Raw genomic sequence first — 56,037 nt, 5'->3', positions numbered from 1 at the left:
GTGTGCCAGGGCCACCTTCTTTGTGCCGCGTCCCCCTACGGTGGTGGCCATGCACACGAACCGGCTCAGCGAGTTCCTGCGGGCCCGGCGCGCACTGGTGCGTCCCGAGGACCACGGGATGCCCGCGGGGGCGCGCCGTACTCCCGGTCTGCGGCGCGAGGAGATCGCGGTCCTCGCCGGGGTGAGCACCGACTACTACGTGCGGCTGGAACAGGGACGCGAGAGCAATCCCTCGCCCCAGGTCCGGCGGGCCCTGGCAGCCGCCCTGCTGTTGAAGGGCGAGGAAGCCGCCTACCTGCGCGCACTGGTCGACCCGCCGCACCCCGGACGCCCCGAGCCCGCCCGGGAGTACGCGGGCCCGCAGCTGGTGGCCCTGCTGGACGCCTGGGCGGACACACCGGCCCTGGTCTACGGCCGCTACCTCGACCTGCTGGCCGTCAACTCCCTGGGCGAGGCACTGTTCTCCTGGCTCGGCGGCGACACCGGTCTGATCACGGCGATGTTCCTCAACCCGAACGCCCGGGACTTCTACCGGGACTGGCCCGTCGTCGCGCAGGGGTGCGTGGCGGCGCTGCGAGCCGCCGATCCCACCCCGGACGACCGGCGGCTGCGGGAGCTGGTCGGTGAACTGTCCGTGCGCAGCGCCGACTTCGCCCGCATGTGGGCGCGCCACGAGGTACGGGCCAAGACGGCCTCGACGAAGCGCTTCCGCCATCCGCTGGTCGGGGACCTCACCCTGGGCTTCGAGACCTTCTCCGTCAACAGCGCCCCCGGCCAGCACCTCGTCGTCTACCGCGCCGAACCCGGCAGCGCCGCCGAGCAGTCGCTGGCCCTGCTCGCCGGCTCCACCGGCGCCGGTCCCCGCGACGCCCCACCCGACATCCCATCCGACACCACGCAACACGCTTCGAGCGAAGGGCACCTCCCGTATGACCTCCCCTGACGTGCCGGTCTGGTTCATCACCGGCTGCTCCTCCGGCCTGGGCCGGGCCCTGGCCGCCGCCGTACTGGAGCGCGGATGGCGGGCCGTGGTCACCGCCCGGGACCCCCGCAAGGTCGCCGACCTGGTCCGCGGGCACGGCGAACGCGCCCTCGCCCTGCCCCTGGACGTCACCGACTCCGGGCAGATCGCGAGGGCGGTCGCGCGGGCGCAGACCGCCTTCGGAGGGATCGACGTCCTGGTCAACAACGCCGGTTACGGCTACCTCGCCGCCGTCGAGGAGGGCGAGGACGACGAGATCCGCGCCCTGTTCGACACCAATGTCTTCGGTCTGGTCGACACCACCAAGGCCGTTCTGCCGGGCATGCGCGCCCGGCGCGCGGGCCACATCGTCAACATCTCCTCGCTCGGCGGCCTGGTCGGCTTCGGCGCCACCGGGTACTACCACGCGACCAAGTTCGCCGTGGAGGGCCTCTCCGAGGCGCTCGCCGCCGAACTCGCGCCGCTGGGCGTCAAGGTGACGATCGTCGAGCCCGCCGCGTTCCGCACCGACTGGTCCGGCCCCTCGATGCGCCAGTCCGCCACCGCCATCGAGGACTACGCGCCCACGGCGGGCGCACGACGCGCCGGCACCCTGGCCACCTACGGCCACCAGCCCGGGGACCCGGCCCGCGCCGCCCGGGCCGTCATCGAGGCCGTCACGGCCGGACAGCCGCCGCTGCGCCTGCTCCTGGGCAAGGCCGCGTACGACATCGCCACCGCCAAGCTCGACTCCCTCAGGGCCGGCTTCGACGACTGGCGGGAGGTCACTCTCGGCGCCGACTTCCCTCCGGAGCGGGCCGCGACCTGACGGCCTCGCCGAGCGCCGCCGGGCGCCTGCGGGCGGTCCCGGCCGGCCCTACTGGACGCTCCAGCGGTGCGGGTGGGCGGGGTCGGCGGGGCAGGCGAAGACGTTGAGCTCGCCCCAGCGGCCCACGGTGACCGCGGTCGGGGTGCTGGAGGAGCGCGGGTCCCGCTCCTCCTCCAGCGGCTTCCAGCTGCCGGTGCCGCCGTCCCACTCCGAACTGTCGACGGTCAGCAGCAGGTGCATCGGCGCCGCGCAGGCCGGGCAGTCCATCGGGGCCGGGTCGGTGACGTGCCAGGAGGCGAAGCCGCCGGCCCGCCAGCCCGGCGGGATGGACAGGTCGTACTGGTAGCCCACCGGCTCCTCCCCGTCGCCCTCGCCGTCGCCGCACCCGTCCCCGTCCCCGTCCGCGTCCCCGTCCCCGTCCGCGTCCGCGTCCGCCGCCTGCTCGGCGGCCTCCTCCTCCAGCGCCTCCTCCCAGGCGTGGATGCGGGCGCCCAGGTCCTCCGGGAGGAGGCCGGCGAACGGGTAGGCGGCCACCTGCTCGGGGTGCAGCACGCACGGCTCGGGCAGGTACCCCTCGTAGCCGACGACCTGCGGGCGCGGCGGGTCGGTCAGCACGTCGGCGACCTCCCAGGAGCGGCGCCAGCGCAGGTCCAGCAGCATGCCGGTGCGGCCGGGGCCGTGGGCGTCGAAGGGGCACCAGAACACCTGGAGCAGGTCGCAGCCGTCCGGCCCGGCGGGCAGGTCGGGGATCTGCGCCCGGTAGAGCTGGGCGAGGCCGATCAGGGGCAGCGGGTCGGCCGCGGTGCCCCCTTCCTCGACGCGGTGGCGCCGGTCGAGTTCCTTGAGCAGCTGCCGCTCCTCGTCGGTGGGGCCGGTGGCCGGGTCCCGGCGCCAGGCGGCGTCCAGGATCCGGCGCCGCTCGTGGACGTCGGCCGGCCGGTGGCCGCGCCGGTGGTTGTGGGGGTCGGTGCACACCGGCCAGGGTTCGTCCGAGGGCCACAGCAGCGGGCCGCCCACGGAGCTGACCGTCGCGTCGGGGCGCCCCGGGCGCGGGTGGAGGCGGGTGGTGGTGCCCCGGTGGGCCGTCAGCTCCGGGAAGAGCGCCTCGACGTCGAGCGGGCGCGGCGGTGTGGTCCTGGACATGCACGTGACCCTAGGCGGCCGCCGGCCACCGTTGATCATCGCCCCCGCCCCGATCAGCGCGAACTCGCGTGCGCCCCGGCCCGGGCGCGTGCCATCCTCGGGGCGTGCCCTCCCGTAACCGCCGTCTGCCCAGCGGGCTGTCGTGGCCGCTCACCGCCACGGACGTCCGCGACGCGCTCGGCGTGCTCGGCGCCGAGCGGGCGGACACCGTCCGCCTGGACTTCGACAGCCGCCCCTGGGAGGACGGGACCCTGCTGCACGCGGAGTGGATCCCGCCGGTGCGCTCCAACTACGGCACGGGCGGCTTCCACCCGGCCTGGTGGTCGACCGTACGGGTCGGCGTCTCCCCGCTGCCGGCCGCCGAACGCCCCACCGCCCGGCTCGCGTTGCGGCACGGCGCCCTGCCCGAACTCGCCGCCTGGATCGACGCCACCCGCACCGCGCCCGAGACCTGGACCCACTCCCGGCACAGCCGCCGCTGGCGCCTTGCGGGCACCGCCACCACCTTCTGCGACGACCTGCGGCCGTGGCCCTGAGCGGCCGAGGCCGCCCCCCACCTCGAACACCCGTACCCGGCAGCGCAGTCGGCGCACCCGCGGCCGCCTCCGCAGCCGGCCCGGCCGCTCGCACTACGCCGCTGCGGTGATCCTGGCGGCCCGCGCGAAGGTGTCCCCCGCGACGCGGCCCGGCGATTCGCATACTGACGGGGATCCGTCCACCGGAAGGGACACCCTGCCATGCGAAGAGGACACCGGTCGGCAGCCGCCGCCGCGTTCGCCCTGACCGCCGCCCTGACCACCGCGCTGTCCGCCGCACCGGCGGCGGGCGCCGCCACCGTCGACACCTGCGGGGGCTCCATCGGCGACTACGTCGGCCTGGCCGGGCTCGACGCACCGTTCACCGGGGCCGCCTCCGCCAACGGCAACGACCGCGCCATGACCGTCACACCGGTCGTCGCGGGCGCCAACACCTTCAAGACCGAGATCGCCACCGGCCCCAGCGACTCCCGGTACGCCATCGGCTCCTTCGAGATCAAGGTCGACACCAGCGGCCGCGGCCAGATCCGCTTCGTCTCCTACGCCGGTCACGCGATCGGCGACAGCGTCGTCTGCGCGGGCGGCGGCACCCGCGTCACGCGGATCAGCGGCGAGGTCCGCGTCCAGGACGTCACCAAGCGCATCCCCTTCACCGTCAGCCGTGTCTGACCGGCCCGTGTCCGACCCCGCCCGTGCGCCCGCGAGGACGTGATGCCACCGCCCGCCCCGCAGGCCGCCGCCGTCGCGCCCGCGGCGGCCACCGGGCAACGGCCGGCGCCCGGAGCGTGCCCGCCGCCACCGCGCCGGCCCGAAACGCGCTGCCCGCACGGCCGCGACGGCGAGGGGCTGCTGGGCGGGGACGTCGCCGGGTACGAGCCGTTGCGGCTGCTGCGCCGCCGGGAGTGCCAGAACGTCTTCCTGGCCACGGCCCCCGACGGCGGGCACGTCGCGCTCAAGACCACCTGCCGCGACGCCGCGGCCGACGTGCTCGCCCGCGCCCGCAACGAGGCCCACGGCCTGCGGGCCGCCGCCACGCACCCGGACACCGCCGACCTCGCCGGCGAAGGCGTCCACCACGACCTGCACTACCTCGCCTCCACCTGGCAGCGCGGGCTGACGCTGCACCAACTGCTGCCCCACCTCGACCGCTCCATGGCCGCCTGGTCCCCCGACAGCGCCGAGCTGTTCACCCACCTCGCCCTGGCCCTGGGCCACGCCGTCGAAGGCCTCCACCGCCACGGCGTCGTCCACGCCGACCTCAGCCCCGGCAACATCGTCCTCGGCCACGGCCGCACCCTCACCCTCATCGACCTCGACAGCTGCGCACGCGACGGCGACCCCGCCGCCGCCGCGCTGAACCGCTGCACCACCACCGCCTACGCCGCACCCGAATGCCTCGCACCCCGCCCACGCCCCGTGCCCACCCCGGCCGCCGACCAGTACAGCGCGGCCGCGATCCTCCACCGCGTCCTTAGGCAACGCCCCCACCAGCCGGCCACCGGCGACCGGGCCCGCACCCGGGAGCACCGGCTCACCCACCCCGTCCAGCCCCTCACCGGCTGGCCCGCCGCCCTCTGGCCCGACCTCCCGGAAACCCTCCGGCAGGCCCTCGACCCCGACCCCGACGCCCGCCACCCCACCACCGGCCACTTCACCGCCCGCCTGCGCCACGCCCTGACCCTCACCACCCTCACCACCCGTACCGGAGAGCACCCATGAACCGGCCCGCCCGCCGCACCTTCCTCCTCGCCACCGCCGCGCTGCTCCTCACCCCCGCCGCCCCCGCCGCGGCGGCCACCACGACGGGGACGGGCGCGCGGCCCGGGCCGGGGCCGGGGAGCGCGACGGGCGTGAACGGCGGGCCTGTCCTCGGACGGGGCGACGGGCGCACCGGCCCGAAGCGGGACGCCGTCAGCGAGCACACCTCCTCCAGCTCCGACGACGTCGTCATCATCGACCACTCCTCCTCCAGCAGTTCCTCCAGCTCCGAGGAGATCGTCGTCATCGACGATTCCTCCTCCAGCAGCTCGTCCGGATCCTGAGCACCCGTCGGCCGGTCTACTCGACGAAGTAGCTGGCCCCGAGGGCCTCGGCGGACTGCCCCGGCCCGACCTGGGCCGTCACCGGGCCCCGGCAGTTCGCGGCGGAGTGCACCAGGACCGTGGTGTTCGTGCGGTTCGCCACGTGCACCGGCGAGGTGGCCGGGTAGCAGCCGCGCTGCGGGTTCTCGTGGGGCACGCCGTTGACCAGCAGGAGCCCGGTGGCGGCCTGGGCGGGGACGGCGAGGGCGAGCATCCCGGCGGAGGCGAGCAGGACGAGGGCGAAGAACCGGCGGCGCATGGGGCGATCCTCTCGTTTCGGGCACACCGCCACGAAGCGGTGCTTCTGTGGAGGATCCTCCCGGCGCCGGGGCGGATACGGCAATCGCCCGAACCGGCGACGGAACAGGGCTAGTTGAGCGCCGCCGGGAGCGGCTGCCGCGGGCCTACGGCCGGTTCGAGCAGCGCCAAGGTGCGCCGCTGCGCGTCGAGGCCGGCGCGGATGCCCACCGGCATCGGCAGGTTGGGGCCGGCGTGCCCGAAGTCGACGTTGCCCAGGACCGGGATGTCACGCCCGCCCAGCACGTCGAGGACGATCTCGCGCAGGGTGGGGGACGCGCCGGGCTCCAGTCCGCCGATCTCGCGCGGAACGCCCACGACCATGCCCGCGATCCGGTCCAGGACGCCGCTGTGCCGCAGTACTTGGAGGTAGCTCCACACGTGGGAGGCCAGGCCGCCCATCTCCTCCCAGAACAGCACCGCGCCGTCGAAGCGCTCCAGCGGCAGCGCGAAGGGCGTCGCCTGCGCCAGCACGATGCGGTTGATCACCCCGCCGATCAGCGGGCCCTCCGCGCGACCGGGGCGCCAGCACTCCCACGACGGGCCCGTGGGCAGCGCACCGATCGCCCCGGTGCCGGTCAGCAACCCGGCGTAGAGCCCCTCCAGTTGCGCCTGCCGTGCCGCGGGCGCGCACGGCCAGCTCCCGCCGAAGCCGGGGACGGCCATGTCGGCGTGGAAGCCGACCAGGCCCGTGCGCGCGTGGAGCACCAGGTGCAGCAGCGAGATGTCGCTGTAGCCGAGGATCGGCTTGGGGTCGGCGGTGATCGCCTCGACGTCGATCAGGTCGAGGTAGCCGAGTACCGTCTGCCCGCCGTCGCTGGCGACGATCGCGCGCACCTCGGGGTCGCGCAGCAGGGCGTTGAGCTCCGCGGCGATCTCGGCCGGCGCGGCCGCGCTCCACCAGTGGCGGCGGCCCGCCGCGAGCAGCGGGGACCGGCGCGCGCGGAATCCCATCCGCTCCAGCACCGCCGCCGTCCGCTCGACGTTGGGCTCGTGGGCGGCCGGCAGCGGACCGGACAGCGCGGCGATGACGACGAGGTCCCCGGGCGCCAGGGCGCGCGGGCGCAGCAGTCGGGGGGCGGCGGAAGCGGTCATGGCGCCAGTGTCGCCGCCGCGACCGGCCGGGTCACCCGGGTTTCCGCCGTCGGCGGGCGGGAGTTCGGGGGTTCGGGGGTTCGGGGACGGACCGTAAGGTGGTCGGCATGGCTGACGAGTGCTACGCGCATCCGCGGCTCGCCGCGGTCTACGACCCGCTGGACCCCGACCGCGGCGACCTGGACGCCTACGTGGGGATGGTGGAGGAGTTCGGCGCGCGCCGGGTGCTGGACCTCGGCTGCGGTACCGGGGTGTTCGCGCTGCTGCTGGCCGGACGCGGGATCGAGGTGGCCGGGGTGGATCCGGCGGCGGCCTCCGTCGAGGTGGCCCGGGCGAAGCCGGGGGCCGGGCGGGTGCGCTGGATCCACGGGGACGCGGGTGAACTCCCGCCGCTGGATGTCGACTTGGCGACGATGACGGCCAACGTCGCCCAGGCGATCGCCGATCCGGCGGCCTGGCGGCGCACCCTGCGGGGGGCCTTGGGGGCGCTGCGCCCGGGCGGGCGCCTGGTGTTCGAGACCCGGGATCCGGCGGCCCGGGCCTGGGAGGGGTGGACCCGGGAGCACTCCCACCGGGTGACGGAGGTCGCCGGGGTCGGGCCGGTGGAGCACTGGATCCAACTGGTCGAGGTGGAATGGCCGTTGGTGTCCTTCCGCTCGACGTACGTGTTCGGCGCGGACGGGCAGGTGCTGACCTCGGACTCGACGCTGCGCTTCCGGGAGCGGGCCGAGGTGGAGGAGGACCTGGCCGGGGCGGGCTTCGTGCTGGAGGAGGTGCGCGGGGCGCCGGACCGGCCGGGGCGGGAGCTGGTGTTCGTGGCCCGCCGCCCGTGACCCCCTCCCCCGCACACCGCGCGCATCCCGCCGACCCCGCCGACCCCGCCGATCCCGACGTCGCCCTCGTCCTGGCCGCCTACGCCGCCTACGCCCGGGGCGACATCGACGCCGCCGTCGCCGACCTGCACCCGGACGTGGCGCGGGTGGAGCCCGAGGAACTGCCCGACGGGGGCGCGCACACGGGCCGGGACGCCGTGCACGCGTACCTGAGCGCCTCGTACGCGATGTGGTCCGAGCTGCACTCGGAGCCGACCGCGTACCGGCGCGGCGCGGACGTCGTGATCGTCCACCACGTGCACGGCACGCTGACGGACGGCGACGCGCTGGACCTCACCGTCGCCGACGTGTTCACCGTCCACGACGGCCGGGTGGTCGCCATGCACGCCCGCACCGACCCGGCCGAGGTACTGCGGGGCACCCCTTCGGGGTGATCTTGGTCGGGTGTCGGCGCGGCGCCGGGCCGGGCGGGGCGGGGCGTCCGGTAGGTATGGGCGGGGCCGGGGGTTCGTGGGCGATGGATGCCCGCCGCCGGCCGTCAACTCCGCACCCACCGAAAGGTTTTGCCTGCCATGAAGCTGGTCCGACGAGTCGCCGCCGCCGGTTGCACCCTCGCCCTCGCCCTGGGCGGCGCGGTCGCCCTCGCCCCGGTCGCGAGCGCTACCCCGCAGGGGTGCTTCTACTACGTCCTGGAGAACAAGCCCGACGCGGACACCCAGCTCGTGGAGGACGCCTGCTCGGTCGGCGCGGCCGGCGGCCAGGAGGCCTTCCAGGGCTGCTACCACCTCCTGCGGGACGACTACGTCCCCGCCGTCGTCGCGGCCACCGCCTGCCGCAAGGCCGCCCAGGAGTAGCCCGCCCCGGGACGGGAGCGGCGCGGAAAGTCGGACGGGCCGACTTTCCGCGCTGCTCCGCGCCCAGGCGGCACGCACCGCCCGACATTCTTTAACCGGGTTGCCTTCTTAACCCGGTAATGTTTTCATGGCGGTATGAACCCGCAGCCAGGCCTTCCCCCCGTCCTCGTCACCGGAGCCACCGGCCGCCTCGGGCGCCTCGTCGTCGACCACCTCCTCGACGCGGGCGTGCCGGTGCGCGCCCTCGCCCGTCGCGCCGAGGCGGCGGCGGACCTGCCGGCCGGGGTCGAGGTCTTCGCCGGTGACCTCACCGTGCCCGAGTCGCTGGACCCGGCGCTGGACGGCGCCGGGGCGGTCTTCCTCCTGTGGACCGCCCCGCCCGGCACCGCCGGGGCGGTCCTCGCGCGGCTGGCGGCGCGCGTGCGGCGGGTCGTCCTGCTCACCTCCCCGCACCGGACGCCGCACCCCTTCTTCCAGCAGCCCAATCCCGTGGCGGCGATGCACGCCGACCTCGAACGCCTCCTCGCGGCCACCGGGGTCGAGTCGACGGTCGTCCGGCCCGGGATGCTCGCCTCGAACGCGCTGGCCTGGTGGGCCCCGGCGATCCGGGCGGGCGAGGTGGTCCGCTGGCCCTACGGCGCCGCCGAGACCGCGCCCGTGGACGACCGCGACGTGGCGGCCGTCGCGGCGCGCACGCTCCATCAGGACGGGCACGCCGGGGGCGACTACGTCCTCACCGGCCCCGAGTCGCTGACCCAGGCCGCGCAGGTGGGCGCCATCGGCGACGCCCTGGGGCGCCGGATCGCCTTCGAGGAGATGACGCCGCAGGAGTTCCGGAGCCTGTCGAAGGACGTGCCCGCGCCGGCCGTCGAGATGCTGCTCGCCGCGTGGAACGCCGCGCTCGGCCGGCCCGCCCACGTCACCTCCACGGTCGCCGACGTCCTCGGGAGGGCGCCGCGCACGTTCGGCCGGTGGGCCGCCGACCACACCGCCGCGTTCACCCGGGAGGAACGGGAGGTCCAGCAGGTCCAGCAGGCCCGGCAGGCCCAGGGTCCGCTGGGTCCGTGAGCTCCTCGGGCCCGGGATGGTTCGTTTCCCGACCGTGCGTCGGTCGTTGAGCGCTGCACCACATCTCAACGGAGAGCCACCCCATGCCCGTTCGCCCCCGGCGCGCGGCGGCCGCAGCCGTCCTCGCCGCCGTCCTGCTCCTGTCCCCCGCCGCCGCCCGCGCGGCGGAGCGGCCGGTGACGTACAGCCTGCGCAACGCCCGGACCGGCACCTGTCTGCACCACGTCCCGGGCACCACCCAGGTGCGGCTGGAGCCGTGCGACGCGGCGGCGCCCGGGCAGCGGTGGGAGCTGCGGGCGGTGGGAGCTGCGGTGAACGTGGCGGCGCTCGACCCGCAGAAGGGCGCCTGGGGGTGTGTGGCGATCGGTGACAACTGGGGCATCCGCTACGGCCAGTGCCGCGCGACCGAGGCGGCGTGGAGCGTGGCGGACGGCGGCCGGTCCCGGGTCCGCTCGGAGTCGGACCTCAACGACAACGACCTCTACCTGACGGAGACCCGCGAGGGCGGTCTGGGCGCCCGGCCCGGGGGCACCGGCCCGTCCGCGGACTGGACCGTGACGGCCGATAATCCGTGAAGCGCCTCTGCGTCCCCTGCTACGGTGCCCGGATGTCAGCGATCAAGCAGTTCCAGGTCACCTTCGACTGCGCGGAGCCCGCGCGCGTCGCCCGCTTCTGGTGCGAGGTGCTGGGGTACGTCATGGCAGCGCCGAAGGGGTTCGCCTCCTGGGACGCGTACGAGGCCTCCCAGCCGGCGCAGGAGCGGGGTTCCTGGTCGGCGTGCACCGACCCCTCGGGGGCGGGTCCGCGGCTGTACTTCCAGCGCGTGCCGGAGGGCAAGGCCGTCAAGAACCGGGTGCACCTGGACGTGCGGGTGGGCACCGGGCTGGTCGGCGAGGAGCGCCTGGCCGTGCTCAAGGCCGAGGCCGCCCGGCTGGAGGCCCTGGGCGCCACGCTGGTGCAGGTGCTGTACGACGGCCAGGACTCGTGCATCCCGATGCTGGACGTCGAGGGCAACGAGTTCTGCGTCGACTGAGCACCCCCGTACGTGGTGGCGACGGCCGTCCGACAGCGGGGACAGCGCTCTGCCGGTGAGGTGTGAGCGGCCCGCGCGAACCTGGGGCCGGGGCGTGGTCGACGCGCCCCGGCGACCGCGCACAGCACACCCAGGGAGCACCCGTGCCCAACTCCGCACTCCAGAGCCCGCCGTGGGACGTCCACCGGCTGCCCCGCGCCGAGGGGAAGGTGTTCCTGGTCACCGGCGCCAACGCGGGCATCGGCTACTTCGTCGCCGAGCAGCTGGCCGCCACCGGGGCGAGTGTCGTCCTGGGCAGCCGCGACCGGGGCAGGGCCCTGGCCGCGATGGCGTCCATCGGCGCGCGGGTGCCCGGCGCGAGGCTGCGCCACCTGCCGCTGGACCTGGCCGACCCGGCCTCGATCGAGGCGTCCGCCGGGGCGCTGCGACCGGAGCGCCTGGACGCGGTCGTCCTCAACGCGGGCATCGCCCTCGACGACCCGCCGCGCCGCACCGCCGGGAGCGGCCACGAGCTGATGTTCGCCACCAACCACCTGGGCCACTTCGCGCTCACCGCCCGCCTGGCCCCGCTGCTGCTGGCCACCCCGGGCAGCCGGATCGTCACCACCGGCAGCTTCGCCGCCAAGTCCGAACGCCTGGACCTCGCCGACCTCCAGAGCGCCCGCGACTACCGGCCCAAGCGCGCCTACGCCCGCTCCAAGCTGGCCCAGATGCTGTTCGCCGTCGAGCTCGACCGCCGCCTGCGCGCCGCCGGGAGCGCCACGCTGAGCGTCCTGACGCACCCGGGCGGCGCGCTCGACGCCCTCACCCCCGCCCGCCCGCCGCTGCACGGGCGCACCCCCGGCGAGCGGCTGAGCCGCCTGCCGCTGGGCCTGGTCGTCCAGGGCAAGGACACCGCCGCCTGGCCGGCGGTACGGGCCGTGCTGGACACGGGAGTTCACGGCGGCCCGGTGCTGTGGAGCCCGCGGGTGTTCGGGCTGCGCGGCGAGCCGAGGCCGGAGCCGCTGTGGGAGCACCTGGCCGACAAGGCCACCGCGGCCCGGCTGTGGGAGGCCAGCTGCGAACTGGCGGGCTGCGAGCCGGTGTTCTCGATCGGGTGAACTCCCCGACGCCGTGGGGTTGTGCGGGGTGGGGCCCGGCCCCGGTCCGGCAGGATCGGCGGTCTGGGCCGGCAGCGGACCGGGCGGCCGACCACGGGGGGAGGGCCGTGCTTCGCAGGAGCGCGGCACTCCCGCAGGTCGTCGCCGGTGCGTGCGGCAACCGAGCAGCAGGTGATGGAGGGAGTTCGTGCGGGTGGAGGAGACGGATGACTCGGGTCGGGCCGAGGACACGGCGGGACCGTTCCTGATGGGGATCGACGACACCTTCCAGGTCCCCGGGCGGGGGTGCGTGGTCACCGGCCGCGTCGAACGCGGCACGATCACGCCGGGCGGCAAGGCGGAGGTCGTCGGGGTCGGCGCGAACCGGACGGTGGCCTGCGTCGAGATCGAGCGGACCGGCACGCGGGGCGCGCAGGAGCAGGCGCGGGCGGGTGAGTCGGTGGGCCTGCTGCTGAGCGGTGTGACCAGTGAGCAGCTGGCCCGTGGCCAGGTGCTCGCCGAGCCGGGCAGCATCAGCGCGTGCACCACCTTCGAGGCCGACGTCGAGCTGTCGCCCGCCGAGGTGAGCGGGCGGCACAAGGCGGTCTCCCGCGACGACTGGCCGGTGTTCCACGTGCGCGGCCTCGACATCGCCGGGTCGGTGGAACTGCCGGAGGGCACCGAGGCCGTCGAGCCCGGTGCGAGCGTGAGCCTGACGGCGACGTTGACGACCGCGGTCGCGCTGGAGGCCGGGACGCCGTTCCTGCTGCGCAAGGCCGGGAGCACGCTGGGCTCCGGCGTGGTCACGCGGGCCCTCGGGTAACACCCCGCGGGCCGGGCCGACCGCGGGAGGGGATCCCCCGGCCGGCCCGGCTCACCGAGGCCGGTGTCACCTCAGGTGGCGGTCGTAGAAGCGGCTCGTGTCCTCCAGCTCGAAGGCGGGGGTGCCGGTGTGCCCGCCGAGGTTGGCGTGCAGGGTCTTCTCGGTGGCGGCGAAGGCGTCGAACAGGTCGAGGGCGCGCTCGCGGGGGTTGCCCTCGTCGTCCCACTGGAGCAGGAACAGCAGCGGGACGGTGACCTGCCGGGCCTGTTCGCGTACAGCGCGGGGCACGTAGCCGCCGGCGAACAGGCCGGCGGCGCCGATGCGCGCGTCGGTGGCGGCCAGGCGGATGCCCAGCGCCGTCCAGCCCGAGTAGCCGACCGGGCCGGTGGCGACCTCGGGCAGGGTCAGGAGGGCGTCCAGGGCGGCCCGCCACTCCGGGACGGCGGCCTCGACGAGGGGGCCGACGAGGGCTTCGAGGATCACGTCGACCACCTCGCGCGGCTCGCCGGCCCGCATGGCGCCGCGCAGGTCGGCGCGGGCCTGCTCGGCGGCCTCCGTGCGGGGGCGGTCGCCGCAGCCGGGGGCGTCGATGGCGGCCGCCGCGTAGCCCTGGGCGGCGGTGTAGCGGGCCCGGGCGACGAGGCGGGGCTCGCGCCGGGGCAGGCCGTTGTTGTGGGCCATCAGGATCAGCGGGGCCGGCTCGGTGCCGGTCGTCCACAGGGTGCCGGGGGTGTCGCCGAGGAGGAACTCGCGCTCCAGGACGCCGTCGGCGAGCCGCCGTTCGGCGGTGAAGGCCAGGGAGGCGGAGGGGGCGGGAGGGGCGGAGGGGGTGAAGTGCACGGTCGTGCCTTTCGGGAGAGCTGCTGAACGGCGCTCCCGGGCGACGACCTATCGCCCGACCGTGACCCCGGAGGAGAGCACCCATGTCATCGTGTCCACGGGTACCACCTCCTCGTTCTCTCGCACGGCCTGCCGGAAAGGTAGCAGCGCCCGCCGCCCCGCGCCAAACGGTTTCGGACCACGCCCGTTGATCGGTTGTCTACCCGGCGCTGTTGTCCTGTCCTACGCCCCGCCCGCCCGCCGGCCGGCGGTCCGCCGAGCGTAGGAGATCCCCGTGTCCCACCCGTCGTCCACCCCCACCAGCCGTCCGGCCCCGGGCGCGCGCCGCCGCACCCGCCTGGCGGCCCTGGCGTTCGCCGTCTCCGCGCTGTCCGCGAGCGGTGCCACCCTGCTGGCGGCGCCCGCGAACGCCGCGACCGCGGGCGTGGTCGAGCAGATGGTCACGATCCAGGACCACCAGAACCACCACTCGCTGGCCGGCTCCGACGGCGAGGGCTCGCGGATCGTCGCCCGCGGCTACCAGGACGCCTCCACCTCGTTCTGGATCTCCAACAAGCCCGGCGACCGGGTCGACTTCGCCCGCAACGTCAACGGCACCGAGCGCGTGCTGGAGATGGACACCCGCGACAACCGCACCACCCAGTTCATCCACTGGTGGGCGGGCGCCAACCAGCAGTGGACCCTGGAGTCCGCCGCCGAGGGCGGCACCTACCTGCGCAACGCCCAGGGCAACGGCTGCCTGACGTACCACGGCCTGGACCGGGAGGTCACCGTCGAGGGCTGCGACGGCAGCATGTCCCAGCGCTTCGACCTGGTCGCCTCCGGCGGCACCGGCACCAACCCGGGCAACGGCGGCGGCCCGGTCACCTCCGACCAGCAGCGCTTCCTGGACCGGCTGAACGCCCTGCGCGCCCAGTACGGCAAGGCGCCGGTGCGGTTCAACGCCACGCTCGCCCAGGCCGCCAAGTGCAACGCCGACCAGATGGACCAGCGCCGGGTCTCCGGGCACTTCTGCGACTCGGGCCGCATAGCCTCGGGCCTGGGCTACACCGGGCGCGGCTTCGGCGAGATCGCCTTCTGGGGGCCCACGAACATCGACGCGGCCGTCGACGGCTGGATCAACTCCCCCGACCACCTGGGCATCATGATCGGCAACTACAACGAGGTCGGCCTGGCGCGTACCGGCGCGGCCTCCTGGAACGCCGATTTCAGCACCCGCTGACACCGGCACCCCGTGGACGCCGGCGCGGGCCGGCGTCCACGGGAAAGCCCGGTGCGGCGGCGGAGTGCCGGGCCTAGCATGCGCGGGGTGAACCTCTCCCACCTCTCCCACCTCGGCGTGCCGCTCGGGCCGATGATCCGCGTCCACGGCGGGTTCGCCAACCGGACGTACCGGCTCGACACCGACCAAGGGTCCTTCGCCGTCAAGGAGTTGAGCCCCGCCGACCGCCGCCGCCCCTACCGGGTCGAGGACGTGTTCGCCTTCGAGCGGGCGGCCTTCGCCGCCGGTGTCCCGATGCCGGAGCCGGTCGCCGCCGACCCGCACACGCTCGTGCACCGCTGGGTCGAGGGCGAGAAGGTGCCGGAGGAGCCGGTGCCGGAGGCGTACGCGTTCGAGGTCGGCCAGATCCTGGCCCGCCTCCACGCGCTCGACGTCCCGTGGACCCCCGAGCCGGCCGAGTCGGCCGAGGGGCCGACCCTCCGGGACTGGCCCGCGCTCGCCGCGCGGGCGCAGGCGAGCGGACAGCCGTGGGCCGGCGAACTCGCCTCCCGCGTCGGCACGTTCCTGGCCATCGCCGACTTCCTCGACGCCTGCGAGCGGCCCGGCCCCGTGGTGCTCACCCACCGCGACGTCCAGCCGTGGAACCTGCTCGCCCGGGCGGGCCGCCCGGTCCTGCTCGACTGGGAGCTCTCCGGCCCGCTCGACCTCTCCGGCGAGCTCGGCTCGACCGCGCTGGGCATCGCCAAGGGCCCCGGCCTCGACGACATCAGGCCCGCCGTCTTCCGCCGCGTCCTCGACGGCTACGCCGCAGGCGGCGGAGCACTGCCGCCGCCGGGCCCCAGCTGGTTCGCGTACACGGTCGGCGGCTGGCTGGGGCACACCCGGTGGAACGTCCTGCGCTGCCTGGCCGGGGCCGAGGCGGGCACCGGCCCCGAGCTCGCGCTCTCCCACGCGTCCGTACGCGGCGGCCTGAACGGCCTGCCCGACCTGTTCGACCGGCTCCCGCAGCTGGAGGCGCTGCTCGCGTGAGGGCGGGCCCGCACGCGAGCAGCACGTCGAACCGGCCCTACTCCTTGATGAGGGCCGCGTACTGGGCGGCCGTGAGGAGGGTGTCCAGCTCGGCGGGCTCGGTCAGCTCCAGTTCGATGAGCCAGGTGGCGTGCGCGTCCTCGTTGATGTCCTCGGGTGCGGCGTCCAGGTCCTCGTTGATGGCCGTGACCTTGCCGGAGACCGGGGCGTAGAGCTCGCTGACCGACTTGACGGACTCCACGCTGCCGAACGGCCGCCCGGCGTCGAAGGTGTCCCCCACCTTGGGGAGTTCGACGAAGACGATGTCGCCGAGCTGGCGCTGGGCGTGGTCGGTGATGCCCACCCGGGCCTTGTTCCTGCCGGTGGGCTGCACCCACTCGTGCGAGTCGGTGTACTTGAAATCCTTCGGGTAGGCCATGGCGTCTCTCCGTGGGGACGAGTTGTTGTGCTGACGGTCCGTCAGCCAGGGAGGAGCCTGCTACAGATCTCCGCCGCCGGGTGCGACCTTCACCCGACCGGGTGAGCGGGTGAACCACCACGCCAGCGCGAGGTTGGGCACCCAGCACAGCCAGGCGATCGCCAGGTAGGAGGTGCGGAAGTCCAGGTGGGCGACCTGGGCGGCCACCAGCATGAGGCGCAGCGTGACGGCGGCGAAGGTGAGGGCGAAGCTGCGGACCATCCAGCGCCGGTGGTCCTCCACCCGGCCGCGCAGGATCATCCGCAGTCCGGTGGCGCCGGTGAGCAGCCAGGCGACGCCCAGGCAGGCGAAGCCGAGCCCGGAGAGCGCGCCGCCGTAGGCGTGCGGCGCCAGCAGGAGTGCGCCGATGCCGCCGACCAGGCAGCCCAGCAGGTAGGTGGTGCCGACGGCGCGGTGCAGGCGCGGGGAGCGGCGGCGCAGCCGGGTGGAGAACTGCCAGGGCCCGAGGAGCAGAGCGACGGCGGCGCCGAAGATGTGGAGGCCCAGGGGCAGTTGGTGCGCCAGGTAGGTGGCGCGCTGTTGGGTGAAGTAGGTGTCCGGGTCGAAGCTCGCGTACTTGGCCGCGTACAGGACGATCAGTGTGGACAGCACGGTCATGACGGCCCAGCCGCCCCGAGTGATGCGCATGGCCCGAGTGTCGGGCGCACCGGCGGGCAGCGGGATGGGGGCATCCCCCCGATCTGCCCTGGGGCTGACCGGGGGATGGGCATGTGACGGAGCGTCAGTCGGGGCGCTGGCCGTGGAGGAGGAGGGGGAGGGCGCGGCCGGTGAGGGCTTCGGTGGTGCGGGCGGCCTGGGAGGGGGCCATGTGGTTGGGGAGTTCGTGGACGGGGACGAAGCGGGCGCCGTGCAGGCGGCTTCGCTTCTGGGGCGGGACGGTGAGGGGGTGTTCGTCGCGCAGGGTGCCGCCGTCGAAGACGAGGTTGAAGCGTTCCAGGTAGCGGTCGGAGGGGGTGTAGTCGAGGGCGACGGCGTGGGTCAGGCGCAGGACGATGCCGGTCTGGGCGTGGAGGTGGCGGGCGGCGGCGCGGTGCGGGGGCTCGTTGGCCTTGCCGGGGCCGCCGGGCAGGATCATGCCGTCGAGGTAGTCGGGGTCGACGAGCAGGACGTCGCCGTGCTGGTTGCGGACCAGGACGAGGCAGCCGAGCCGGCAGACGGGGGGCTTGGCGAGGAGGCGGGGGTCGTGCACGGGGGGTTCACTTCCTGAGAGCAGCGAAGAGAAGGAGGGCGAGGCAGGCCCACCAGAGCAGGCGGGGGATGAGTTCAGTCGTCATAGGTGAGGCGCTCGTAGCGCAGGCCCTTGCGCAGCAGGTCCACGATGCGCAACAGGTCCAGGGGGCGGGCGGTGAGGTGCAGCAGGTACTCGCACGTCATCTGACCCGTGTCCCAATCCACCTCCAGGGTGGGCAACTTGACCCGGCCCAGGGCGAGGACGGTGGTCAGGTCGTCCAGGACGGCGGCGGCCTGCCGGCGCTGCTCGGCCGTGACGCGGGAGAGGGTCACAACTCCCCCGGCCGCTTGTGGACTTCGAAGAGCCGCCAGGCGGAGAACGCCTCGGTGAAGGAGGAGAAGCCGCTGCGCTCACCGTCGGGCCTGCACAGCCACGCCCCGGTGCACTCGTTGCGCACCCGGTAGCACCGGGCCTCGGTGTCCCAGCGGACACCGTACCCGTGGAGACGGGGGACTTGGTCTTGAGCCATGGCAAGGGAACTCTCTGCGATGGAAGTTTCACTTTCTGTTGCACATGGTGGCCCAGTGTCGCCTAGCATCGGAAGTGGCCTGCGAGTTGCCTACGGGCGCCTTGAAAGTTGGGGACTGCCATGAACAAGAAGAAGATTGACCCTGAGTCCAGCCCTTGGGCGCCCTTCGGGATCCAACTCCGCAACTTCCGCGAGGACAGGAAGCTCCTCCTGGACGACCTGGCGCCGCTCCTGGAGTGCTCCTCGTCGCACCTCTCCTACATCGAACTTGCGCACCGACCGCCGAGTCGCAGGCTCGCGGAGCTGGCGGACATCGCGCTCAACACGGGCGGCACGATGGTGCTGATGTGGTACCAGCTGAAGAACGCGGCGATCCTGGAGGGCTTTCCGGAGTACGCACGCTACGAGGGCCTCGCGGAGCAGATCAGGATCATCGAGGTCAATGTCGTCAACGGGCTTCTGCAGACTCGGGCCTACGCAACGGCCATCGAGATGAGCTACGCCAGGCAGACCGGCGGATGCGAGAAGCTGGCCGAGGAACGCATCGAGTTCAGGCTCGCACGCCAGAAGATCCTGGACCGCCCTTCTCCGCCGCTCCTGCACGTGGTGTTGGACGAAAGCTGCCTGAGGAGGGTCGTCGGCGGGCGTGACGCTATGGTCGAGCAACTGCTTCACCTTGAGGAAATGACAACTCGCCCCAATGTTGTCATCCAGGTGGTGCCATTCTCCTTGGGCGCGGACCGGGTGTTCACACACATGGCCGCCCTCCTTACCATGCCGAATCGCAAAGTTCTCGCTTACGGCGAGATCGAGCAGCGCGGCTACATCGACCGCGATACCAAGTCAACTGCCGCGCTGAGCAAGAGCTACGATCGGCTTGCGGTCGAGGCCCCTGGTCAGGCCGAATCGCGAGCTTTCATTCGTGCGGCAAGGAGGGACCTGGAGTGGATGTCGACCTGACTGGCGCTTCCTGGCGGAAGAGTTCGTACAGCGGCGGGGGCGGCGGGCAATGCGTCGAGGTTGCTGACGGTTTCGCCGATGCCATGCCCGTCCGCGACTCCAAGGACCCCTCCGGCCCCGCCCTGGTCTTCTCCACCACCGCCTGGCAGTCCTTCGTCACCGCCGTCCGCACCGGCGAACTCGACACCCACTGACCCGCCACCCCGGAGAGGCCTGGGCGGCAGGCCATCTCTGCCAGTTCAACTCCCCCAGTCACACGCAGGAAGTCGGCCCCGCCGACTTCCCACTCCACCCAGGAGAAACCGTGATGAACGTCGACTCCCCCACCACCTGGCGCAAGAGCTCATACAGCGGAGCAAACGGCGGGCAATGCGTCGAGGTTGCCGAGGGCTTCACCGGCGTCCAGCCCGTCCGCGACTCCAAGGACCCCTCCGGCCCCGCCCTGGTCTTCTCCGCCACCGCCTGGCAGTCCTTCGTCACCGCCGTCCGCACCGGCGAACTCGACGCCCGCTGACCCCAGCGCCTCAGCCCCGCCGCCCCGGCCCCCCGGGGCGGCGGGGCTTTCCCTGTTCCCCGGGCCACCGCGACTCCGGCCGGGAAGTCGACCCCGCCGACTTCCTGATCCGCCCCTCAGCGCACTTGACCTCAACCTCGCTTGAGGTCGAAGAATCCACGGTGTCGAAGTCGCCGTCACCGGACAGGAATGTGATCAGCATGCGGACCGTACAGGCAGTGCGTTTCGGGGGCCCCGAGGTTCTCGTCCCCAGCGAGGCGCCGGAACCCGCTCCCGGGCCGGGGCAGGTGCTGGTCGACGTCTCCGTCGTCGGCATCACCTTCGTCGAGACGCAGATCCGTCGTGGCGTCGACCCGTGGCACCCCAGGCCCGAACTCCCCTACGTGCCGGGCGGCATGGTGGCCGGCCGGGTGAGCGCCGTCGGGGAGGGCGTGGACCCCGGCTGGGCCGGCCGGTCGGTGCTGGCCGACGCCGGGTCGACGGGCGCCTTCGCCGAGCGGGTGGCGGCCGACGCGGGGAGCCTGGTCGCGGTGCCCGAGGGGCTGGGCCTGCCCGAGGCGGCGGCCCTGCACTCCGACGGCGCCACCGCGACGGGCCTGGTCGAGGGGGCCCGGATCGTCCCCGGGCAGTGGGTGCTGGTCGAGGCGGCGGCCGGCGGACTCGGCAGCCTGCTGGTGCAGTTGGCGCGATCCGCCGGGGCGAGGGTCATCGGCCTGGCCCGCGGGGAGCGCAAGCTCGACCTGGTCCGCGGCCTGGGCGCCGAGGCAGCCATCGACTACTCCTCCCCGGACTGGAGTGAGCAGGTCCTGCGGGTGACCGGCGGCGCGGGCGTCGACGTCGTGTTCGACGGCGTGGGCGGGGAGATCGGCCGTGCCGCCTTCGAGGTGACGGCCCGCCACGGCCGCTTCTCCGTGCACGGCGCCTCCAGCGGCCACCTCACGGCGATCGCACCCGAGCAGGCGCGGCGGCGCGGGGTGGAGGTGCTCGGGATCGAGCAGCTGTTCTCCTTCCGGGCGCGGATGCGGCCGTGGCTGGAGCAGGTGATGGCGCAGGCCCTCGCGGGCCGGGTGCGGCCGGTGATCGGGCAGACCTTCCCGCTGGAGCGGGCCGCGGACGCGCACGCCGCGATCGAGGGCCGCACGACCCTGGGCAAGACGCTGCTCCTGGTCCGACCGCGGCCGTCCCGGGGTGGCGGGTCCCGCGAGCGGTCCGTTCCGGTCGCTTTCGGCCAATAGCGGTCAGCAGCTGGTGCGGTGAGTGACCGACCCGTTACGGTCGGCCACGAATCAACCCCCGACCGAGGCGGTACACCATGGCCGTGAACCCCCGTATCGACGTCTCCACCTCCCTCGCCACCAGCGGGACCGACCTCACCCCGGAGGAACTCGCCGAAGTCGCGGCGACCATCGCCTCCGACATCTTCTTCACCACCGACATCGGCCTGCCGGGCGTGCGCGTGCCCGACGAGGTCTGGGAGCTACCGGGCGAGCGGGCGAGCGGCACCGCGGCCGTCTACTACGGCGGCGGCCGCACCCACCTGGAGAAGCCGTTCCTGTTCGCCGACGGCTTCAACTACGGCCCCAGCGACCTGCCCGCGCTGTTCAACCACTTCAACTCCCCCTACGAGAGCGGCCGTCCGGGCTTCCTCGACCAGCTCCTCACCCGCGGCCACGACGTCGTCCTGATCGGCTTCGACGAGCGCCACACCCACATCCAGCACAACGCCGACGTCGCGATCCAGGCGATCCGGCGCGCCATCGCCGAACGCGTCGGCGACCAGCCGCTGACCGTCGGCGGCGTCAGCATGGGCGGCATCATCACCCGCTACGCGCTCGCCAAGCTGGAGAACGACGGCATCGACCACCAGGCCGCCACCTACCTGTCCTGGGACTCCCCCCACAACGGCGCCTGGATCCCGCTGATCCTCCAGCAGATGGCGTACTTCTTCGAGAAGCTCGCCCCCGCCAGGCCCGGCGAGCCCTCCCAGGCCGACCTGATCCGCAGCCCCGCCGCCCAGCAGCTGCTCTGGGCCTGGGTCCCGGACGCCAAGTACTCGGGCGAGGTCGCCACCGCCAGCGAACTGCGCACCGCCTTCGTGCGCGAGCTCGCCGACCTCGGCGACTTCCCGCGCCGCCCGCGCCTGCTCGGCGTCGCCAACGGCCGCGGCGACGGCACCGGGCGCCCGCTGCCCGCCGGCGAGATCGCCTTCGACTGGCAGGCCCTGGTCGCCAGCGCCACCGCCCGCTTCCAGCCCGACCGGGGCACCGGCCAGCGCATCGGCGGCATGCACGCCGGCCTGTCGCTGCGCCGCTCCACCACCACCGAGGTCCCGGCCCTGGACGGGGTGCCCGGCGGCACCCTGGACTCCTTCGGCAAGGTCGCCGACGCCATCAAGGCGAAGATCAGCGAGGAGCACCGCAGCGGCGCCTTCGTCCCGGCGGTCAGCGCCTGCGCGCTCGTCTACGACCCCATCGCCTGGGACGTCGACCCGAACCTCAACCTCCTCGACCAGGGCCCCGAGCGCTTCCACCTGAACGAGGTCGCCTTCGACGCCGAGAACACCGAGCACAGCCACGTCTCCGGCGTCCTCGTGGAATGGATCCTGGGCCGGCTCGACTGAGCAGCCACCCGCGCCTCGCAGGAAGCAGAACAGGGAGCGCAGTGGGAAGTCGGCCCGGCCGACTTCCCACTCCCCGCACAGCCCTCACCCGCTCCGGCCGCCGGCGTGCCGGTGGCGGCGGGCCCGGGGTGCCCTCAGGCGGGCGACGGTGCGGCGGGCGGCCTCCCGGTGGTCGGGGCGGGGCGCGGGCACCCGGGGGCCGGCCAGGTCGCGGGCGGTGAGGCACTGCGCGCCGACCCCGGTCCGGTCGGCGCGGCGGACGACGGCGAGGTGCCCCTCCCCGTGGGCCTCCTCGCCGTCCTCGTCGTCCGCAGGAGCCATCAGCACGCGCAGGTCCCGGTCGTTCGACCACTCCAGGGCGAGGACCTGACGGCCGGATCCGAAGTCGCGCCCGATCAGGGACCGGACCTCGCCGCTGTCCAGGTGCACGAGCAGCAGCTCCCCCTCGAAGTGGTAGCCGCCGTCGTAGTCCCCGGTGCCCACGGCCGGCAGGGGGCGGGCCGGACGGAAGGCCATCGCGTGCACGGGCAAGCCCGTGCCGATCAGCAGACGGCGCCGGGGGCCGCCGCTGACGTCGAAGACGCCGACCCTCCCGTCCCCGCCGTCCCCGCAGCCGTCCCCGCAGCCGTCCCCGCACGCCCCGGCGACGGCGAGCAGGGCGCGCCGCCGGTCCGGGACGGCCAGGACGGGCTCGCCGAGCACGGCGAACGGGTCGTCAGGGGTCCCGGGGGTGCCGGGGGTACCGGGGGCGTCGGGGGTGCCGGGGGCGTCGGGGGTGCCGGGGCCGGTGGGCGGCGGTGGCGTCATGCCGGTGGTCCTCGCAGGGCGCGCCGGGCGGTGCCGCACCCCGTCCGAACTGCCCGTACGGGCACGCAGCGCTGCCCCCACGGCCCTTCCGCCGCACCGCGCCGCCGGATGACCATGGAAGGCCAGCGGACACCCCGGGGGGACACACCCATGCGCACACACGACGGCCGGCGGCAGCAGGGCGGCCGGGAGGACGGCACCCGGGCGGCGGGCACCGACCGCACCCCCGGCCCCGACCGCCGGCCCGCCCCGCGGCTGCTCGCCCTCCAGGCCGCCGCGGGCAACGCCGCCGTGGTCCGGATGGTGCAGCGCTCCGCCGTCGACGGCGTACTGCGCAGCGCGGGGCGCCCGCTGCAGGAGGCGACCCGCGCCGAGATGGAGGCCCGCCTGGGCGCCGACTTCTCCAACGTCCGCCTCCACGAGGGGGCGGCGGCCCGCGCCTCGGCGGCCGAGGTCGGCGCCCGCGCCTACACCTCCGGCCACCACGTCGTCATCGGGGAGGGCGGCGGCGACAAGCACACCCTCGCCCACGAGCTGACCCACGTCATCCAGCAGCGGCACGGCCCCGTGGCCGGCACCGACACCGGCACCGGACTGCGGGTCAGCGACCCCTTCGACCGCTTCGAGCGCGAGGCGGAGGCCACCGCCCGCCGGGTCATGTCCGGGCCCGCCCCCGCGGCGGCCGCGGTGGAGCAGCGCACGGCCCGTGCCGGGGCCGGCGGCGCGCTCCAGCGCACCGCCTCCGACGACCTGCCCCAGCCCGAGGAGCCGTCGGCGGCCGTCCCCGAACTGCCGGCCGCCCTCGTCCAGCAGTTGCAGGAGGCGAAGGAGACGACCGGGTCGGACGCGAAGGCCGTACGCCAGGCGGCGCTGGAGGCGCTGCTGCGCTACGTCCTGGACCACCTGCCGCAGGCCGTGGCGGACGAGGACAACCTCGTCCTCGGCTACAAGCACTCCCGCCAGGGCGCGGGCAAGGCCATGGCCCTGACCACGACCGGCACTTCGGGCGACAAGGTCACCATGGCGCTGTACCGCAACCTGTTCGACGACTACGGCCCCGCCGTCATCCACAGCACGCTGCGCCACGAGCTCATCCACGCCGCCCAGGCGATGCTGATGCCCGACGAGGACGCCGCCGACGGCGGGGACCCGCACGTCTACATGGACGTGATCAGCGACATCGGGCAGGAGACCTTCACCCTGCTCCAGCAGCCGATGCGCGAGATCGAGACCCACGTGTGGGAGCTGGAGCACGCGGGCCGCACCGGGATCGACGCCGGCTACCTGAAGGAGACCGTCGACTACCTCCTGGAGTACGCGGACGCGCTGTCCGCCAACCTCGGCCAGGCGGCCGTCACCGACCGGCACGTCGAGTACTGGAAGGCGTACCTGGAGAACTCGGTGACCGCGCTCGGGAAGGCCGCCGCCACGCCCGCCGTCACCACCCACCCCGACCGGGCCCTCGCCGAGCGGATCGCCGGGGCGCAGGCGCGGCTGCGCGGCGCCGTCGACGCCAAGGAGGCGGCGGCCCCGGCGGGCGGCAAGCGGGCGGGGGGCACCGGGCGCGGCGCCACCGGGCAGCGCAAGCGCGGCAAGCGCGGCGAGGGCGGCGAGGGCGGCGAGGGCGGCGAGGACTGACGGTCCGTCAGTAGCCTTAGGGTGGCGGGGAGTTGCGCCGGCCCCACGGCCTGCGGGGGTGGCGCACGGTGACCCGCCCGAAGCTCTTCCTGCCGATCAGCTCGATCCGCAGCCGGACCGGGGCGCCCGGGTCCGGGTCCCGGTGGCCCTTCACCTTGGAGAACTCCAGGCTCAGGCCGTAGGGGTCGACCACGATGCCCGGGCCGACGATCAGCGCCAGGTTGCCGCCCTGCATGTCGACGTCGACCTCCAGGGTGTCGTGGGTGATCACCGCCTGGGTGAAGTCCAGCTTCACGTGGCACCACTCGGCGGCGATCTCCAGGCGGCGCGGCAGCACCCAGGCGCCCACCCGCTCGGTCCTGGTGAACTTCTGCTCGATCCGCAGGACGTCCCTGCCCTCCGCCACCACCCCGGTGGCCGAGACCGACACCGGCGGCAGGTCGGCGGTCAGCGCGGCCAGGTCGGCGACGGTGCGGGCCGACAGGGCGGCCTCCACCCGCTCGTCCAGCTCCTCCGGGCTCAGCCGGCCGTCGCCCGCGGCCACGCCCAGGGCGGCCACCACCCGGTCCCGGTCCGCGTGCGAGGCCCGCAGCGCGGGCGGGGCGGCCTGCGGGGCCGCGGACTGCGGGGCCGCGGGCCGCGGGGAGGGTGAGGTCTCTCCAGGCATGGCTTCCGGTCCCCGTCCTGAATTCGGTGAAGGTCCTCGCACCGGGGTGAGCGGCACGCGGACGGCAACTTACGCTATATCGCGATACGGTATATCGCGTTGTGCGCTCCCCGCCAGGCCGGGAGCCTCAGGAACCGGCGGACTTGCGCAGGCGCTTGGCCAGGGCCGGGTCCGACTCCCACCACAGGCCGTTGCCGGCGCCCTCCCCCTCGGCGCTCTCCCCCTCGGCGGGCCCGGCGGATCCGGCGCGCTCGTCGCCGTGGACGGCCGGGAGGTAGGAGTCGCCGACCGCCCGCAGCCGCAGCGTCAGGCCCGGGACGGCCCGGACGGCGGCGAGCATCAGCAGCAGGGCCACGACGGTGTAGTACCAGGGCAGCACGGTGCGGGCCAGGACCGGCAGCAGGAAGGCGTACCCGAGACCGGTGCCCCGGCCCGAGAGCAGGAACTCCCGGTCCTCGCCGACCTCCACGGTCACCGCGTTGGAGCGGGTGCCGTCCCAGACCGTGAGCCCGACGGCATGGGTCCCGGCGGGCACCGGGAAGCGGGCGACGGCGCCCTGTCTCACCCGGCCGACCCGCACCCCGTCGATCACCACGCCGTACGAGCCCTTCACCAGGGCCACCAGCGGCGATTCGGCGTGCACGACGACGGTACCGGTCATCAACAGTCCCCCAGGAGCGGTGATCATCAAGCGGAGCGCGCCCATGATAGGGGCCGCCCGCGGCCCGCGGCACCTCAGCCCGGACGCCGTACGTCCTCGTAGCACGGGGCCGTGCGCCCCCAGTCGTGGTAGCCGCGGATCCAGGCGGCGTGGGCGTCGGCGTAGCGGGCCAGTTCGGGTACGCGGCCGCCCAGGTCGCGTTCCAACTGCGCGAGTCCGGCGCGTAGTTGGAGGAAGGTCTCGACGGAGCGGCGGGCCGTGCCGGCGACCTCGCGCAGGGCCTCGGGGCGGGCGCGGCCCTGGTGGCGCATCAGGCTCAGCACGAGGTTGGGGCGCCCGGCCGCCTCGTCGCGTTCCAGGGCGTGGACCTCGTTCATGGCGATGATCGCGTCGCAGGCGGCGATCCGCATGCCCTCCAGGTGGCTGGAGCACCAGGCCGGCAGCGGGACCTCGTAGTGGCCGGCCCGCTCGGCGAGGGCGAGCAGCGGACGCAGGCCGATCGTGCGGCGGCGGGCGCGCAGGTGGGCGGCGGGGTCGGGCAGGACGCCCAGGACGCGGTCGGCGATCTTGGTGGGCCAGCCGGCCAGGTAGTCGACCCAGTCGTGGGCGGTGCGCCGGCGCCACTCCTGGGACATGCCCTGGCCCATCCGCTGCCAGCAGTCGGCGAAGGCGGCCACGGCGGGAGCGGCCCCCGCGCCGGGGCGGGTCCCGTAGCGCAGGTGGTCCACCAGGTCCTGGCACAGGGCGACGGCGTCCTCGGTGCGGGCGGCGGCGGGCCGTGCGCCCGACCCGTCGTCCGGGCGGCCGTCGAGGCGGCCGTCGAAGTGGCCGTCGAAGTGGCCGTCGAAGTGGTTGTCGAGGAGGTAGAGCCAGCCGAGCAGGTCGAAGCAGAGGTCGAGGTCGGCGCCGGCGGCGTACGGGAAGCCGTACGCGGCGCTGTCGGCCACCCGGGAGGAGGCGTAGCGGCGCAGCGCGTCCTCGCCGTGCAGCAGGCCCGACTCCCGTACCCAGGCCAGGTGGTGGCGGCGGGCCCGGGGCAGGTCGGGGCTGACCCGACTCTCCAGGGGCACCGTGAACTCGACGTCCTGGGGCATACGCCTTCCGCACTCCCGACCGGTTCGGGGCCTGACGGCCCGGGCGAGGACCGCCGGCGCCCCCGTGGACGGTCCGGGCCCAGCGTGGTGGACCCGGCGGCGGCTGCGGAAGAGCGCAAAGGGGAGCACCCCCGGCGCACGCCGCGGCGATCACCGCCGGGTCGGTGCCCGCGCGCGGGCCCGCGTCCCCTCCGGCGGGGCGGGGGCTACCCGCCGGCGGGGGCGGCCATGCCCCAGGAGGTGTCCGCGGGGGCGGTGCCGCCCCACGAGGTGTCGGCCGGGGCGGCCCGGCCCCGGGAGGTGTCCGCCGGGGCGGCGGTGTCCGCGGGGGCGGTGCCGCCCCACGAGGTGTCGGCCGGGGCGGCCCGGCCGCTGCCGAGGGCGAGCAGGGCGGCGGCGGCGGTGCCGACGGCGATGCGCTCGCGCCTGTGGATCCTCCGACGTTCGCCGGGCCGGATCCGACAGTAGATCAGGAGGCGTGCAGTTGTTCGATCCTTTCCGGAATCCGGGGCCCGCACAGGAGGCCACCCCCGTCGACCTCCTGTGCGGGCCGCGCCGGGCCGGTCGGCCGGTCCGGTCGGACCGTGCCGGGCCGGGCCGGGCCGGTCGGACCGTGCCGGGCCGGGCCGGGCCGGTCGGACCGTGCCGGGCCGGTCGGTCCGGGAGGTCGCCCTCGCCGCCCATGTCGGCGGTGGTGCGGCGCAGCACGTTGATCGTGGTGACGACGTCGGCCTCGTCGACGCCCTGGTGGGCCCGGAGGTGGACGCGGTGGTTGCGCTCGCGGGCGCGCAGGCGGGCGGCCTCGCCGTCCTCGGTGAGGGTCATGGCGCCGGTGGCGGCGGACTCCAGGAGCCGGCCGCGGGCGGTGAGGCCGTCGAAGACGGCGGTGGAGTCGGTGGCGAGGTCGTCGTAGCGGGCCGGCCGCCGGACCAGGGTGGCGCGGTTCCAGCGGCCGGGGGGGTGGCGGCGGCGTGGTCGCGCGTCCACCAGTGCGGCCGGGTGAGGCCCTCGACGGCGAGCTGCTCGCGCAGGGCGCCCACCACCCGGTGGAACACCTCGGCGCTCCAGGCGCCGACGGGCTGGGCGGCCAGGACCGCGTGCGGGCACTCCTCGAACGCCACGGCGGTGCGCCCCCTTCACTGTTCGGACTTCGGGACGCGCCCACCGTAGGAGCTCAAGTCGCCTTGAGGTCAACCCGGTTCGCAAGGGGACGGTGGCGCCGTGGCGGCGGGTTCAGGCCGACCCCGGGCACGCCCCGGGCACGCCCCGGTCCGGGTGCCGGGGCGGGCGGGGGTCCTTTCGTGCGGTCGGCGCCGTGCCGAAACCGTCGTGCCGGAGCGGGAAGTCGTCCCCGCCGGCTTCCCGCTCCCCCGGACCGCTCCCCGCCGCCGCGGGGCCAGGGCTGACGTGGTTGCGTGGCAGAGGGATCGGGCGGCACGGTGGTGCTGATGTGCGGGCTGCCGGGGGCGGGCAAGAGCACCTACGCGGCGGGCCTGGTGCGGCGCGGCGGGCGTCCGGCTGTCGATCGACGAGGCGGTGTGGCGGCGGCCCGGGCGGCGCGACGCGGGGCCGGTGCCGACGCGGGAGGCGTTCGACCGGCCCAAGGAGGAGGTCCGCCGCGAGCAGCGGCGGGAGTTGGTGGAGCCGATGCGGGCCGGGCGCGACGTGGTGGTGGACCACACGTTCTGGAGCCGGGCCGCCCGGGACGACTACACGGCGCCGGTGGAGGCCCACGGCCGCCGGTGGGAGCCGGTCCACCCCAAGGCCGACCGGGCGACGCCGGAGCGCCGCCCGGCGGTACGCAACGGCCGGGAGGACGCGGACCGCGCCACCGTGGACGAGGCGCAGTTGGCCCGCTACCCGGCCCGCTTCGAGGAGCCGGACCGCGAGGGCGAACGGGTCGTGCCGCAGCCTCCGGGGCGAGGCCCCGGGGCGGGCGGCGGGGCTCTCCCAACCTGAACCACCCGTACGAGCGATCGTCATCACCGGGAGCGGGACCGGGACCGGCGAACCGGGCCCCGGCCCACCGCTCCACCGGTTCACGCCCGGTCCGCGACGGTACGGGCGAAATCGGCGACGAAGGCGGTGATCAGGCGCGCGAACGCGGTGCGGTCGCCCTCGCTCCAGCCCGCCATGGCCTGGGCGAAGACCACACGACGCAGCCGGTGGGCGGCCTCCGCCTGCGCGCGCCCGGCGGGGGTGAGGGCGAGCAGGGTGCGGCGGGCGTCGCGCGGGTCGCTGCCGCGTTCCAGCCAGCCCTGCTCGACGGTGCGCAGCACCAGGCGGCTGGCCCGGGGCTGGTCGACGCCCAGGGCGGCGGCGACGTCGGCGACGGCGCACGGGCCGGGGTGGGCCTCGACCGCGTCCAGGACGCCGAACAGGGTGGGGTCGATCGCGCCGGCGCCCCCGGGCCGGGCGATGCGGCCCAGCGAACGGCGGGTCTGGCTGTGGCGGATGGCGACCATGGCGCGTTCGACGGCGGCGGCGGACGCGTCCTCGACGGCGGTGTCCGGCCCGGTTTCCTGGTACTTCCTCTCCCGCTCAGACATACATGCTAGGTTACAACTTTTGTCAAAGGACATGTATCAGGGGGGACCTGTTATGCCCGAAACCGCCACACCCGCCGCCACACCCGCGCACGTGCCCGCCGCCGACCTGCCCGACGTGCCCGGGCAGCGCCCGCTCGGGTACTGGCTGCGCCACATCGACGGCGCCATCGAGCAGTCCATGGCGCGCCTGTTCGCCGCCGACGCGCTGAGCCGGCGCGACTGGCAGGTGCTCAACACCCTCTCCCACGGGCCGACGGACACCGCCGCCCTCGACACGGCGCTGGCCGCCTTCCTCTGCCCCGAGGAACCGACCGTGCGCCCGCACCTGGAAGGGCTCGCCGCCCGCGGCTGGGTCACCCTCGACGCGGACGGGCGCGCCGCCCTCACCGGGCAGGGCCGCAGCGCCCACCGGCGCGTGGCCGCGCAGGTCGCCGGGCTGCGGGAACGGCTCGCGGCCTGTCTGACGCCGCAGGAGCTCACCACCCTGACGAACCTGCTCGTGCGCTGGGCCGGACACCTGGACACCCTCGCCCAGGCGCGGTGAGCCCACCAGCCGCCCCGCACCGGACGCCCACCGACGAACCCCGACGAACCCCGACGAACCCCGACGGACTCCGGTGATCACCGGTGCCCTAGGAGTCGTCTTCAAAGCTGATCAAGTGATGGTGGATCATGTCGGTCATGGTGCGTCGTCATGAGCTGTCGGATGCCGAGTGGGCTGTGCTGTCGCGGTTCCTGCCCGCTTCGGGGGTGGCCGGTCGTCCGCGTTCGGACGACCGGCTGGTGCTGAACGGGATCGTGTGGAAGCTGCGGACCGGCACGTCCTGGCGGGACGTGCCGGAACGCTACGGCTCCTGGCAGACCCTCTACACGCGCTTCCGCAGGTGGGCGCTGGACGGCACCTTCTCCCGGATGCTCCACGCGATCCAGGCCGAGAAGGACGCGGCCGGGGACATCGACTGGCTGGTCTCCGTCGACTCCACGATCGTGCGGGCCCACCAGCACGCCACCGGCGGCAAAAAGGGGCACGCGACCGGGACGAAGCGGGTGATCACGCCCTCGGCCGATCCCGCGGAGGACTGAGCACCAAGCTCCACCTGGCCTGCGACGGACGCGGCCGCCCGCTCGCCTTCGTCCTGACCGGCGGCAACACCAACGACTGCACCCGCCTCGAAGCCGTCCTGGAGACGATCCACGTCCCCAGGATCGGGCCGGGGCGAGCGCGCACCCGGCCCGACCACGTCATCGCCGACAAGGGCTACAGCTCCCGAAAGATCCGCGCCTACCTGCGCCGACGCGGCATCCGGCACACCATTCCCGAGCGCGTCGACCAGGCGCTCGGCCGCCTCAACCGCGGCTCGCGCGGCGGCCGGCCACCCGGCTTCGACCGCCGGATCTACCGGCTCCGCAACGTTGTCGAACGCTGCTTCAACCGGTTGAAGCAGTGGCGCGGCCTAGCGACCCGCTACGACAAGACCCGCAAGTCCTACCAGGCTGCCGTCACCATCGCCTCGATCCTGCTCTGGATCTGATCTTTGAAGACGTGCCCTAGGCGTGTCTGACAATTCGCGTCGGATCAGCGCGCGGCGTCGGGGTGCGTGCATCGCAAGGCGGAGGAGGGAGTCCATGCGGTGGGGGCGCCTCCCGGCCGAAGGCTGGGGGCCATCGGCGACCGACGACGACGCGGCGAGGCGCGCTTGTGCCCTGGGGGTACCTCCCGGCCGAAGGCTGGGGGAGCGTCGCGCGCCCGGCGGGAACTGTCAGACACGCCATAAGGTGGCGGCCATGCCCACACCCATCGAACTGGTGATCTTCGACTGCGACGGCGTCCTGCTGGACAGCGAGCGCCTGGCGGTGCGGATCGACGCGCAGGTGTGCGCGGCGGTCGGCTGGCCGCTGTCCGAGGCGGAGATCGTGGAGCGCTTCGTCGGCCGCAGCCACGCCCACATGAGCGCCGAGCTGCAGGCGCACGCGAGCGTGCCGCTGGAACCCGGCTGGGAGGAGGCCTTCCAGCACCTGTACGACGAGGCGTTCGCCGCCGAACTCACCCCCGTGGACGGGGTGGTGGAGGCCCTGGCGCAACTGGCGCGGGCCGGCGTACGGGACTGCGTGGCCTCCTCCTCCGGTCACGGCCGGCTGCGCCGCACCCTGGGGCGGACCGGGCTGCTGGCCCGCTTCCAGGGGCGGGTGTTCAGCGCCGAGGACGTCGCGCACGGCAAGCCCGCCCCCGACCTGTTCCTGCACGCCGCCGCCACCACGGGCGTCGCGCCCGGGGCCTGCCTCGTGGTGGAGGACAGCACGTACGGGGTCGCCGCCGCCCGCGCGGCCGGGATGCGCTCGCTGGGCTTCCACGGCGGCCTCACCCCCGCCCACCGGCTGACCGGCCCCGGCACCCGCACCTTCGACGACATGCGCGAGCTGCCCGCCCTGGTGGCGGCCGCCGGAGAACTCCCGCTGCCCTGACCGCCCCCGCCGCACCCGCCGCCCCCGCCGCACCCGCCGCACCCGGCGAGCCCGGCGAGCCCGGCGGTGAACGGTCACGGCGGCCCGCCCCGTTGTGCCAGGTGGGGGGACCGTACGGCACCGGCGCGGTGGCGGCGTGGCGACAAGGAGGCGGAGCGTGGCGGCGGACCACACGGTCATCGAGCAGGTGCGGCGGCTGGGACGGGGCCCGGAACGGGACCTCTCCCCCGACTACGGGCTCCTGCCCCCGGCCCGCCCGGCCGAACCCGACTGGCGACGCCCCCTGGACTCCCTGGGCACGGTGCTCATCCCCCCGCAGGCCCGACCCGCACCCGCCACACCCGCCACACCCGCGACGCCCGCCCTCCCGGCGCCGCCTCCCCCGCCGTACGCCCCGCCCCTGCCCGCCCCCGCACCGGCACCGGTACCCGCACCCGTCGCCGCGCCGGCGCCCGTCGCCGCCCCGCCCGCCCCGGCCCGGCGCCCCCGGCTGCTGGGCGCCGGCCTGGGCGCCGGGCTGGGCCTGGGCCGGGGCGGGCGGGGCGAACGGGAACGGCTGGAGGCCCTCATCCGCACCCCGCTGCACCGCTCCTTCCGGATCGCGGTCATCGGCCTCAAGGGCGGCGTCGGCAAGACCTCCGCGACACTCGGGCTCGGCAGCGTCCTCGCCCAGACCCGCTCCGACAAGGTCGTCGCCGTCGACGCCAACCCGGACACCGGCACCCTGAGCCGGCGCATCCGCCGCGAGAGCCCCGCCACCGTCCAGGACCTGCTCGCGGCCGCACCCTCCATCACCGGCTACATGGACATCCGCCGCTTCACCTCGCTGACCCCCAGCGGACTGGAGGTCCTGGCCAACGACACCGACCCCACCGTCGCCGACACCTTCGGCGGCCAGGACTACCGGCGACTGGTCGACCTCCTCGCCCGCCAGTACCCGATCGTCCTCGCCGACTGCGGCACCGGCCTGCTGCACGACTCGATGAACGCCGTACTCGACCTCGCCGACCAACTCGTCATCACCGCCACCACCAGCGTCGACGGCGCCAGCGGCGCCGACACCACCCTGGACTGGCTGCACGCCAACGGCTACCACGACCTCGCACGACGCAGCATCACCCTCATCTCCGGCATCCGCGCCAAGAACCGCACGATCAACACCGACGACCTCCTCACCCACTTCCGACAACGCTCCCGCGCCGCCCTCCTCCTCCCCTTCGACGAACACCTCGCCCTCGGCGCCACCTTCGACCCCACCCGCCTGCACCCACGCACCCGCCGCGCCTACCTCCACCTCGCCGCCCACGCCACCGAAGGCATCCACCCCACCAACACCTGACCAGCCACCACCGGGCCCGACACCACGGACCCCGACGGGGACGGATCCCGACGGGACGGACCGGCACGGACCGGAACCGCCCCCCGGCCCGGGCCACGGACACGGTCACGCAACGGTGCCACCGCCCGTCGGCCCACCTACCCATCGGCCCACGCGCCAGGCGTGCCCGCGTGCCAGGCGTGGCAGGCGTGGCAGCGGGCGCCACGGCCTGGGCGTGTGATCGATCCGGCGCGGTTCGGTACCGGCCTCGTGGTGGGCCGGTCCGCGGAAGGGCTCGCCGGTGGCGGGAGCAGGCCCACGGCGTGGCGGGTCGCGGGGCGGCGGTTCTTCGAGTCGGGTGGGCGTCGGGGGCCGGGCCCTCAAAAGCGCGACAGTTGCGCGAACGGCTCGCACCGCACGCCAAGGCTCCACCGCCGTCCCGAAAACACTCGGACCAGTGATCGTCGTGGCCTCGGCGCCAGGCTGTCCGCCCGGGTCATGCCCCCTGGGCCTCCGGCACGGACAGGCACTCGGCGAGCAGGTCGACGACGTCGCGCCGGGCTCGCTGCGCGTGCCGCGGGTGGTAGCCGACGCCGGGGACCGTGGCATGGTCGACCGGGGGGTGGTGGAAGGCGTGCAGGGCGCCGCCGTAGACCGTCAGGCGCCAGTCGACACCCGCGGCCTGCATCTCAGCGGTGAACGCGTCCCGTTGCGCGGGCGCCATGATCGGGTCCTGCGACCCGACCCCGGCCCACACCGGGCAGCGAATGCGCGCCGCCCCGCCCGGCCGGTCCGTGGTCAGCGCGTCGACCGTCCCGATCGCGCGCAGGGCGGCGCCGTCGCGCCCCAGTTCCAGGGCGACGGCGCCCCCGGTGCCGTAGCCGACGGCGGCGATCCGGTCGGGGTCGGTCCGCGGTTCGCCGCGCAGCACGTCGAGCGCGGCACGGCCGATGCCCCGCATCCGGTCCGGATCGGCGAGCAGCGGCAGGCACCGGGCCGGCATCTCCTCGGGGTCGCCCACATAGCGCCCGCCGTGGAGGTCGAAGGCCAGCGCCACATATCCCAGCTCGGCGAGTGCCTCGGCCCGGCGGCACTCGACGTCGCCGAGCCCCATGCCCTCCGGTCCGAGCAGCACCGCGGGCCGGCGGTCGACACCCGCCGGGAGAGCGAGGTGGCCGATCATCGTCAAACCGTCCGCCGGGTACGCGACCGCACACGTCGCAATCGTCCCCATGGAACCGGACAGTAGTGATCCTCGAGCCCGGACCGGATGGTGTTGCCGCCGGCAGAACACCGACGGAACAAACACCGGGAAGAAGCCAAAGGCCCGAGCCACCCACCACCGCCCCGCACACACGGCACACACGGCACACACGGGCTGAAAACAACAGACGCGGCGCTGACACCGGGTCAGACCTGCCAACGCCCCGGACGCCACCCACGACGGCGAGCGGCCGCACACACGACGGCCAGACCCACAGTGACGGTGACAGTGGACAGCACAACGACAGCCACCACAGCAGCCCGGCCGGGGGCGGGGTCCGGGGGCGGGGGTGCCAGGAGGGCGGCCCGCGGGGCGGGGAGGGCGGCCGCGGCGCTGGGCACGGTGGCGGTGAGGGCGGCGAGGGGGTCGACGGTGCCGTAGCCCAGGCGGGGGTCGGGCAGGGCGGTGCCGGGGTGGTAGGCGGTGGCTTCGAGGCGCTCGCGCAGGTGGGCCGGGTCGAGGTCGGGGTGGTGGCCGAGGAGCAGGGCGGCGGTACCGGCGACGACAGCGGTGGCGAAACTGGGGCCGCTGGCGGTGAAGTAGCCCTTGCCGGCCGGTCCGGTGCTCATCATGGCCTCACCCGGGGCGCTCAGATCGACCCGGGCACCGGCGGCGCCCGTACCGGCAGCGGTACCGGCGCCGGCAGCGGTGCCTGCGGGGGCCACGCCGACGCTCGTCCCCGTCCCCGTCGTCCCCGTCCGCGTGCTCCCGTCCGCGCCCGCCGCCGCGCCGCCGCCCGGGGCCAGGGCGGCGACGGTGAGGACCTGCGGCGGGGCGGAGGGCACGTTGGCGTTGGCGCCGCCCTGGTCGGGGGTGGCGGGGGCGATCACCAGGACGCCCTTGGTGTCGGCGTGGCGCAGCGCGTCGTCGAGGGCGGTGTCGCCGGCGGGCAGGGGCAGGGCGGAGGCGATGATGCGGGCGCCGGCGTCGGCGGCGTCCCGGATGCCCTTGGCGAGGAGGGCGGGGGTGGTGGTGCCGGTGTCGTCGGTGACGGCGACGGCGAGGATCCGGGCTTCGGGGGCGATGCCGGCGAAGCCGGTGCCGTCCTGGTGACGGGCGGCGATCAGTCCGGCGAGGAAGGTGCCGTGGCCGACGCAGTCGCGGGTGGAGTCGCCGGTGCCGTACTCGCGCGGGCCGGGTACCAGGCGCTCGCCCAGGACGCCGGAGGCGCCGTCGACGCCGGAGCCGACGACGGCGACGGTCACTCCGGCGCCGCGGCTGAGCGGCCAGGCGGCTTCGGGGCGCAGGAAGGCCTGGGCCCAGGGGGTGCGGTCGGTGCCCTTGTCGGAGGATTTGAGGCAGTCGCCGGGGCGGGTGGCGGGGCGGTTCTGGGCGATGACGGGCAGGGCGGAGGGGTCGCCGGGGGCCGCCGCGGCCGGAGCGGCGGCGGCGGCCGGGACGGCGGCCAGGGCGCAGGCGAGGGCCCCGGCGGTGAGGGCGCCGGCGGTGCGGCGGGCGCTCACACCGTGCTCCCCTGCAGCAGGGCGGGGATGTCCTGGGGCAGCAGCAGGCTCAGTTCGGACACGTCGCCGATCTCCAGGCGGGCCAGACGTCCGGCCTGACGGGTGACCATGGCCTCCAGGGTCTGCCGGGCGAAGCGGCCGTTGCCGAAGTTGCGGTCGCGGGGCACGGCCGCGCACAGTGCGGCCAGCGCGGTGAGGGTCTCGGGGGCGCAGAGGTAGCCGGCGTCCTCGGCCTGGCGGGCGACGATGGTGACGAGTTCGTCGGCGCTGTAGTGGTCGAAGGCGATCTGCTGGGGGAAGCGGGAGGCCAGGCCGGGGTTGGAGGCGAGGAAGCCGCGCATCTCGTCCTCGTAGCCGGCGACGATGACCACGACCTCGTCGCGGTGGTCCTCCATCAGCTTCATCAGGGTGTCGACGGCCTCCTGGCCGAAGTCGCCGGAGGCGGCGCCGCCGCGCGGGGTGAGGGTGTAGGCCTCGTCGACGAACAGGACGCCGCCGCGGGCACGTTCGAAGGCGTCCTTGGTGAGCTGGGCGGTGTGGCCGATGTAACGGCCGACTAGGTCGGCGCGGGCGGTCTCGACGAGCTGGCCGGTGGGCAGGACGCCGAGTTCGGCGAGCAGGGCGCCGTAGAGGCGGGCGACGGTGGTCTTGCCGGTGCCGGGCGGACCGGCGAAGACCAGATGGTGGCTGATCCTGGCGGCGGGCAGGCCGGCCTCCTCGCGGCGGCGGGCCTGGGTGATCAGGTTGACCAGGTTCTCGACCTGTTCCTTGGCGGCGCTCAGGCCCACCATGGCGCGCAGTTGGGCGAGCAGGTCGCTGCCGCCGTCGGTGCCGGGGGCGGGGGCGCGGACGGCCTCGGCGCCGAGGTCCTCGGGCAGCAGCAGCGGCAGGTCGGCGTCGGTGACCTCGGCCAGGGCGGCGAGCCGGGAGGCCTGGCGGTCGACCATCTCCTCGAAGACCTTGCGGGCGGCGCGGCCGTTGCCGAAGTCCGCGCCCTTGGGCATGCGGGTGAAGTGCGCTTCCAGGGCCTGGCTGGTGGCTTCGGCGAGATCGAAGCCGTGGGCGGCGGCGGCCCGTTGGACGATGGTGACCAGTTCCTGCGGCGAGTAGTTGCGGAACTCGACGGTGCGGCTGAAGCGGGAGGCCAGGCCGGGGTTGGAGGAGAGGAACTCGCGCATCTCCTCGGAGTAGCCCGCCACGATCACCACGATGTCGTCGCGGTGGTCCTCCATCAGCTTGACCAGGGTGTCGATGGCCTCGCGGCCGAAGTCGGGGCCGGTGCCGCCGCCTCCGGCGGACAGGGTGTACGCCTCGTCGATGAACAGCACGCCGCCGAGCGCCTCGGTGAACACCTCGGTGGTCTTGATCGCGGTGCCGCCGACGATCGCGGCGACCAGGTCGGCCCGGGCCACCTCGGTCAGGTGCCCGCTGCGCAGCACCCCGAGCTCGGCCAGGATGCTGCCGTAGAGCCGGGCGACGGTGGTCTTCCCGGTGCCGGGCGGCCCGGCGAAGATCAGGTGCCGGCCCATGGGGAGGGCGGGCATGCCGGCCTGTTCGCGGCGCCGGGCCAGCTTGTTGAGGTTGACCAGGGTGGCGACCTGTTCCTTGACGCCTTCCAGGCCGACGAGGGCCTGGAGGGCCGCCTGGGGGCCCTCGGGGTCCGGTGGCAGGGGTTCGGTGGCGGCGCCGTAGGGCCCGGGGGCGCTCTCGCGGCCGTCGCCGTACGCGTCGCCGGGCCCGTACGCGTCGCCGTGTCCGTCGCCCTGCCCGTAGCCGTCGCCGGGTCCGTAGCCGTCGCCGTACGCGTCGCCGTCGGTGGGGGCGGCGCCGGTGGGGCGGGTGCCGGGTGTGGCGCCGGGGCGGGCCTGGGCGCTGCCGTGGCTGTCGGCGTGGGCGTTGTCGCGGCTGGTGAGCTCGGTGACCGCCAGGCGGGTGCCGGGCCTGCTCTGGCGCAGGCCGGAGCCGCGGTTGCCGGTGACGGTGCAGCCGGTGACGCGGACGGGTTCCTCGGAGTCCACCCGCAGGCCGTCGCGGGCGTTGTCGGCCAGTTCGCAGCCGGTCAGGGCGGCCCGGGAGCCGGCGGCGAGCAGGACGCCGTGGCGGCGGTTGCCGTGGACGCGGGTGCGGGCGGCGGTGAGTTCGCCGTCGTCCTCGACGAGCAGGCCGTCGCCGGTGCAGTCGGCGATGTCGCAGTCGCGCAGCGAGGCGAGGCCGCCGGGGCCGATCTCGACGCCGTTGACCCCCGCGCCGGCCGCCCCGGCGGGGCCGGTGGTCGTGGTGGTGCCGCGCACGGTGGTGTTGCCGACCTGGGTGTTGCCGCCGTCGGAGACCCGCAGGGCGGCGCGCGCGCCGGTGCGCAGCAGGCAGGACTCCAGGCGCCCGCGGCCCTCGCGCAGCACCTCGACGCCGTGGCCGCCGACCTCGGCGACGTCCAGGCGGCGCAGCAGCGGGTTGGCGCCGTCGCGCACGACGACGCCGCTGCCGGCGGCGCCGCGCACCTCCAGGCGGTCGAACTCGGCGGCGCTCTCGCCGGTGAGGTCGACGGCGTCGCCGGCGCCGGCGGTGACGGTGGTGCGGGTCAGGACCGGGCTGGAGGACTCGTCGACCAGGACGCCGGTGCCCTGGGCGTCGGCGACCTGGCACTCCTCGAAGCGGCCGCGGGAGCGGCCGGTGACGTGGATGCCGTGGCCCTTGGTGCGGGCGGTGCGGCAGCGGCGCACCAGCGGGTCGGTGGCGCCGGCCAGGACCAGGCCGTGGCCGCGGGTGGTGTCCAGGTTGCAGTCCTCCAGCAGGACCTGGGCGGTGGAGCTGACGTAGACGCCGATCGCGACGTCGCGCACGGTGGTGCGCAGGACCCGGGTGGTGCTGTGCTCCTCCAGGGCGATGCCGGGTTTGTCGGTGGCGGAGATCTCGCAGTCCTCGATGGAGCCGCGGCCCTCGCCGTTGGCGCACACGCCGTTGCCGCGGGCGTCGCGCAGGACGCAGTTGCGCACGACGGGGTTGGCGCGTTCGCCGATCACGACGGCGGAGCTGCCGAGGTGTTCGATGGTGCAGTCCTCGATGACGCTGGTGCCGGTGGAGGTCTCGACGATGCCGGCGCCGGCCGGGTTGACGACCCGGCAGCCGCGCATGGCCAGGGAGCCCTGACCGCGGGTGAGGACGGCGGTCCAGGAGTTGCCGACCACCTCGCAGTCCTGGAGGGCGGCCTGGCCGCGCGGGACGTCGACGGTGGGCAGTTCCTCGTCCTGGCCCTGGAGGACCAGGCCGGTGAGCTGGACGGCCTCGGCGACGACCTGGACGACGGCGCCCCGGCGCGGGGAGATGCGCACGCTGCCGCGGGCCTCCTCGGCGGTGATGGTCACCATCTTGGTGATCACCAGGTTCTCGTCGTAGCGGCCGGGGCGGACGCTGATCACCGCTCCGCTGCGGGCCGCCTCCAGGGCGGCGCCGATCGTGCGGTAGCCGCCCTCGCGCGGCTCCGCACCGACCGTCAGCACATGGCGGGTCATGGGGCGTTCTCCTCCGTCGTTCGTGGCTGTGGTGCCGGTGGTGCTCGGTCGTGCGGGTTCGTACGGGGTCCGTACGGGGGGTGCGGGGCCGGGGTCAGCCGGGGTCAGCCGGTGCAGTCGGCCTTGACGGCGGAGGCGGCGTGGTGGGCGTAGGTCTTGACGCTGTCACCGACCCAGTCCTGGCCCCGGCTGTGCATCACCACGGCGATCCGGCCGCCGCTGAGCGGGAAGGTGCCCGCCGGGACCCACTGGCCGCGGGAGGAGGTCTGGTTCACGTTGAACGACTGGCCCTGCACGGTGTAGTAGGTCGGGGCGCCGCCGACGGCCTTGATGTCGCCGTTGTTCGGGACGTAGACCGACAGGCGGCAGCTGCCGGTGGTGAGCGAGCCGGTGTTGAAGGTCCACACCACCGAGTTGCTGCTGTCGTCCTTGTTGGCGGCGCCCGACATCGGCATCGAGGTGAAGCCGCCCGAGCAGCCGTCGCCGCTGTAGCCGCCGGAGTTCTTGCGCCAGCCCTTCTGCCCGTCGTCGTACCAGCCGTTCTGCTGCATGGAGGTGGATCCGCCGCAGCCCGGGCCGGCCACGCCGTGGTAGGTGGGCGCGGGCGGCGGGGCGGGCTGGGTGGGCTTGTCCGGGGGCGGGGCCGGCTGCTGGGCCTTGGCGGGGGGCTGCGGCTGGGTCTGCGGTGCGCCGCCGCCCTGGCCGGAGCCCTGCCCCGCGCCCTGGCCCGCGCCCTGGCCGCTGTTCTGAGCGGTGTTCTGGCCGCCGCCCTGGGGTGCGGCGGGCGCGCCGGCGGCGGCATGATCGGTGCCCGGGGTGCCCTGGCCGGCGGCGATGCCGGGCAGCGCGGCCCCGGCGGCCGCCGCAGCGGGCACCACCGCGCCCTCACCGGGCTGGGCGCCGGCCGGCTGGCCGGGCTGGCCCGGCTCAGCGGGCTGGCCGGGCTGCAGCGGCTGGTCGCCGGGCGGGTTGCCGGGTGCGTCGGCGCCGGGGACGTAGCCGTTGCCGCCGCCGTCGGGCGCGGAGAAGCCGGCGGGCGGCGGCCCGTCGGCGCCGGGGGTGCCGGGGCCGTCCCCGCCGAAGCCCGCGATGCCCAGCGGCACCCCGACCAGCACCAGGCCCGCGATCACCGCGGCGGCCACCATCGGCTTGGGGATGCGCCGCCCTGCGGCCTCCTCCTCGGTCGCGGCGGCCGGCGCGGGCGCGGCGGTCACGCCCGGGCGGGCCTGGCCGGCGGCCTCCACCGCCGTCGCGCCGCTCTCCCTGACCTCGGGCACCGCACCGGCGGCTCCCACCGCCGCAGCTCCCGCCTCGACGGCGGCCGGTGCCACGCCCGCCTTCCCGGCCTCGGCGGCCGGCTCCGGCACCTCCCAGGCCACCGCGGGCAGCTGGATGCCCCCGACGGAGGACCCGTTTCCCCGCGCACTACGTTCCCTGCCCACCCACGCTCCCTGGCCTTGGACGACGCCCGACGGGGCCGCCCCGCGCGGCCGAACCGCCGCGCGGCGAAAACCGCCCCTCCCCCAGACCGACGGACGGCACGTCGCGTCGGGTTCAGCCGATCTCCAGGCTCCAGGCCGGCTCGTCCTGGCGGGGCGGCTTCAGCACGAAGTCCACCGCCCGCCCGAGGGCCTGCGGCGACGGCTGCGGGCACGGCCCGGTGCGCCCGAGCAGGTGCGCGAGCAGCCCGGGCTCGGGCGCGAGGTCGTACTCCTCCAGGTAGTAGGCGACGGTGTCGGTCCAGATCCACTCGCCGTCGGTGCGGTAGTTCATCGGGACGGCGCCCCGGCGGGAGGTGTCGAAGACGTCGTCCATCAGCATCGGCGTCACCAGCACCTCCGCGCCGGACCGCAGGTACGCCAGTAGGGCGGCCCGCTGCCCGGCGTCGCGCACCAGCGGGTGGTCCGGCGCGAAACCGGGCCCGGCCACCGGGTCGACCGTGCCGAACACCGCCGCCAGCCGGAACTCCGGCTCCGCCGCCTGCCCTTGCTGCTGTTCCACGCGTCGTGCTCCCGCTCTCGTGGCCCCGCACCGGGGCGCCCTCACCCGGTCAACGGCTCCGGGCGCGGGCGGCGTTCACCCGGTGGCCGTTCCGCCGGTCAGGCGGTACTGCCCTTGAGGTCGGGCCTGGGGTCCTTCTGGTACCAGAGCAGGAGGGCGGCCTGTACCTCGGCGCTGGGCTTCCACGCCATGATGCCCTTCTTCATGACCTTGTCCAGTTCCTTGACGAAGTCCTCGGGCTTCCCCTTGTAGGTCTTGGCGAACTCCGTGACCTGCCTGGCCGGCGCCGGCTTGATCCCTTGGTCGACCACGCTCGTGGCATTGGCCTCGGCCGCCCGCGCCGCCTCCTCGGCCGCCCGTCGCGCCGCCGCCTCCTGCTCGGCCGCCCGCTCCTCGAGCCGCCGGGCCCAGGCGGCCTCGTCGTTCTTCGCGGGGAAGTACCTGAAGGCGATGTCCTTCCCCTTGGGCACGTACGCGCTGGTGGAGTTGAGCCTGGCCACGTCATTCCACCCGTACTCGATGACGCCCTCCACGTCCTTGCCGCCCCTGTGGTAGGTGCGGGGCTGGTTCGACAGCGTCGACTTCTGCCCGGCGGCGATCGTGTACCCCACGTAGGCGCCGACCCCCGGGAACGCCTCCTGGAAGTCCTTGACGACGGACTTGCAGCTGGCGCACGTGCCTCGGGAGGAGAGCACGGTGAGGACGCCCTCGGGCTGGGCGGGCAGTCCGGCGCCCGGCTGTCGGGAGACCGCCTTCTCCGGCGGCTTTCCAGAGGGATGGGGGACCTGCTCGAAGCCCCACTCCTTCATCTGCTGGAACGCCTTCGCCAGGCCCTTCACCTCGGCGTCGTAGCGCTGTGTCGGCAAGCCGTTCTCCTTCGCCCACCGGTCGGCGGCCTGGAGCGAGCGGCTGTCGTTGATGGATTCGTCATGGCCGTTGGTGACGGCCGCGGCCGTCTCCCAGCTCTTGTCGCCCTTCAGCGCCAGGGAGATGACGGCGTAGGTCAGGCTCTTGTCGGTGCCGGTGAAGAGCTGCTGGAGGAGTGAGTCCTTCAGGACCACCGTCGCCGCGGCCACGGAGTCGGGGTCCGGTTCCGCCGCCGGAACCGGCTTCGGTTCATCGGCCCTCTCCTTGCCCTTCGCCACCGTTCCCTCCGGCTGCTTCGCCACCTCCTGCGCCTCGGCCGACCGCTGCCCGCCCGACAGCACGTCCGCGATCCGCTCGGCGGAGTTGGTGGTCTCGGGCGGAGCGGACTCGGTGGTCTCGGGGGAAGCGGTCTTGGTGGTCTCGGGCGGAGCGGTCTTGGTGGTCTTCTTCTTGTTCGCGAAAGCCAGGGCGCCCTCCGGTTCGCGGTCGGGGTGGAGGGTGCCCGGGGCGGCGCTGTCGTAGCCCTCGGGGCGGTCGCGGTCGCGGTCCGGGTAGACGGGGGCGGGCAGGTGGGCGCCGCGGTCGACGATCACGGGCGCCTGGCCCTCGGCCGTGGGCCGCTCGACCTCCAGGAAGTGCCCGCCGGCGACGACGGCCGGGTGGCCGTCGGCCGTGAAGCCGACGGCGGAGGCGACCACCAGGTGCCCGGGACCGTCCGTGCCGTCCACGCGCGGGGTGAAGTACACCGGGCCCGTGGCGACCAGTGCGCTGCTGCCCAGGTCAGCCAGGCCGAGCTGGCGCATCACCTCGGTGGTGTACTCGAGCCCGGGCGCCCGCCCGAGGTTGCAGGAGACGAGTTGCAGCCGGTCGGTGCCGTTCCAGACACCGCCCTGGTGCAGTCCGGCCAGGATCCCGACGAGCCGGTCCTCGGTCAGCTCCACCGGCTCGCCGGTTTCGGGGTCGGTGCCGAGCGGCAGCGGCAGGCCGGTGTCGGGGTCGGTGTGCACGGCCAGGGTGAACACGCCGTCCTGCGCGGGGAAGCGCGCCAGGGCGTACCGCTCCGCCGCCGACGGCTCGGGGTGGCCGAGCCACCAGCCGTTGCCGGGGCCGCCGAACGCACTGAGCGGCGCGCCGACTTCGCCCGCCTCCGGCACCGGGTCGGTCCACAGGAAGCCGCTCGGGAGGTTGATCGTGTCGAAGGGGGCTATCTTGTCCAGCGTGCCTGCCCGCAGGTTGTTGACCACCTCGTGCAGGGTTTCTCTCGTGTACTGGAACTCCAACGGGGGATCGCCCCAGCCGGCGTCCTCGGTGTTGTGGGTCCGCAACAGGAGGGTCTCGTTCCCGTTCTCTCCCTCCTCCAGGCGCAGGTGCACCGTCGCGTTCTGGCCGGTCAGCTTCGGGTGGGTCGAGGTGATCTCGACCGTCTTCTCCCGCCCGTCCGCGGACAGGCGCTCGGTGACACGGAAGTCGGCCCGCAGGTTCTCGGGGAAGGCCGCGCGCAGCGCCTGCTCGCTGTAGAAAACGGCGAACAGGTCGAACACCTCCCTGACGGGGGTCTCGTTCACCCAGCCCGCGATCGTCTCCTGGACGTCGTGGAGCGTCATGGGCTCAGCCTCCGCCCGGATGACGTGGAACGGGCCGTCCTCCTCCCGGCCGGTCACCGTCAGTCGGCTCGGGCCGAGCGTCACCTCGTACTGGGTCGTGTTCACCTCGTCCAAGTGGCCGTGCGCCGCGGCGTGCCCCGGCGGGAAGGACAGCGCCAGCATGGGGTGGGACAGCGGCACCTGGATCTCGAACAGCGCGTAGCGGTCGGGGTTCGACATCCAGCCCTGGGCGAACGCCCGGTCGTAGGTGGTGGAGGAGGGCAGGACGTCGGTGAAGCTCTCCTGCTGCCGGGTCTGCGGCTCCATCCGCACCGCGCGGTACAGGAGCACGGTTCCCTCGGCGCCCGGATGTCCCTCCGGGGGGCGCAGGCGCTCCGCGTGGTTGTAGAACGTCCGCAGATTGCCCATCATCTTGTCGAAGGTCACCGTGCCCTCCCGCTGGAAGAGCCTGCCCTCCGGGTTGCGCAGATTGGTGAAGACCCCGTTCTTGATCTGTCCCATGAATGTGCGCAGCGGACTGTCGGGTGGGGCTGCGGTCAGGTGGTCCACTGACAGCGCCACTGCGGCTGCCGCCTGCTCGGGGGTCGGCTCGGCGTACTTCACCGCCTGGGGGTTGCGGTGCTCCGGTGCTATCGACTCCACCAGGCCGTAGCCCTCGGGGTGGTCGTGGAAGGAGCCGTCCGGCGCCCGGTGGGCCCCGCGCTCCTCCACCTGGACGTGGATCTGACCGGAGTCGCCGTCCCGGACCGCCTGGAACTCCAACCAGTGGTCACCGCCCACCATGACCGGGTGGCCGCTCTCGGTGAAGCCGATGTCGGAGGCGACCACCAGGTGCCCCGGGCCGCCTTCGCCCCGCGGGGCGAAGTACACCGGGCCGGTCGCGGCCAGCGCCCGCGGGCCCAGGTCCAGCTCCTTGAGCCGGAGCATCACCTCGTCGACGAACTCGCGCCCCGGCCCGCGGCCCAGGTTGCAGGCCACGAACTGCACGGTGTCGGTGCCGTTCCAGATCCCCGCCCGGCGGAGGCGGGCCAGGACACCCGCCGTCTGGTACGCCGACAGCGTGCCGTCCGGCCCGTTGGGCCAGACCGGCCGCCCGGTGGCCTCGTCGGTGTGGACGGGGACGACGAACACCCCGGGCTGCTCCGGGAAGTGCGCCAGCGCGTCGCGCTCCGCCTGCGGCATGTCGGCCTCGCCGATCCGCCAGCCCTTGGCGCCACCGCCGAAGGCCGACAGCGGCTGCCCGATGTCCTCCGGCATGGGCGCGGTGTAGTCGAACCAGTCCCAGGGCAGGTCCAGCATCTCGAAGCTGGGGTTCTCGGTCAGCTTCTGCGAGCGCAGGCCGCCGCTGACGTCGCCGATGTTGTCGGCGTTGAAGACCATCGGCTCGCGCGGCTCGGTGTCCTCGCTGGTGCTCCAGCGGATCGACACGGATCCGTCGCCGCCGTGATGGATCGCCACTTCGGCGAACTGTTCGGCCAGTTGCTCGTGGGTGTGCTCGATCCTGATGGTCTTCGTGCGGCCGTCCGGCGAGGTCTCCTCGGTGATGCGGTGGAAGTCCGTGAGGTCGCGCGGGTAGGCGGCGCGCAGTGACTCCGGGGTGTAGAAGTCGGTGAAGCGCCGGAACGCGTCCGGGATCGACATGCTGCTGGACCAGTTGGCGACCTCGCCGCGGATGTCGTCCACCGTCATCGGCGAGGCGTCGACCTTGATGACGTGGTAGCCGCCCGAGTCGTCACGGCCGGTCACCGACAGCCGGGACGGACCGAGCGTCACCTCCGACTGGTTCTCGTTCACGGGATCCGGGTCACCTTCCGCCCGGACGTGTCCGGGCGGGAACGACAGCGCCAGCATCGGGTGCTCCAACGGCACCTTGATGTCGAACAGCGCGTAGTTGTCCGCACCACCGCCGTTCGACATCCACTCCTGCACGAACTCCCGGCTGAACGACGTCGACGCCGGCAACAGCTCCGTGAAGGACTCCCGCTCACGCGACTGGGCGTCCAACTTCACCGCCCGGAAAAGGCTCAGGGACCGACCCGACCCCTCCTCCGCCGGACGCAACGCCCGCGCGTGGTCCAGGAACCGCTGCACATCGACCAACAGCGACTCGTAACGCTCCCCCTCCCGCACCTTGAGCATGCCCTCGTCGTCACGCCGACTCGTGAACGCACCCGCCTTGATCCGCCCCATGAACTCGAACAGGGCCTGATCCTGCTTCGCGGCATCGAGGTGCTGGCGCGCCAGGTCCACCACGAACGGATCGGCGGCGGGCAACGGCGGAGCGGCGGCAGGCTGGTGGAGGTCGTCGCCGTCGAGGTCCGTCAGGTGGTGGTCGGCGTCCTCCGCGGACGCCGCCTCCGGGTCGTGCCAGTCGTAGTCGGGGCTGTACCACTCCCAAGGGAGGTCGAGGGACTCGAAGCTGGGGTTCTCGGTCAGCGTCTGCGAGCGAAGGCTCCCGCTCACCTCGCCGATGTTCTCGGCGGTGTAGCGCATCGGTTCGCGCGGCTCGGTGTCGTCGCTGGAGCGCCACAGGATCGAGACGGATTCGCCTTCATGGCGGATCGTCACTTCGGTGAACTGCCCGTTGAGATCCGGGTGGGAGTGCTCGATCCTGACGGTCCTGGTGAGGCCGTCCGGCGACGACGTCTCCGTGATGCGGTGCTGCGGGTTGAAGTCGTGGGGATAGGCGGCCCGCAGCGAAGCCGGGCTGTAGAAGTCGGCGAAGCCCCGGAACGCGTCCGCCATCGACGTGCCGCTGGACCAGTTGGCGACCTCGCTGCGGATGTCGTCCACCGTCATGGGCTCGGCGTCGACCTTGATGACGTGGTAGCCGCCCGAGTCGTCACGGCCGGTCACCGTCAGGCGACTGGGGCCCAGCGTCACCTCCGACTGCGCCTCGTTCACCGGCTGCGGGTCGTGTTCCGTCCTGGCATGGCCGGGCGGGAACGACAGGGCCAGCATCGGGTGCTCCAACGGCACCTTGATGTCGAACAGCGCGTAGTTGTCCGCACCACCACCATTGGACATCCACTCCTGCACGAACTCCCGGCTGAACGACGTCGAAGCGGGCAGCAGCTCGGTGAAGGACTCCCGCTCCCGGGACTGCGGATCCATCCGCACCGCCCGGAACAGGCTCAGGGACTGCCCTGACTGCCCTGACTGCTCACCCGCCGGGCGCAGCGCCTGCGCGTGGTCGAGGAACGTCTGCACGTCGTGCAGCAGGGAGTCGTAGCGCTCCCCCTCCCGGACCCTGAGCATGCCTTCGTCGTCACGCCGGCTCGTGAACGCACCGGCCTTGATCCGCCCCATGAACTCGAACAGGGCCTGGTTCTGGTTCGCAGCCTCGAGGTGCTGGCGGGCCAGGTCCACCGCGAGGGGATCGGCGGCGGGCAACGGCGAAGCTGCGGGCTGGTGGAAGTCGTTGCCGTCGATGTCCGTCAGGTGGTGATCGGCGTCCTCCGCGGGCGCCGCCTCCGGCTCGTGCCAGTCGTAGTCCGGGCTGTACCAGTCGACGGGGAGGTCGAGGGACTCGAAGCTGGGGTTCTCGGTCAGCGTCTGCGAACGAAGGCCGCCGCTGACGTTGCCGATGTTGTCGGCATTGAAGACCATCGGCTCGCGCGGCTCGGTGTCGTCGCTGGTGCCCCAGCGGATCGATACGGACCCGTCGTCCTCGTGCCGGATCGTCGCCTCGGCGAACTGCCCGTTCAGGTCCGGGTGGGAGTGCTCGATCCGGACGGTCTTCGTGCGGCGGTCCTGCGACCACGACTCGGTGATGCTGTGCTGGGGATTGAAGTCGAAGGAGTAGGCGGCGCGCAGTGACTCCGGGGTGTAGAAGTCGGTGAAGCGCCGGAACGCGTCCGGGATCGACATGCCGCTGGACCAGTTGGCGACCTCGCTGCGAATGTCGTCCACCGTCATCGGCGAGGCGTCGACCTTGATGACGTGGTAGCCGCCCGAGTCGTCACGGCCGGTCACCGACAGCCGGGACGGACCGAGCGTCACCTCCGACTGGTTCTCGTTCACGGGATCCGGGTCACCTTCCGCCCGGACGTGTCCGGGCGGGAACGACAGCGCCAGCATCGGGTGCTCCAACGGCGCCTTGATGTCGAACAGCGCGTAGTTGTCCGCACCACCACCATTGGACATCCACTCCTGCACGAACTCCCGGCTGAACGACGTCGACGCCGGCAACAGCTCCGTGAAGGACTCCCGCTCACGCGACCGGGCGTCCAACTTCACCGCCCGGAACAGGCTCAGGGACTGCCCAGCCGGGTGCGTCCCGGCCTGGTTCAACGCCTGCGCGTGGTCCAGGAACCTCTGCACGTCGACCAACAGCGACTCGTAGCGCTCCCCCTCCCGCACCTTGAGCATGCCCTCGTCGTCACGCCGACTCGTGAACGCACCCGCCTTGATCCGCCCCATGAACTCGAACAGGGCCTGGTCCTGCTTCGCGGCATCGAGGTGCTGACGCGCCAGGTCCACCACGAACGGATCGACCGCAGGCAACGGCGCCGAGACCATCTCATGGAGGTTGTTACCCTCCGTCAACTCGGGGGCGTACCAGTCGAAGGGGAGCTCGATCGACTCGAAGCTGGAGTTCTCCTGCAGCTTCCGAGTGCGAAGGCTGCCGAACACCTCCCCGATGGTCTTGCCGCTGTAGGCCGCCCGAATACGCACAGGGGCTTCGTCGCCCTCGACCGCGTCCTCGGTGGTGCGCAGGGTGACCGACACGGACTCGCCCTCGTGCCGGACCTCCACCTGGACGTACTGGCCTTGCAGGCTCTCGTGCGGGTACTCGATCTTGACGGTCTTCGTGAGGCCGTCCGACGACCACGTCTCGGTGATGCGGTGCTGAGACCCGAGGTCCTTGGGGTAGGCGGCGAGCAGCGACTCCGACGTGTAGAAGTCGGTGAAGCGCTGGAAGGCCTCCGGGATCGACATGCTGCTGGACCAGTCGGCGACCTCGCCGCGGATGTCGTCCACCGTCATCGGCGAGGCGTCGACCTTGATGACGTGGTAGCCGCCCGAGTCGTCACGGCCGGTCACCGACAGCCGGGACGGACCCAGCGTCACCTCCGACTGCGCCTCGTTCACCGGCCGCGGGTCGTGTTCCGTCCTGGCATGGCCGGGCGGGAACGACAACGCCAGCATCGGGTGCTCCAACGGCACCTTGATCTCGAACAACCCGTAGTTGTCCGCACCACCGCCGTTCGACATCCACTCCTGCACGAACTCCCGACTGAACGACGTCGACGCCGGCAACAACTCGGTGAAGGACTCCCGCTCACGCGACTGCGGATCCATCTTCACCGCCCGGTACACGCTCAGGGGCTGACCCGGCTCCTCCCCCGCCGGACGCAGCGTCTGCGCATGGTCGAGGAACCTCTGCACATCGAGCAGCAGCGACTCGTAGTCCGGCCCCTCCCGGTCCTTGATCATGCCTTCCTCGTCACGCTTGCTCGTGAAACCGCGGTTCCTGAGCCACCCCATGTACTCGAACAGGACCGGGTTCTGCGACGCGGCGCCGAGATGCCGGCGAGCCACGTCAACCGCCGTCGGGTCGACGGGAGGCAACGGCGCGGCAGGCGGTTCCCCGTGTGAGAGGTGCTCTCCGACGGTCGGCTCGTCATGGACGGCCGCCGGGGACCTCACCTCGCTCTCCTGGTGGGTGAGGTACTGGCCGTGGGTCAGGTCGCGCAGGACGGGGCCCGAGTGGAGGACCTCCTCGATGCGCTGGAGGTGGCGGGGCAGGACGGTGAAGTCGTCGCGGTGGGCGGCGGTGCCCATGACGCCGTTCTCGCCGGCCCAGCGGTCGCGGCGGCGCAGTGCGAAGGCGTCGCCGGGCCTGGCGGCCGGTTCGACGTACTCGTCGGGCAGGCCGAGGAAGTGCAGCACTTCGTGCAGCAGCACGCCGGGGGCGCTGCCGTCGTACCAGTGGAGCTGGTCGCTGCGGCCGGTGCCGGGCAGGACGGTGATGCTCTGGTGCGCGCCGGCGGCCTTCGGGGCGCTCTCCAGGCGCAGGTGGACCTGGTCGCCGCCGGGCAGGCGGTGGCGTTCGTTGAAGCGGTCGGCGACGACGGCGCGGGCGCGGTCGAGCACGCGGGTGGCGGCGGCCTCGGGGAGGGGTTTGCCGTCCGGTCCCTTGAGGTGGAGGTTCAGGGTGAACTCGGTGACCCAGTGGTCCGGTTGGGCCTCGAAGCGCCGCACGTCGTAGGTGATCGCGGTGTCGGCGCCGTGCAGGTCGCCGAGGCTGCGCTGGGAGCGGGGCAGGCCGCCGGGGCGCCGTACCCGGTTCTCGTACTGCTCGCGCACCTTGGGGCCGGCGATGGCGCCCGGGTTGTCCTGGCCGCGCACGCGGGCGTCGAAGCGGACGGTGTCCATGCGGGCGGACGGTGCGAGGGTGCGGATGTCGGCCCAGGCGGAGGCGGGCAGCAGCGGGCGCGGGTCCGCGGGCGGTACGGCCGTGGGCGGCACGGCGGGCGGCTGGGCGGGCGGTGCGGCGGCCGGCGTCCTGGGGGCGGTGTCGGGGGTGTCGGGGGTGTCGGAGCCGGTGTCGGTGGGGCGGGTGAGCGGGCCCGACGGGGTGTCCTGGGTGGGCTTCTCCTCGGGTACGGGGGTCGGCTCCGGCTCGCGCGAGGACTCGTTCGCGGGCTCGTGCGAAGACTCGTTCGCAGGCTCGCGCGAGGGCTCCGGCGTGGGCTCGGGGCGGCGGCCGAAGACGTTCTCGTGGGTGGCCTCGTGGCCGCGCCAGCGCTCGCCGTCGAGGTCCTCGGGCGCCCAGTGCTCCCGGTAGGCGTCGAAGAAGTCGTCGCCGTACTCGCCCTTGAGCTTGCGGATCTCCGCCTCCGGCACCCGGCGGTCCTCGGCGAGCCGGTCGTAGCCGGCCGCGGCGCGCTCGCGGGCCGGCAGCACGGCGCGTTCGAAGGCGACGTGCTCCGCCAGGCCCTCGGTCAGCCGGTCGCGCTCGGCGCGCCAGCGGGCCACCTGTTCGGGCAGCTCGGCGCGGTGGTCGGCGCCCGGATCGCGCAGCAGGGCGCGGAAGGTCTCCTCGAAGGCGGCGCGGACGCGCTCGGTGTAGCCCTCGCGGACCCGGCGGGCGGCGTCGGTGGCGGACGGTTCGGTGCGATCGGTGCGAGTGCCGCGCACCGGGCCCAGGGCCATCTCGACGGAGGCGGCGGCGTCGCCGTCGTGCTCGGTGGCGTGCTCGGGGGCGTGCTCGGTGGCGCTCTCCGGGCCGCCCAGGTCGCGCGGGACGTGGGTCCGGGCGCTGTCCTCGGCGGCGCGCAGCGCCTCCTCCCGGGCACCGTGCAGGGCCAGCAGGCGGTTGGCCTCGGCCCGGGAGGTGAGCTTGTCCAGTTCCGCCTTGAGGTGGGCGGGGTCGCGGTCGGCGGCGGTGTGCTCGGCGACCAGGCGGTCGGCGCGGCGGGCCAGATCCGCGCGGGCGGCGGCCACCGCGCGCGCGGACGGGCCGTCGGCCAGGCCGAGTTCGCGCAGCGCCTCGGGGCCGAACTGGTCGGCGGCGGTGTCCTTCCACGCCGCAGCGGCGTCGTCCACCGCGTCGGCGGAGCGCTTGAGCCCGGCCTCGCGCACCGCCTGGACGGTGAAGTCGTGGGACAGCCCGGCCCGGTGGCGTTCCAGGGCCTCCTGGAAGTCGGCTTCGAGCCGGGTGCGGTCCAGGCGGGTCGGGTCGACGGGGGCGAGGTCCTCGCCGCCCTCCTCCTCGATCCGCGGGGAGGGGCCCTCGTCGCCTCCGTGCAGGTCCGCCAGCCGCTCCCGCAGGGCCTCGGCCAGCTGGTCGCGGACCTCGGGTGTCAGCCGGACGTCCCCGGTCAGGCCGGCGGCCTCCAGCAGGGCGCGGTCGCGGTCGGAGAGCTCGTCCGCCGACCATCGGTCGTGGGCGTCGTCGACCACCCGGTCGACCTGCTCAAGCGCTTGGGCCCGCGCCTGGCGGACGTCCAGCTCCCGGCCGGCCTCGCGCAGGCGGCGCTCCAGGGCCCGGGCGGCCAGGGCGTTGCGCTCGGGGGTGAGGTCGGTGCGGGCGGTGAACAGCTGGGCGATGTCCTGCTCGGCGTCGGCCCGGAACTTCTCCGAGGCGTCGCGGCGGATCCCGGTGAGGGTGTGGTCGCCGGAGTGCTCCGGGCCCAGGCCGCGGTCGGCCAGCAGCCGCTCGAAGCGGCCGACGGCGAAGGTGAGCGCGAGTTCGCGGGCGCCGGTCAGCTCCAGGCGGTCCGTAGCACCGGCGAGGATCTCCTCCCGCTCGTGCGGGCGCGCTTCGAGGTCCTCCCGCATCGTCTCCGCGGCCCGGCGCCACACCGGCGAGTCGGGCGTCACCAGGGCGCGCAGCTCCCGGGGCAGGAGGGCGGCGCCCTCCGTCAGCCGGTCCTCGATCGCACGGCGGTCCGCCTCCTGCCGCTCGGCCTCGGCGAGCCGGGCGTCGTGGTCGTCGGCGAGGGACTGCTGCTTGTCCCGCCAGGCGGTGCGCCGTTCGTCGCCGGCGGGCGCCTTGGCGTGCTCGGGGGCGTCGACCTGGTGGTAGAGGTGGCCGGCGGAGGTGGCGGAGGAGGACGGCGGGGTGTCAGGGGTGTGCGGGTCGGGGCCCGGGCCGTTGGGCTTCGGGTCGCGCGGCGGGGTGGCGGGCGGCGGCGGGACCTGCGGGTCGGGGCCCGGGCCCTGGGGAGTCTTCGGGTCGGGGAGGTTGGGGTCGCTGTGGTTGGGGTCGCTGTGGTTGGGGTCGGGGCGGTTCGGATCGGTGTGGTTCGGGTCGGGGCGGTTGGGGGTGGCCGGCACCGCGCCGTCGCCGGGGCCGCCGGCGCTGGTGCGGATCGGCGGTGGTGGCGGCGAGGCGGCCGGGCTGCGGTGGGAGCCGCCCTCCTGCGGCTGCGGCTGGGTGCCGTTCACGGTGCCGCCGGTGCGCGTGGTCGTGGACTCGTGCAGGGGCGCCTCGCCGTGCTCGTCGACGACGGTGGTGCGGCGCGACGGGTCCGGCTTGGGCTGCGCCTGCGGCTGTGCCTGGGGCTTGACGGCGCCGCTCTGGCCGTTGGCGTCGGCGGAGGCCGTCGCGGTGCTGCCGCGCTCGCCGCCGTTGCCCGCCTTGGCTCCGCCGTCCGCGTTCCGCCCGCCGCCCCCGGTGGTGGTGGTGTTCTCCGCCCCGCCGTCCGTCTTCCTCGGCACGGGCGGCGGGACGACGGTGTCCCGCTCGCCTTGGCCTCCCGACGCGGCCGGAGGCTTGGGCGGCCCGGACGCGGCGTTGCGCTCGTCGCCGCGGGACTGGGTCTCGACCGGCCGGACCGGGGCCTTGGGGTCCCAGCCGCCGTCGACCGAGGAGTGGAAGCTGCTCTTGCCCGCGGGGTCGGCGAGGACGCCGTCGCCGTTCTCCTCCGGGTGGTGGCTGCCGGAGTCCAGCAGGGTGGAGCCGGACAGCGAGCCGGTGCCCTCGGTCCTGATCGAGACGCCGTCGGACTTGATCGAGGCGCCGTCACCGCCCGACAGCCGCGTACCGCCGATCTGGTCGATGTGGCCGGGGCGGGGCACCGGGAAGGGCGCCGCGTGGCCGCCCATGTTGCTGATCACCGACAGGAAGGTCCGGATGTCGGTCGGGCCGTAGAACCCGCCGTTCTCCTCGGTGATCCGAGAGCTCTCCAGGCCTCGGACGTAGTCGGCGTAGCGCAGGGTCAGCGGCGAGGCGAGGCCCATGATCATGTGCCGCATGCCGGCCATCATGAAGCCGCCGACGAAGCTCATCCCGCTGGCCGACCACTCGCCGTTGTAGATCGTGTTGTAGATGCCCTCGGTGAGGTACTGGTTGATGCCCGACTCGAACTGGCTGCCCAGGACTGCCCCGAGGTGGAACATCTTGTCCATCTTGTTGATGCCGCCGGCGAGTTCGGGCATCTTCTCGACCAGCAGCTTGAGTTCGGGCGTGAGGGCGACCTTGCCGCTGTCCTTGGCGAGGTTCTCCAAGGCCTCCTTGAGCGCCTCCTGGCTGCTCTCCTTGGCCACCGTCTTGAGCGAGTGCTGGACGAACTGCTTGCCGATCTGCTCGCCCATGTCGCGGGCGAGTTGTTCGCCGATCTCCTGGCCGAGCTCCTTCTCGAAGAGCTCGCCGAGCTGGCGCACGAACTTCTGGCCCATCGCGGCGCCCACCTTGCGCCCGCCCTTGAAGCCCTTGGCGAGGTACTGGGAGTTCTCCTTGAGGAGGGTGGTGATGCCGTTGGCGAACCGCTCGGCCGCCTCGTTGCCGAGCAGACGGCCGAAGCCCTCGCCGGCCTCCTTGCCCGCGCCCTTGAGAGCGCCGCCGGCCACGCCCTCTCCGAGGTCCTTGCCGATCCCCTTGAGCGCGCCCGCCGCAGCGCCCTCCCCCAGCTCCTTGCCGATCCCCTTGAGCGCGCCGCCCGCCACACCGCCGGCCAGGTCCTTGCCGACGCCCCCGGTCAGGCCCTTGATGACGTCCTTGAGGGCGCTCTCCACGAACAGCTTGCTCAGCCGCGGGCCGAGCAGCTTGCCCAGTCCCATGCCCAGCAGGCTGAGCGGTCCGCCGATCGCGCCGCTGATCGCGCCGAAGATCGCCGCCTGCTTGGTGAGGTCCTTGTCCCACTCGTGGCGGTCACCGTGCTGGAACTGGATGCCCTGGATGATCGCGTCCAGCATCAGGCCGCCGACGATGCCGCCGAAGGTGTGCATGGCGATCAGCGTGAGGAGCTTCTTGACGAGCCAGAGCAGGAACTGCCGGGTCAGGAGCTTCTTGAACTCCAGCGCCACCAGCGAGCCGCCGCCGGTGAACACGGACCAGGCGATGGCCAGGGCGATCTCGAAGAGCAGCTGGACGAGCTGGCCGATCGCCATCCACTTGGTGTACTCGACGGTGTTGGCGACCTTGCCCGCCAACTCGGCCAGCTGGGTGCAGAGTTCGCCGGCCTTGCGGAGCGGGTCGTTGGCCTCGTCCGTGTTGACGAAGCGGCCCCACTCCTTGCGGAACGCCTGGGCGGCCTCGCCCTCCAACCGCTTGTCGCAGTTCTGCACCGCGTCGAGGATGTACCCGCTCAGCTTGGGCAGATCCTCGGCAAGTGCCTGGTAGTCGTCCCGGACGTCGCGCAGCTTCCCCTCGTCGGACTCCGGCCACGGCATGCCGCTGATGATGTGGAAGAACTGCGCCAGACCCGGGGAGACGTGGACCGAGGAGTGGGGCATGGCGCAGGGCCTCCGGAGGCGGGGCTGATGGTTCGGGCGGTACGGGGGCGTTCGGGCGGTGGTGCCCGGGGGCCGGGGGTTTACGGACGGAGGCTCACGCCAGGCCCACGTTGTGCTCGTCGGTGGCGTCCAGGAGGTCGACGGTGTCCTTGCCGTGCTGGGACATCGCCATGATCTTGTTGTAGATCTGGCCCGTCAGCGTGGTGAGGTCCGCGGTCGGCTTGTCGATCTTCTCGTGGTACTGCTTGCCGATGTCGTCGCCGCCGCCGGCCTGGACGTTCCACTCGTTGATGTCCTTCACCTCCCCGTGGATCTTCTTGACCAGGGCGGCCACGTCCTCGAAGTTGCTGAACGCCTCCTTGGCGCCCTCTTCCTTGCGCAGCGTCTTAGCCATTGAACTCCTCCTGCTTGCGGGACTTGGCGGTCCGGTCGGCGCCGGGGCGCATCGCGGTGAGCGGGGCGAGCAGTGCGTCCAGGTCCAGGCCCGCCCCGCCCCCGAAGAGGTCCTCCTCGTCACCGCGTTCACCGGTGAAGCCCATCCGCAGCGTCTCGCCGACGCCCTCGAAGCCGCGCATCTCGGCGGTGAGCTGATCGCCCATCCGAGCCTTGGCCTCGTTGAAGACGTCCTTGAGCACTGCGCTCAACTCGGCCGGGGCCATGGACTGGTAGGCGGTGGTGTGGAAGCTCAGCGCGAGCAGTTCACCCTGCGGGCCGACCTTCGCGGTGACCATCCGGTCCTTGCTGGTCGCGGTCGCGGTCATCGACTGCATCCGGCGGGTGGACTCGGCCAGCCTCTCCTGCTGCTCCGCCAACGAGGCGATGGCCTGGTTGAGTTGGTCCTCGAAGGAGTACGACATGTCTTTTCTGTTCCTCGTTCCTCGGTGGGGTCGTCACGCGTCGTCCGGAGCCCGGTCCGGCCGCCGGTTCAGCGGCCGATCACTCCGCTGACC

Annotated in this window: 52 protein-coding genes (1 of these 52 running past the window's edge); 27 read left to right on the top strand and 25 right to left on the bottom strand. The window is 74.0% G+C overall.

Going from position 1 to position 56,037, the window contains the following annotated elements; all coding sequences use genetic code 11:
• Positions 1-49 precede the first annotated feature (49 nt).
• Both ACFY2K_RS27015 and ACFY2K_RS27010 read left to right on the top strand, forming a co-directional pair.
• Positions 50-943: a helix-turn-helix domain-containing protein gene (locus ACFY2K_RS27015; protein WP_387714729.1), complete on the top strand. Its 894-nt coding sequence runs from the start codon at positions 50-52 to the stop codon at positions 941-943.
• Positions 930-1,790, top strand: a complete 861-nt coding sequence (locus tag ACFY2K_RS27010) for an oxidoreductase (protein WP_387714727.1) — start codon at positions 930-932, stop codon at positions 1,788-1,790. The genes ACFY2K_RS27015 and ACFY2K_RS27010 overlap by 14 nt, the downstream gene beginning before the upstream one ends.
• 48 nt (positions 1,791-1,838) lie before the next feature.
• Here ACFY2K_RS27010 and ACFY2K_RS27005 read toward each other — a convergent pair whose 3' ends face one another.
• A complete protein-coding gene (locus ACFY2K_RS27005; protein ID WP_387714725.1) occupies positions 1,839-2,933 on the bottom strand; it encodes a hypothetical protein in 1,095 nt (364 codons plus the stop codon).
• A gap of 104 nt (positions 2,934-3,037) precedes the next feature.
• Between ACFY2K_RS27005 and ACFY2K_RS27000 the strand changes: the two genes are divergently transcribed.
• The 4 genes from ACFY2K_RS27000 to ACFY2K_RS26985 all read left to right on the top strand — a co-directional run bounded on the left by ACFY2K_RS27000 (position 3,038) and on the right by ACFY2K_RS26985 (position 5,511).
• Entirely contained in the window at positions 3,038-3,469 is a 432-nt protein-coding gene (locus tag ACFY2K_RS27000) for a hypothetical protein (RefSeq protein ID WP_380593914.1), read from the top strand.
• Between the two features lie 201 nt (positions 3,470-3,670).
• Positions 3,671-4,138: a hypothetical protein gene (locus ACFY2K_RS26995; RefSeq protein WP_375896525.1), complete on the top strand. Its 468-nt coding sequence runs from the start codon at positions 3,671-3,673 to the stop codon at positions 4,136-4,138.
• 42 nt (positions 4,139-4,180) lie between these two features.
• On the top strand, positions 4,181-5,188 hold the full coding sequence (locus ACFY2K_RS26990) for a protein kinase (protein WP_387714722.1): 1,008 nt from the start codon (positions 4,181-4,183) through the stop codon (positions 5,186-5,188).
• Complete coding sequence (locus ACFY2K_RS26985) at positions 5,185-5,511, top strand: hypothetical protein (protein WP_380526961.1); 327 nt, start codon at positions 5,185-5,187, stop codon at positions 5,509-5,511. Before ACFY2K_RS26990 ends, ACFY2K_RS26985 begins: the two co-directional genes overlap by 4 nt.
• A gap of 16 nt (positions 5,512-5,527) precedes the next feature.
• Here the strand turns inward: ACFY2K_RS26985 and ACFY2K_RS26980 are convergent, their stop codons facing one another.
• Positions 5,528-5,809, bottom strand: coding sequence for a hypothetical protein (locus ACFY2K_RS26980; protein ID WP_387714719.1), 282 nt, complete (start codon positions 5,807-5,809; stop codon positions 5,528-5,530).
• A 110-nt stretch (positions 5,810-5,919) separates the two neighbouring features.
• Positions 5,920-6,942, bottom strand: coding sequence for an LD-carboxypeptidase (locus ACFY2K_RS26975; RefSeq protein WP_387714716.1), 1,023 nt, complete (start codon positions 6,940-6,942; stop codon positions 5,920-5,922).
• 107 nt (positions 6,943-7,049) lie between these two features.
• Between ACFY2K_RS26975 and ACFY2K_RS26970 the strand changes: the two genes are divergently transcribed.
• The 8 genes from ACFY2K_RS26970 to ACFY2K_RS26935 all read left to right on the top strand — a co-directional run bounded on the left by ACFY2K_RS26970 (position 7,050) and on the right by ACFY2K_RS26935 (position 12,632).
• A complete protein-coding gene (locus tag ACFY2K_RS26970) occupies positions 7,050-7,775 on the top strand; it encodes a class I SAM-dependent methyltransferase (protein WP_387714713.1) in 726 nt (241 codons plus the stop codon).
• The gene (locus tag ACFY2K_RS26965) at positions 7,772-8,209 is read left to right on the top strand and encodes a nuclear transport factor 2 family protein (RefSeq protein WP_387714711.1); all 438 of its coding nucleotides are present in this window, start codon (positions 7,772-7,774) and stop codon (positions 8,207-8,209) included. Before ACFY2K_RS26970 ends, ACFY2K_RS26965 begins: the two co-directional genes overlap by 4 nt.
• 138 nt (positions 8,210-8,347) lie before the next feature.
• Positions 8,348-8,629, top strand: a complete 282-nt coding sequence (locus tag ACFY2K_RS26960; protein WP_380641883.1) for a hypothetical protein — start codon at positions 8,348-8,350, stop codon at positions 8,627-8,629.
• 135 nt (positions 8,630-8,764) lie between these two features.
• Entirely contained in the window at positions 8,765-9,697 is a 933-nt protein-coding gene (locus ACFY2K_RS26955; RefSeq protein WP_387714707.1) for an NAD(P)H-binding protein, read from the top strand.
• 83 nt (positions 9,698-9,780) lie between these two features.
• Positions 9,781-10,272: a hypothetical protein gene (locus ACFY2K_RS26950; RefSeq protein ID WP_380526948.1), complete on the top strand. Its 492-nt coding sequence runs from the start codon at positions 9,781-9,783 to the stop codon at positions 10,270-10,272.
• A 32-nt stretch (positions 10,273-10,304) separates the two neighbouring features.
• The gene (locus ACFY2K_RS26945; RefSeq protein ID WP_380526946.1) at positions 10,305-10,730 is read left to right on the top strand and encodes a VOC family protein; all 426 of its coding nucleotides are present in this window, start codon (positions 10,305-10,307) and stop codon (positions 10,728-10,730) included.
• Positions 10,731-10,873: 143 nt separating this feature from the next.
• Complete coding sequence (locus ACFY2K_RS26940; protein ID WP_387714703.1) at positions 10,874-11,830, top strand: SDR family NAD(P)-dependent oxidoreductase; 957 nt, start codon at positions 10,874-10,876, stop codon at positions 11,828-11,830.
• 193 nt (positions 11,831-12,023) lie between these two features.
• Positions 12,024-12,632: an EF-Tu/IF-2/RF-3 family GTPase gene (locus tag ACFY2K_RS26935; RefSeq protein WP_375895565.1), complete on the top strand. Its 609-nt coding sequence runs from the start codon at positions 12,024-12,026 to the stop codon at positions 12,630-12,632.
• Between the two features lie 66 nt (positions 12,633-12,698).
• Here the strand turns inward: ACFY2K_RS26935 and ACFY2K_RS26930 are convergent, their stop codons facing one another.
• A complete protein-coding gene (locus tag ACFY2K_RS26930) occupies positions 12,699-13,430 on the bottom strand; it encodes an alpha/beta hydrolase (RefSeq protein ID WP_387714771.1) in 732 nt (243 codons plus the stop codon).
• A gap of 316 nt (positions 13,431-13,746) precedes the next feature.
• On the opposite strand from ACFY2K_RS26930, the gene ACFY2K_RS26925 reads away from it, so the two are divergent.
• Both ACFY2K_RS26925 and ACFY2K_RS26920 read left to right on the top strand, forming a co-directional pair.
• A complete protein-coding gene (locus tag ACFY2K_RS26925; protein WP_387714700.1) occupies positions 13,747-14,694 on the top strand; it encodes a CAP domain-containing protein in 948 nt (315 codons plus the stop codon).
• 87 nt (positions 14,695-14,781) lie between these two features.
• Positions 14,782-15,723, top strand: a complete 942-nt coding sequence (locus ACFY2K_RS26920; protein ID WP_387714697.1) for a phosphotransferase family protein — start codon at positions 14,782-14,784, stop codon at positions 15,721-15,723.
• Positions 15,724-15,760: 37 nt separating this feature from the next.
• Here ACFY2K_RS26920 and gcvH read toward each other — a convergent pair whose 3' ends face one another.
• The 5 genes from gcvH to ACFY2K_RS26895 form a co-directional block, all read right to left on the bottom strand.
• Positions 15,761-16,141: a glycine cleavage system protein GcvH gene (gene gcvH, locus ACFY2K_RS26915; protein ID WP_387714694.1), complete on the bottom strand. Its 381-nt coding sequence runs from the start codon at positions 16,139-16,141 to the stop codon at positions 15,761-15,763.
• Positions 16,142-16,201: 60 nt separating this feature from the next.
• A complete protein-coding gene (locus tag ACFY2K_RS26910) occupies positions 16,202-16,828 on the bottom strand; it encodes a DUF2306 domain-containing protein (RefSeq protein WP_387714691.1) in 627 nt (208 codons plus the stop codon).
• 94 nt (positions 16,829-16,922) lie between these two features.
• The gene (locus ACFY2K_RS26905; RefSeq protein ID WP_387714688.1) at positions 16,923-17,390 is read right to left on the bottom strand and encodes an NUDIX domain-containing protein; all 468 of its coding nucleotides are present in this window, start codon (positions 17,388-17,390) and stop codon (positions 16,923-16,925) included.
• Between the two features lie 74 nt (positions 17,391-17,464).
• Entirely contained in the window at positions 17,465-17,704 is a 240-nt protein-coding gene (locus ACFY2K_RS26900) for a hypothetical protein (RefSeq protein WP_387714685.1), read from the bottom strand.
• Positions 17,701-17,901 (bottom strand): hypothetical protein, encoded by a 201-nt coding sequence (locus tag ACFY2K_RS26895; RefSeq protein ID WP_380641856.1) that lies wholly within the window; start codon positions 17,899-17,901, stop codon positions 17,701-17,703. Before ACFY2K_RS26895 ends, ACFY2K_RS26900 begins: the two co-directional genes overlap by 4 nt.
• A 120-nt stretch (positions 17,902-18,021) precedes the next feature.
• On the opposite strand from ACFY2K_RS26895, the gene ACFY2K_RS26890 reads away from it, so the two are divergent.
• The 5 genes from ACFY2K_RS26890 to ACFY2K_RS26870 all read left to right on the top strand — a co-directional run bounded on the left by ACFY2K_RS26890 (position 18,022) and on the right by ACFY2K_RS26870 (position 21,995).
• Positions 18,022-18,861, top strand: coding sequence for a DUF5753 domain-containing protein (locus ACFY2K_RS26890; protein WP_380641853.1), 840 nt, complete (start codon positions 18,022-18,024; stop codon positions 18,859-18,861).
• Entirely contained in the window at positions 18,846-19,055 is a 210-nt protein-coding gene (locus ACFY2K_RS26885) for a DUF397 domain-containing protein (protein WP_380641851.1), read from the top strand. Before ACFY2K_RS26890 ends, ACFY2K_RS26885 begins: the two co-directional genes overlap by 16 nt.
• Before the next feature lie 113 nt (positions 19,056-19,168).
• Entirely contained in the window at positions 19,169-19,375 is a 207-nt protein-coding gene (locus ACFY2K_RS26880) for a DUF397 domain-containing protein (protein WP_387714680.1), read from the top strand.
• Between the two features lie 200 nt (positions 19,376-19,575).
• Complete coding sequence (locus tag ACFY2K_RS26875) at positions 19,576-20,610, top strand: zinc-binding dehydrogenase (protein WP_387714677.1); 1,035 nt, start codon at positions 19,576-19,578, stop codon at positions 20,608-20,610.
• Between the two features lie 83 nt (positions 20,611-20,693).
• A complete protein-coding gene (locus tag ACFY2K_RS26870) occupies positions 20,694-21,995 on the top strand; it encodes a hypothetical protein (protein ID WP_380526921.1) in 1,302 nt (433 codons plus the stop codon).
• 84 nt (positions 21,996-22,079) lie between these two features.
• Here the strand turns inward: ACFY2K_RS26870 and ACFY2K_RS26865 are convergent, their stop codons facing one another.
• Positions 22,080-22,802, bottom strand: a complete 723-nt coding sequence (locus ACFY2K_RS26865; protein ID WP_387714674.1) for a hypothetical protein — start codon at positions 22,800-22,802, stop codon at positions 22,080-22,082.
• A 150-nt stretch (positions 22,803-22,952) separates the two neighbouring features.
• Between ACFY2K_RS26865 and ACFY2K_RS26860 the strand changes: the two genes are divergently transcribed.
• A complete protein-coding gene (locus tag ACFY2K_RS26860; RefSeq protein WP_387714671.1) occupies positions 22,953-24,440 on the top strand; it encodes a DUF4157 domain-containing protein in 1,488 nt (495 codons plus the stop codon).
• A 16-nt stretch (positions 24,441-24,456) separates the two neighbouring features.
• Here ACFY2K_RS26860 and ACFY2K_RS26855 read toward each other — a convergent pair whose 3' ends face one another.
• The 5 genes from ACFY2K_RS26855 to ACFY2K_RS26835 all read right to left on the bottom strand — a co-directional run bounded on the left by ACFY2K_RS26855 (position 24,457) and on the right by ACFY2K_RS26835 (position 27,983).
• On the bottom strand, positions 24,457-25,107 hold the full coding sequence (locus ACFY2K_RS26855) for a DUF1707 domain-containing protein (protein ID WP_387714669.1): 651 nt from the start codon (positions 25,105-25,107) through the stop codon (positions 24,457-24,459).
• A 127-nt stretch (positions 25,108-25,234) separates the two neighbouring features.
• Entirely contained in the window at positions 25,235-25,768 is a 534-nt protein-coding gene (locus ACFY2K_RS26850; protein WP_387714666.1) for a hypothetical protein, read from the bottom strand.
• Between the two features lie 74 nt (positions 25,769-25,842).
• Positions 25,843-26,862 carry a pentalenene synthase gene (locus ACFY2K_RS26845; protein WP_380641835.1) on the bottom strand — a complete coding sequence of 340 codons (1,020 nt, stop codon included), beginning with the start codon at positions 26,860-26,862 and terminating at the stop codon, positions 25,843-25,845.
• Positions 26,863-27,068: 206 nt separating this feature from the next.
• Positions 27,069-27,380, bottom strand: a complete 312-nt coding sequence (locus tag ACFY2K_RS26840) for a hypothetical protein (RefSeq protein WP_387714664.1) — start codon at positions 27,378-27,380, stop codon at positions 27,069-27,071.
• Between the two features lie 303 nt (positions 27,381-27,683).
• A complete protein-coding gene (locus ACFY2K_RS26835) occupies positions 27,684-27,983 on the bottom strand; it encodes a hypothetical protein (RefSeq protein ID WP_387714661.1) in 300 nt (99 codons plus the stop codon).
• Between the two features lie 397 nt (positions 27,984-28,380).
• On the opposite strand from ACFY2K_RS26835, the gene ACFY2K_RS26830 reads away from it, so the two are divergent.
• Positions 28,381-28,821 (top strand): AAA family ATPase, encoded by a 441-nt coding sequence (locus tag ACFY2K_RS26830; RefSeq protein ID WP_387714768.1) that lies wholly within the window; start codon positions 28,381-28,383, stop codon positions 28,819-28,821.
• Positions 28,822-28,901: 80 nt separating this feature from the next.
• Here ACFY2K_RS26830 and ACFY2K_RS26825 read toward each other — a convergent pair whose 3' ends face one another.
• Complete coding sequence (locus ACFY2K_RS26825; protein ID WP_380526908.1) at positions 28,902-29,411, bottom strand: MarR family winged helix-turn-helix transcriptional regulator; 510 nt, start codon at positions 29,409-29,411, stop codon at positions 28,902-28,904.
• A gap of 52 nt (positions 29,412-29,463) precedes the next feature.
• On the opposite strand from ACFY2K_RS26825, the gene ACFY2K_RS26820 reads away from it, so the two are divergent.
• The 4 genes from ACFY2K_RS26820 (at position 29,464) to ACFY2K_RS26805 (ending at position 33,213) form a co-directional block, all read left to right on the top strand.
• Positions 29,464-29,955, top strand: coding sequence for a MarR family winged helix-turn-helix transcriptional regulator (locus ACFY2K_RS26820; protein ID WP_387714658.1), 492 nt, complete (start codon positions 29,464-29,466; stop codon positions 29,953-29,955).
• 140 nt (positions 29,956-30,095) lie between these two features.
• Positions 30,096-30,943, top strand: a protein-coding gene (locus tag ACFY2K_RS26815) for an IS5 family transposase (protein WP_387714765.1) whose coding sequence is annotated in 2 segments (ribosomal slippage) — positions 30,096-30,459 and positions 30,459-30,943 — 849 coding nt in all. Because the reading frame shifts where the segments join, the coding sequence is not laid out codon by codon here.
• Between the two features lie 253 nt (positions 30,944-31,196).
• Positions 31,197-31,874 (top strand): HAD family hydrolase, encoded by a 678-nt coding sequence (locus ACFY2K_RS26810; protein ID WP_380590638.1) that lies wholly within the window; start codon positions 31,197-31,199, stop codon positions 31,872-31,874.
• A gap of 157 nt (positions 31,875-32,031) precedes the next feature.
• Entirely contained in the window at positions 32,032-33,213 is a 1,182-nt protein-coding gene (locus ACFY2K_RS26805; RefSeq protein ID WP_387714655.1) for a MinD/ParA family protein, read from the top strand.
• A 475-nt stretch (positions 33,214-33,688) separates the two neighbouring features.
• Here ACFY2K_RS26805 and ACFY2K_RS26800 read toward each other — a convergent pair whose 3' ends face one another.
• The 9 genes from ACFY2K_RS26800 to ACFY2K_RS26760 all read right to left on the bottom strand — a co-directional run.
• Positions 33,689-34,426 (bottom strand): dienelactone hydrolase family protein, encoded by a 738-nt coding sequence (locus ACFY2K_RS26800; RefSeq protein ID WP_387714652.1) that lies wholly within the window; start codon positions 34,424-34,426, stop codon positions 33,689-33,691.
• A 176-nt stretch (positions 34,427-34,602) separates the two neighbouring features.
• The gene (locus ACFY2K_RS26795) at positions 34,603-35,919 is read right to left on the bottom strand and encodes a S8 family serine peptidase (RefSeq protein WP_387714649.1); all 1,317 of its coding nucleotides are present in this window, start codon (positions 35,917-35,919) and stop codon (positions 34,603-34,605) included.
• The gene (locus tag ACFY2K_RS26790) at positions 35,916-39,428 is read right to left on the bottom strand and encodes a right-handed parallel beta-helix repeat-containing protein (RefSeq protein WP_387714646.1); all 3,513 of its coding nucleotides are present in this window, start codon (positions 39,426-39,428) and stop codon (positions 35,916-35,918) included. Before ACFY2K_RS26790 ends, ACFY2K_RS26795 begins: the two co-directional genes overlap by 4 nt.
• 104 nt (positions 39,429-39,532) lie before the next feature.
• Positions 39,533-40,870, bottom strand: coding sequence for a hypothetical protein (locus ACFY2K_RS26785; protein ID WP_380645034.1), 1,338 nt, complete (start codon positions 40,868-40,870; stop codon positions 39,533-39,535).
• Between the two features lie 112 nt (positions 40,871-40,982).
• On the bottom strand, positions 40,983-41,429 hold the full coding sequence (locus tag ACFY2K_RS26780; protein ID WP_380531682.1) for a hypothetical protein: 447 nt from the start codon (positions 41,427-41,429) through the stop codon (positions 40,983-40,985).
• A 98-nt stretch (positions 41,430-41,527) separates the two neighbouring features.
• Positions 41,528-55,087, bottom strand: coding sequence for a hypothetical protein (locus tag ACFY2K_RS26775; RefSeq protein WP_387714642.1), 13,560 nt, complete (start codon positions 55,085-55,087; stop codon positions 41,528-41,530).
• Between the two features lie 94 nt (positions 55,088-55,181).
• Positions 55,182-55,481 carry a hypothetical protein gene (locus ACFY2K_RS26770; RefSeq protein ID WP_375895406.1) on the bottom strand — a complete coding sequence of 100 codons (300 nt, stop codon included), beginning with the start codon at positions 55,479-55,481 and terminating at the stop codon, positions 55,182-55,184.
• Positions 55,474-55,944: a YbaB/EbfC family nucleoid-associated protein gene (locus ACFY2K_RS26765; RefSeq protein WP_375895403.1), complete on the bottom strand. Its 471-nt coding sequence runs from the start codon at positions 55,942-55,944 to the stop codon at positions 55,474-55,476. The genes ACFY2K_RS26770 and ACFY2K_RS26765 overlap by 8 nt, the downstream gene beginning before the upstream one ends.
• Positions 55,945-56,012: 68 nt before the next feature.
• Positions 56,013-56,037, bottom strand: the 3' end of a protein-coding gene (locus ACFY2K_RS26760) for a hypothetical protein (protein WP_380522857.1). Its footprint extends 2,264 nt past the window's final position; 25 of the gene's 2,289 nt are visible here — the last part of the coding sequence; its start codon lies beyond the right edge, outside the window; the stop codon is at positions 56,013-56,015.

It is taken from the genome of Kitasatospora sp. NPDC001309, from assembly GCF_042896295.1.
Classification (GTDB): Bacteria; Actinomycetota; Actinomycetes; order Streptomycetales; family Streptomycetaceae; genus Kitasatospora.
Note: the sequence above shows the minus strand (reverse complement) of the source record. Positions and strands in the feature narration are given on the sequence as shown.

Bases quoted from the DNA above. Each gene is read 5' to 3' on its own strand.
- ACFY2K_RS26945 (WP_380526946.1), top strand. From the start codon at position 10,305: ATGTCAGCGATCAAGCAGTTCCAGGTCACCTTCGACTGCGCGGAGCCC.
- ACFY2K_RS26910 (WP_387714691.1), bottom strand. From the start codon at position 16,828: ATGCGCATCACTCGGGGCGGCTGGGCCGTCATGACCGTGCTGTCCACA.
- ACFY2K_RS26985 (WP_380526961.1), top strand. From the start codon at position 5,185: ATGAACCGGCCCGCCCGCCGCACCTTCCTCCTCGCCACCGCCGCGCTG.
- ACFY2K_RS26990 (WP_387714722.1), top strand. From the start codon at position 4,181: ATGCCACCGCCCGCCCCGCAGGCCGCCGCCGTCGCGCCCGCGGCGGCC.
- ACFY2K_RS26790 (WP_387714646.1), bottom strand. From the start codon at position 39,428: ATGACCCGCCATGTGCTGACGGTCGGTGCGGAGCCGCGCGAGGGCGGC.
- ACFY2K_RS26880 (WP_387714680.1), top strand. From the start codon at position 19,169: ATGAACGTCGACTCCCCCACCACCTGGCGCAAGAGCTCATACAGCGGA.
- ACFY2K_RS26860 (WP_387714671.1), top strand. From the start codon at position 22,953: ATGCGCACACACGACGGCCGGCGGCAGCAGGGCGGCCGGGAGGACGGC.
- ACFY2K_RS26810 (WP_380590638.1), top strand. From the start codon at position 31,197: ATGCCCACACCCATCGAACTGGTGATCTTCGACTGCGACGGCGTCCTG.
- ACFY2K_RS26865 (WP_387714674.1), bottom strand. From the start codon at position 22,802: ATGACGCCACCGCCGCCCACCGGCCCCGGCACCCCCGACGCCCCCGGC.
- ACFY2K_RS26995 (WP_375896525.1), top strand. From the start codon at position 3,671: ATGCGAAGAGGACACCGGTCGGCAGCCGCCGCCGCGTTCGCCCTGACC.
- ACFY2K_RS26855 (WP_387714669.1), bottom strand. From the start codon at position 25,107: ATGCCTGGAGAGACCTCACCCTCCCCGCGGCCCGCGGCCCCGCAGTCC.
- ACFY2K_RS26875 (WP_387714677.1), top strand. From the start codon at position 19,576: ATGCGGACCGTACAGGCAGTGCGTTTCGGGGGCCCCGAGGTTCTCGTC.
- ACFY2K_RS26775 (WP_387714642.1), bottom strand. From the start codon at position 55,087: ATGCCCCACTCCTCGGTCCACGTCTCCCCGGGTCTGGCGCAGTTCTTC.
- ACFY2K_RS26765 (WP_375895403.1), bottom strand. From the start codon at position 55,944: ATGTCGTACTCCTTCGAGGACCAACTCAACCAGGCCATCGCCTCGTTG.
- ACFY2K_RS26820 (WP_387714658.1), top strand. From the start codon at position 29,464: ATGCCCGAAACCGCCACACCCGCCGCCACACCCGCGCACGTGCCCGCC.
- ACFY2K_RS27015 (WP_387714729.1), top strand. From the start codon at position 50: ATGCACACGAACCGGCTCAGCGAGTTCCTGCGGGCCCGGCGCGCACTG.
- ACFY2K_RS26975 (WP_387714716.1), bottom strand. From the start codon at position 6,942: ATGACCGCTTCCGCCGCCCCCCGACTGCTGCGCCCGCGCGCCCTGGCG.
- ACFY2K_RS26970 (WP_387714713.1), top strand. From the start codon at position 7,050: ATGGCTGACGAGTGCTACGCGCATCCGCGGCTCGCCGCGGTCTACGAC.
- ACFY2K_RS26800 (WP_387714652.1), bottom strand. From the start codon at position 34,426: ATGGGGACGATTGCGACGTGTGCGGTCGCGTACCCGGCGGACGGTTTG.
- ACFY2K_RS26980 (WP_387714719.1), bottom strand. From the start codon at position 5,809: ATGCGCCGCCGGTTCTTCGCCCTCGTCCTGCTCGCCTCCGCCGGGATG.
- ACFY2K_RS27010 (WP_387714727.1), top strand. From the start codon at position 930: ATGACCTCCCCTGACGTGCCGGTCTGGTTCATCACCGGCTGCTCCTCC.
- ACFY2K_RS26950 (WP_380526948.1), top strand. From the start codon at position 9,781: ATGCCCGTTCGCCCCCGGCGCGCGGCGGCCGCAGCCGTCCTCGCCGCC.
- ACFY2K_RS26825 (WP_380526908.1), bottom strand. From the start codon at position 29,411: ATGTCTGAGCGGGAGAGGAAGTACCAGGAAACCGGGCCGGACACCGCC.
- gcvH (WP_387714694.1), bottom strand. From the start codon at position 16,141: ATGGCCTACCCGAAGGATTTCAAGTACACCGACTCGCACGAGTGGGTG.
- ACFY2K_RS26770 (WP_375895406.1), bottom strand. From the start codon at position 55,481: ATGGCTAAGACGCTGCGCAAGGAAGAGGGCGCCAAGGAGGCGTTCAGC.
- ACFY2K_RS26850 (WP_387714666.1), bottom strand. From the start codon at position 25,768: ATGACCGGTACCGTCGTCGTGCACGCCGAATCGCCGCTGGTGGCCCTG.
- ACFY2K_RS26955 (WP_387714707.1), top strand. From the start codon at position 8,765: ATGAACCCGCAGCCAGGCCTTCCCCCCGTCCTCGTCACCGGAGCCACC.
- ACFY2K_RS26960 (WP_380641883.1), top strand. From the start codon at position 8,348: ATGAAGCTGGTCCGACGAGTCGCCGCCGCCGGTTGCACCCTCGCCCTC.
- ACFY2K_RS26890 (WP_380641853.1), top strand. From the start codon at position 18,022: ATGAACAAGAAGAAGATTGACCCTGAGTCCAGCCCTTGGGCGCCCTTC.
- ACFY2K_RS26845 (WP_380641835.1), bottom strand. From the start codon at position 26,862: ATGCCCCAGGACGTCGAGTTCACGGTGCCCCTGGAGAGTCGGGTCAGC.
- ACFY2K_RS27005 (WP_387714725.1), bottom strand. From the start codon at position 2,933: ATGTCCAGGACCACACCGCCGCGCCCGCTCGACGTCGAGGCGCTCTTC.
- ACFY2K_RS26895 (WP_380641856.1), bottom strand. From the start codon at position 17,901: ATGGCTCAAGACCAAGTCCCCCGTCTCCACGGGTACGGTGTCCGCTGG.